The sequence below is a fragment of the Clostridium lentum genome (genome assembly GCF_014287815.1).
GTDB lineage: Bacteria > Bacillota > Clostridia > Clostridiales > Clostridiaceae > Clostridium > Clostridium lentum.
Window position 1 is genome coordinate 1 of sequence record NZ_JACOOQ010000021.1, and the last position, 46,355, is coordinate 46,355.

Here is a 46,355-nt window from a genome sequence, read left to right on the forward strand (position 1 = left end):
ACCCGTCCGCCGCTAAATCCATTCCCGAAGGAACTTCATTCGCTCGACTTGCATGTGTTAGGCACGCCGCCAGCGTTCGTCCTGAGCCAGGATCAAACTCTCAATAAAAAGTTTAATCTGTTTTGCTCAAATTACTTTGAGTCTTTATAAGACTTAAAAGAATTGCTGGTTTTATATTAACTATATTCTGTTCAATTTTCAAAGACCATTTTATCTCGTCGCCCTCAAGCGACTTTATTATCTTAACACCTTATCACTTTTATGTCAACAACTTTTTTAAAAATTTTGAAAACATATTTTTGATACTGTATTATCGCTTCTGGCTGTCCATTTCTTAAGGACAAGACATATAATATCATCTTATTATATATCTATCTATGATCTATTTTCTCGTTTTTTACAAATTACTCATACTTTACTCTTATTTTCTACATAATACACCATGTTTATATCATTGATACACACGGCTACGTATTACTTGATATATTAATTTTTATGTAAAATAATAAATACTTAACATCGAATAAAGCATATAATTTTAATAATTTTATATTTCATATCTTATAACTATAATAATAATGATTATATATAAACATTGACAGTATATTGGTAAAAATATATAATTATCTTATTGATTAGGTATAAGTTTTACATATTCAGTTAAACTTATACCTTTTATTTTACCTATACTATGAATAATAAAACTTATATTTATTGAAAGGATGATAAAAATGGGTAACTTTTTTAAAAACTTATTTAAATCAAAATCAAAAGAAACTGCTGATGAAGTAGCACCAAAAAATTGTTTAGTTGCTGTAGCTGATGGTGATATAATTCCATTATCAGAAGTACCAGACCCAGTTTTCGCTGAAAAAATGGCTGGAGACGGAGCTGCGATCATGATAAAAGGTGACACTGTTGTTGCTCCTGCTGATGGAGAATTAACATTAGTTTTCCAAACTAAACATGCTTTTGCTTTAAAATTATCAAACGGCCTTGAATTATTAGTTCATATCGGTGTTGATACAGTTTCTTTAAATGGTGAAGGTTTCCAACAATTAGTTGAAGCTGGAAAAACAGTTAAAGCTGGTACACCTATAATAAAAATAGACAGAGACTTCATATTAAGCAAAGGATTATCTTTAGCAACTCCAGTTTTAATAACTAATGTTGATGCTGCTAAATCAATAACTCCTGTTACAACTGGTTCAGCTGTTGCTGGTGAAACTACTGTAGTTAACTTTGAAGTTTAAGAATAAAAAAATGGGCTGTCGCACTAAATAATTAGTGCACAGCTCCTTTTTTTATTCTAATATTTTATAAAATGTAATATGGTCTCTCCACTTTCCATTTATATAAAGATATTTTTTATTAACTCCTATTTCTTCAAACCCACTTTTCAAAAGCACTCTTTTTGATTTATTATTATCTACAAGCACCGATGCTTCTAATCTATGTAAGTCTAAATACTGTTTGCAATATTTTTCTACAAGCAGTACAGCTTCTTTCATATAACCTCTTCCTTGGTGTTCTTTATCTATTGAATATCCTATAATTGCACTTTTAAATACCCCATGAACTATACTAGAAACCTTTATCTTACCAATAAGCTTATAATTTAAATAAATTCCTAAATCCATTCCTGTTCCAACCATTAACTGCTTATAACTTTCTATTAATATCTTCCTTTGTACCGTTGCTTCATAAAAACTACTATCTCTAGCTGGTTCAAATTCCCTTAAATGCTCTTTATTTTTAATATAGTAATCTGTAAGCTCTTCTGCATCAGCAGGTGTAAAATTTCTAACAATTACTCTATTGCCCTTAATATAGACTATATTATTTTTTATTGAACTTATGTATTCATTTCTTGTAATGCCTAAGCCTAATTCATCTACAATAGCTCCATTTACCATAAGATTTTCTGAAAGTATTGACTCCAAAGTAAAGCCTAAATCTAAAAATCCACTTATATCACTAGTTTCACTAACTAAAAAGTTAATCTTATTTATATTTCTGTCTTTGAAGATAGTCTTTAAAATCATATCTATTGAAACTTTTAATAATTCATAATTATTTTCCCTATAAAATTTAAACCTTATAGTGCTTCTTTTATTTTCTTTATCCAGTTCTGCTATAGTAAATCTTCCCACTACTATTTTATCTTTATCTTTAATAACATAATCATTCAAAGTACCTTTAATTGGTTCAATATTGACTTCTTTCTGACTCCCCATCTTATATTCTCCTAATTTATTTTCACTATTTTTATTATACAAATAATTCTATATAAAACTCAACTAAAGATTCATCAGTATTATCTATACTTATTTAATATTTGCAAAATCCTTCAATATAAACATAAAAAGGCCCTCTTACACTTAAGAAAGCCTTTTTTATTATTTATTTATACCAATTAAATCTTTAATTACTTCTCCACCTATTATCATTCCTGCAACAGGAGGAACAAATGAAATACTTCCTGGAGTTTGTCTCTTACCTGAAGGTACAGCCCTTCCCTTATCAGGAGTCATTGGCATTTCTTCAGAATATACAACTTTTAACTTCTTTACGCCCCTCTTCTTCAATTCATATCTCATAACTTTAGCTAAAGGACATACTTTTGTCTTATATACATCTGATACTTGAAACATAGTTGGATCAAGTTTGTTTCCAGTTCCCATTGAACTCATTATCTTTATTTCATTTTTATAGCAATATTCAGCTAAGGCAAGTTTTGATGTTACAGTATCTATTGCATCTACAACATAATCTATATCATCTGTTATTAAATCTGGAATATTTTCAGCTGTAACAAATACTTGTTTTGCTTCAACTTTACATTCAGGATTAATTAATTTAATTCTTTCCTTCATAGCTTCAACTTTAACCATATCTACAGTTTTTGTAGTGGCATGTATTTGTCTATTTAAGTTAGATATACATACAGTATCATTATCTACTAATACTAAATTCCCAACTCCAGCTCTTGTTAATGCTTCTACAGCAAAACTTCCTACTCCACCTATACCAAAAACTATAACTTTTGAATTTTTAAGCTTTTCAATACCATCTTCTCCTACTAATAGTTCTGTTCTACAAAATGGATATAATGCCATCTTCCTTCTCTCCTTTTTATGTACGTTTATTTGCTTATTAATAATATTAGACTATTGAAGCATTTTTCTCAAGTAACTCCTATCGGAATTCGCTATTTTATTTTTTATTATTTATACACTATTAAATGATTTCCTCTATGTATATAATATATGTTGAATTAAAATAATTATTTTGGAGGTAAAGATGATATTAGGAATAATTGGTGCTATGTCAGAAGAATTAGAAATATTATTAACTGACATGGAATTAGAAGATACTACAGTAAAAGCTAAAATGACATTCCATAGAGGAAAATTATGGGGTAAAGACGTAGTTGCTGTTGTATGTGGAATAGGTAAGGTTAATGCTGCTATATGTACTCAGCTTCTTATTAGTGAATACGAAGTAACACATATAATTAATGTAGGTGTTGCTGGAGGTATTGGTAAAGAAATATATCCTGGTGATGTAGTAATTGCTACTAATTTAGTCCAATATGATATGGATACTACTGCCTTTGGTGATCCTATGGGACAAATTCCAAGATTAGATACATTTGATTTTAAATGTGATGAACGCTTAATAGAAGTAGCTAAATCTGCTTGTGATAAAGCTGGAGATTTCAATACCTTCTCAGGAAGAATTGTTTCTGGAGATATGTTTGTTGCTTCTCTTGAAAAAATCCAATGGTTAGAAAAAGAATTTGGTGCTTTATCATGTGAAATGGAGGGTGCAAGTATTGCCCATGTATGTTACTTAAACTCTATTCCTTTCGTTGTAATCAGATCAATATCTGACAATGCAAATAACGGAGCACATATGGACTTTGAAAAATTCACACCTATAGCTGTTAAACATTCAACTGCTATATTAAAAGAAATGGTTACAAGCCTATAATATAAATATAAAAGGAACAGTTGTTTATTATTACCGTTCCTTTTATTTATTACTAAAATTTATGAATGAATATACCACTTCTTGGCTTAGGTTCAAACCAAGTAGACTTAGGTGGCATTGTTTTACCATTATCTGCAACATTCATAATATCATCTATAGTGGTTGCATACATAGAAAAACTCACTTTCATATCAGTATCTGCCCTATTTTCTAACTCCTTAAGACCTCTTATGCCTCCAATAAACTCTATTCTCTCTGATTTTGTTGGGTCACTTATTCCTAGTATAGGATTCAAGAGATTATTTTGAAGTATTGATACGTCTAAACTATCTATAGAATTATTTTCATCAAAAGAGCCATCCTTTGCTCTTAAAATAAACCATTGCTTATTCATATACATACCAAATTCATGTTTATTCTTCGGAGTTACTGGCTTATTACCTTCTGATTTAGACAGATAAAACGATTCTTTAACCTTGCTAAAAAACTCTTCTTCACTAAGCCCATTTAAATCCTTAACTGTCCTATTATAATCAAACACTTTAAGCTCTGTATCAGGATATATTATAGATAAAAAATAATTAAATTCTTCATCTCCTGTATACTTACCTAATTGCTTTCTTCTATTTAAAGCAACTTTTACAGCTGAAGCTGATCTATGATGCCCATCGGCAATATATAAGTATTTTATACTCTTAAATAATTTAACTAATTTTTCTATTATTATATTATCATCTATTATCCACACCCTATGTCCATTACCATCTTCTGATATAAAATCATAAACAGGCACCTTCTTACTCCACTCTTCTACTATTGATGATATTTCATCATTATTCCTATAAGTAAGGAATATAGGCCCTGTATTAGCATTACATATATCTACATGATTAACTCTATCTATTTCTTTAAGTAATCTTGTCCTTTCATGCTTTTTGATAATATTGTTAATATAATCATCAACTGATGTACAACACACTATTCCTTTTTGCCCTCTTCCATCCATTATTTGCTGATAAATATAAATAGCAGGTGTTTTTTCTTGTATATATAGCCCCTTTTCTATCATATTTTCTAACACTTGATTAGCTGTATCATATACAACTTTATCATATTCACCTACACTTTCAGCTAGATTTACTTCTGCTCTATCAACACGGAGAAAGGAATATTTATTATTCTTTACAATCTCTCTGGCCTCCTTGCTACTCATAACATCATAAGGCAAAGCTGCAATATCTTTTACATATTCTTTAACTGGTCTGTATGCTTTGAAAGGTCTAATAATTGCCACATTTAATACCTCCCTTATGTTAAAAATTACTTATTAAAATTAATTACTATAGCTGCTACTTCTTTTCCAATTCTTTCTTGAGCCTCTTTGGTAGAAGCTCCTATATGAGGTGTTACGCTTACACGTTCATGATTAATTAATTCTGTATTTTTACTAGGCTCCTGTTCAAATACATCTATCCCTGCTCCTGCTAATTTTCCTGAATTCAATCCCTCTAATAACGCCTCTTCATCTACCACCTTTCCTCTAGCACAATTAATTATAACTGCACCCTCCTTCATCATTGATATTTCTCTACTGCTTATTAAAGCTCCTTTATCCTTATCATATGGAACATGTAATGATACATAATCGCTAACCTTTAAAAGATTATCTAAATCCATAAATTCATAAGCTAGATTATCTTGCTTTCCTAAAACATCTGCATATATTATCTTCATACCTAAAGCTTCTGCTTTTCCTGCCAAAGCTTTCCCTATGCGCCCCATACCTATTATTCCAAGAATCTTACCAGCTATTTCACTACCTTTGTACTGCTTCTTATTCCACTGTCCATTTCTCATTGTATAATTTGCTACTGCTATATACCTAGCAACAGAAAACATATGCCCCAAAGCTAATTCTGCCACTGAATCTGAACTAGCATCAGGAGTATTACTAACTTTAATTCCTACTTTTTTAGCATAATCTAAATCTATATTATCAATTCCTACTCCTGCCCTAATCACTAATTTTAAATTTCCTTTTGCTCCTGCCTCTAAAACATCACTGGTAACCTTAGTGTTAGATCTTACTACTAGCACATCATAATTCTTTATATTCTCAATCAATTCCTCTTTATCAAGATGGTTTGTTTCTATATATATACCATTTTTCTTTATTTCATTTATTGCACTTATTTCAAGACCATCATTGGCCAATACCTTCAAGGTAAAATCCCCCCAATATATTAATTATGAATAATAAATTATTTTAAATCTAGGATGTCATTGATATTATCTAAGAGCTCCTTCACTTCATCTACAGTGATATCTGCCATATGAGCTATTCTAAATGTCTTTTCTTTTAAATCTCCATATCCATTAGAAATTTGAAAACCTCGTTTTGCTAATTCTTTATTAAGATCTGATACGCTTATTCCTCTAGTATTCTTAATAGTAGTTAATGTATTAGACAAATAACCCTCTTCAGGAAATAGTTCAAAATACTTTCTGCCCCAATTCCTAACTATATCAGCCATTTCTATATGCCTTTTAAATCTATTTTCTAATCCTTCAACATTTAATATATAATTAAGCTGATAATCAAGGGCAAACATATGTGATAAAGATGGTGTTGAAGGATATTGATAATTTTTCTTCTTTAAATATTTATATAAAGCAAGCAAATCTAAATAAAAGCCCCTATTTTTAACATTTTCAGCCCTATTTTTTGCTTTTTCTGAAAAAGTACATACTGATAATCCCGGTGGAAGACCTAAAGCCTTTTGTGATGATGTCAAACATACATCTATTCCACAATTATCAACTTCTATTTTTGTACCACCAGCAGAACTTACTGTGTCTACAATAAAAACTACCTCTGGATAATTTTTTATAACTTCACCTATTTCTTTGATAGGATTCATTATTCCTGTTGATGTTTCATTATGAGTTACTGCTACTAAATCATACTTTCCTGTATTTAAAACCTCTTTAACCTTGTCTACCTTTACTGCCTTCCCCATTTCAAATTCAAAGATATCTGCAGGAACATTATTACTTATGGCCATCTTGTACCACCGTTTACCAAATGCCCCCACAGAAAATACTGCTGCTCTCTTTGCTGTACATGATCTTATTGCCCCTTCCATAAGACCACTACCTGATGATGTAGAAAGTAATATCTCACTTTGTGTATAAAATAACTTTCTTAAATTATCACTTATGTGTCTCTGTAATTCTGATGCTTCTTTGCTTCTGTGCCCAATCATAGGTGTTGACATCTTTTCTAAAACCTCTTGTCTAACCTCCACTGGCCCAGGAATAAATAATTTCTTATGCATGAAATTCCCCCATTATATTCTTATTTACTGCTATAGCCTGTTACTATTATATTAATTTTAGTATTAGTGCTATACTTTATATTTATTTATTCTTATCTTGTTATATTATTCATAAAGTTATATTTATGATATTAATAAAAAAATAATATATTCTCTTCTGCAAACAAAAAAGATTCAGATTATCTTCTGAACCCTTTAAAACATTAAAAATATTTTGTTATCTCTCATCAAAAATTAAAACTGACTCTGTTTCCCTACAATACTTCACACATCTGCATTGTCCTAAATGTCTTGGACATTTAAAACATAAACATCCTGTATCATTACCTTCACATCTACCTACTTCCCTTTCTGGACAGTATAAACAATTTACTCCATTGCCTGCTGGCATCTTTATCACCTCATATTACATAATATCCTACAATTATATATTAGCTTGCTTTTCTTCTTAAATTATAACATTAATTGTGCATATTTTTATAAATAATGGGCAAGTTATTATTGTAGATAATTTCTTTGCTTTTAAGTTAAATTATCCACATATTAAACAGGTGTAAGCGGATGTAGTGCTTACACCTAAATTTTTTGTATCACTTTTTTTACCTTGTGCATAAATTACTTAATATATAGAGTTTTCATTCATTAACAACTTATTTCTTTAATTCATATCTGTTTTAACTTATAAGGGAACCTAAAAAGGCTCCCTTCCTGTTTTTTAACAATCATTAAACTATACAAAAAATTGAAATAATATTAAAAATATTATTCCTGGTATGCCTAAAAAACCTGCTACAAGTGCTGATATTGCATTAATAGGTAGCACAAACCCTATATAACTTCCCACTATATTTGATATATATAATAATATAATTCCTAAAATACCATTAATTAATATCTTTAATGGCCATTTAAGTAATTTTATTATTAAGAACAATAATGCCAATCCAATTAATGCATATACCATCATATCTAAACTTATCATTTAACCTTCCCCTCTTTCTCCCCCTATATAGTACTTATTATTATGCTACATAATTTAAAAAAATTCATTACATATCTATCTTTTTATTCATTTGCTTCTCTTTAGCTAGCGATAAAAGATATTCAAATTTTTTCTTTGCTGCATCTTCTCTATATATGGCAGCTTCAATTAATTTAGGGTCATTTACATAATTGAACATACATTGGGCTATTTGCATTTCTTCTATTGTTTCCCTAATAGACTCTAAAAGCTCATCATCTAAAGTATCCTCATATTCATACCTTGCCAGTATAAAATTTAAAATTTTGCCCTTATTCATAACTCCCTCCTAAAATTTAAATAGAAATTAAAAATATTTATTCTATTTATTTCCATATATTTAAATTTTATTCAGAAAGTCTTCATTTTATATTTCTTTTCTTCCTTCTAATGCTTTAGATAAAGTAACTTCATCAGCATACTCTAAATCTCCTCCAACAGGAAGCCCTGAAGCAATTCTCGTTACCTTAACTTCAAGAGGTCTAAGTATTCTAGAAATATACATTGCTGTAGCTTCTCCTTCAACATTAGGATTTGTAGCAATAATAACTTCTTTTACATCAGCATTCATCCTTGCCACAAGTTCTCTTATCTTTATATCTTGAGGCCCTCTTCCCTGCATTGGAGAAAGATTACCGTGCAGTACATGATATGTTCCATTAAATTCTTTAACTTTTTCCATAGTCATAATATCTTTAGGTTGTTCCACAACACATATTACGCTCTTATCTCTACTTGGATTGCTACATATTGGACAAGGATCCGTTTCAGTAAAGTTTCCACATATAGAACAGTATTTTATTGTACCTCTAGCCCTAACTAAAGCTGTGGCAAATTCCTTCACTTCATCTTCTGGAAGATTTAATATATGTAATGTCAATCTTTGAGCTGTCTTTTTTCCTATACTAGGCAATTTTGCAAATTCTTCAATTAGCTTTTCTATAGCAACTGGATAAAAATCCATTTAATTCATCCTTCCATTCATAATTTTTAAGGCACGCAAGTCTCCTTGCATGCCCTTTAATAAATTTAAAATAATCCAGGTATGTTTAATCCGCCTGTTAATTTTCCCATTTGATTTGAACTAGCTTCTTCCGCTTTCTTTAATGCTTCATTTACAGCACTAAGAACTAAATCTTCTAACATTTCAACATCATCTGAATCTACAACTTCTTCTTTTATTTTAATTGATGTTACTTCTTTTTTACCGCTAACTTTTACGACAACAGCTCCGCCACCTACTGAAGCTTCATATTCGCTGTTTTCTAAGTTTTTTTGCATTTCTTCCATTTCCTTTTGAAGCTTTTGTGCTTGCTTCATTAAGTTATTCATGTTTCCTCCGCCGAAGCCGCCTGGAAATCCTCCTCTTGCCATAAAAAATCCTCCTCTTAAATAAAAAGTCTATTCATATTATAAAGTATTTTTATAGTTTTTACTAGAATAAAGTATTTATCTTATTTTTTTACCATTATTCATCAAGTATATCTACTAATCCTTCACCAAAGGCATTCATCAAAACATCTTCTGCATTTTGCTCATTGCTGTTTTTTTCTTTAGATACAAACTGTACATTTAATTTTTCTTGAAATACTTCAGAAAATACTTCATTTACTACTACTTTATTTTCTGCCTTATTTAATCTATCTGCACTAAGCTTATAATCTTCATCAAATTCAACTGTTATAATACCATTACTGCATGAAATGGGCCTTCCCATTAATATAGATGCATAAATAATCATTGCTCTTTTAGCTTTGAACCTTTCTAATACATCCTTCCAAGCTCTTTGCACTTCATTGATAGTCAACCTAGAACTAGCATTTCCAATGGCAGATGATTCTGTATTTACAGATTTAGTAGCTTTACTTGCAGGTGTTGCTGCTTTTTTCATACTAGTAGCTTCAGCCATAACTCTTTCCTTAACAGCTACAGCTATATTTCCGTTCTTTAAATTTTCTTCTAATCTATTAAGCCTAGTTAAAATAACTTCACTTGATGTATCATACTCAATTTTGCACATTTTTATTATGGAAAGTTCTAAATAAAGCCTAGCCTGCTTACTAACCTTAGCATTACCTTCTGCTTCTTGTAATATTCGTATACATCTCATTATTTCTTCTGCTCTTAGTCTTGCTGACTGCTCCTTAATAAGCGCAATATTCTCTTCTGACATATCAAGAACTTCTTCTGCATTATTAGTTACTTTTGCCATTAAAAGATTTCTATAGTGTTCAATAAGGTCCTTAATAAATAAATAAGCATCCTTACCTGAAGTAATTATTTCTTCAATAGTTGAAATACATTTTTCAATATTTCTTTCTATAACATTATTAGTTAAAGTAAAAAGATATTCATTAGTTACAAGTCCTAACATAGAAACAACAGATGAATACTCTACAGCTCCGTTCCCCATAGATATTGCTTGATCTAATATACTTAAAGAATCTCTCATAGCTCCATCTGAAACTCTAGCAATAAGATTTAAACTCTTATCATCGGCCATAACTCCCTTTTCAGTAACTATCTTTCTAAGTCTTGCAGTTATATCATTTTTATTAATTCTCTTAAAATCAAACCTCTGACATCTTGAAAGAATGGTAATAGGTAACTTTTGAGGATCTGTTGTAGCTAAAATAAATATTACATTTGCAGGTGGCTCCTCTAAAGTTTTTAAAAATGCATTTACAGCTCCTACTGAAAGCATATGAACTTCATCCATTATATATACCTTGAAACGTGCTTCTTGCGGAGGATATTTAACATCATCAATAATATCTCTGATTTTATCTACACCATTGTTTGAAGCAGCATCTAGCTCTGTTACATCAATAGCAAGTCCGTTATTTATCTTTTTACACATTTCACATTCATTGCATGGCTCTCCATCTTGCAAATTCAAACAGTTTAATGCTTTAGCAAAAACTTTTGCTGTAGATGTTTTACCAGTACCTCTCGTTCCACAGAAAAGATAAGCATGGGCTATTCTATTATTAAGTATTTGATTTTTTAATGTAGTTGTTATATGTTCCTGACCTACTACATCATAAAATGTACTTGGTCTCCATTCTCTATATAAAGCAGTATATGCCAAATCTCTTACCTCTCTTTTTTTATAAACTTTAATTATTATTATACACTAGTTTTTGTGAAAATAAATAATTCCTTTTATCTCAAACAGTTTACTATATTATCTATAATTTTAGGCAATATTCTACTAAAAAATACTACTGAAATTTTCAAATTTTTAAAAGAATGTTATACTTAAATTTTATAATTTAACATTTTTGAGGTGAGCATATGACAACAAATTATGTATCAAAAGCTGATAAGATTTTTATTGAAAACATACAAGACATTTTAAATAATGGAACAAGTACTGTTGGACATAAAATCAGACCTATTTATAAGGATGGAACACCTGCTCATACAATCTACGTTAATCAAATAGTAGAAAAATATGATATTAGCAAAGGTGAATTTCCTATTACAACTCTTAGACCTATAGCTATAAAATCTGCTATAAAGGAAATATTATGGATATATCAAGATCAAAGCAATGATTTATCTGTTTTGGAAGAAAAACATAATATCATGTGGTGGCGAGACTGGGAAGTGGATAACACAAATACCATTGGCCAAAGATATGGTGCTACAGTAAAAAAATATGACTTAATGAATAAGTTATTAGATGGGCTTACTAATGAACCATACACAAGGAGACACATCATTGATCTTTATCAATATGCTGACTTCGAAGAAACTGCCGGGCTTCATCCATGTGCATTTCTAACTGTTTGGTCTGCCAGAGGCGAATATCTTGATATGACATTACACCAAAGGTCGTCAGATTATCTTGTAGCTGGACATGTAAATAAAATGCAGTATGTAGCCTTACTGATGATGGTAGCTAGACATGTAGGCTTAAAGCCAGGTGTATTTATGCATGTTATAGATAACTTACATATTTATGACAGACATATTGATCAAGCTAAAGAGCTTCTTTCTAGAACACCTAGTGAAAAACAACCAAAATTAATACTTAAAGAAGGCAAGACTAATTTCTATGATTTCACTCTTGATGATTTTGAACTTATAGATTACGAACCAGTTAAGCCTCAATTAAAATTTGATTTAGGAATATAGTAAAATAAAGAAGAGGTGTAAAAATGATTTCCATTATAGTAGCCAAGGCTCAAAATAATATAATTGGCGGAAATAACAAACTTTTATGGCATATTTCTGACGATTTAAAAAGATTTAAAGAAATAACAAGCGGCAATACCATAATTATGGGTAGAAAAACTTTTGAATCACTTCCTGGAGTGCTTCCTAATAGAAAGCATATAATTTTGACTAGAGATAAAAATTTTTCTGTGGATAATGAAAATGTAGAAGTTATCCACAACGCTGACCAAATTATCAACAATTATAAAAATTCCCCTGTGGAAGCTTTTATAATTGGCGGTGGAGAAATTTATAAAGAATTTTTACCACATGCAGATAAGATATATTTAACGGAAGTACTAAAAGATTTCTCAGGTGATACAAGTTTTCCACAGATTGATTTAGAAAATTGGGCTGTGGATTATTCTTCACATATCTTAACTAACGCTAAAGATGGATTACAGTATAAATTTATCAATTATATAAAAAAAGCTTAAACTTAAAAAAAGATAGAAAAGTAGGGAAGACTCCATAAGTTCAGATGAAGCTTCCCTATTTTTCTGTCCTATTGTTTTTTGTCCTATATTGTTAATCCTATTGAAGAGTAACCAAAATTAATTGACTATTTAATAAACAACATATGATGCTGCTAGTCACACAAAATTTATAAGTTTTTAAACTTATAACTAAAAAGTTCTAAACATTAAAAAATCCTTTCTTTCCAAAAAGAAAGGTATATGTAGAACCGTGCACCTCACTTTGACAGAAATCTATATGCGTTACCTTTGTAGTTGACTCAGGCAAGATTTATCCATGTCACACGCAGGGGCTGCTTATCGCTGCTTCCTTCCGGACCTGACGAGGTTCACAGTCTTACGTCGCATGGGACCCAACCCTCAACATCACTTGCAAAGGGGCAGACCATATAGATTAAAGCCTAGGTGAGGAATTCAATCCTGCTATAGCGGATTGCAGGTTACAGGGCACCGCTGACTCCCCATCTAGCACGGCATTGGCGGAGAAAGTGGGATTTGAACCCACGATAGAGTTTCCCCTATACACGCGTTCCAGGCGTGCTCCTTCGGCCACTCGGACATCTCTCCATAATATTTATACTGATAAAATATAAAGTATAAAAAGCTCTATAAAATTATATTTACTTTTTATACTTTTACATTCTAACATAATTCTTTTAGTTGTTCAATAGAAAGATTTTCTTGATTTTTTTCCTGAAATTTATTGATGATTTAAAATAAAGCTAACAATTCCTTCAATACTCTCTTTATCATCCATAACATTATAAAATCCTATGACTTTAAATATCATTTTATTTTCATTATTTAGAGCCTTAGTAGATATTAATTCTAAAAGTTCATTCTTTATATTGTCTATTTCATCAATATCTTTCTTCTTTTCATAAATTTCAAATAAATTTTCTAGTGAATCAAGGAGTATTGTATACTGCTTATTTCTTTTTGCACTATAAATAGCATGATTATAATACTCTGCAGCCTTCTCATCTTCATTAATAAATTTAAAACCTTTAGCTAAACCAGAAAAAATATCTGCTCCCTTCTCTTCCTTATATAATCCTCTCTTAGAACTTATGAGCATTAGAGATTCATCAATATACTTTCTAATATTCCTATTATCTCTAAGCAAAATGTATATTGCTATTATTTTTATATTTATGTAAAGAATCTTATTTTTATCTAAGTTTTCAATTTTTACTTTAAGACTCCTATAAACCTCTAAAGCATCCCTATAGTACTTATTTTCTCTGTAACATTGCCCCTTCAATATATTTAAATCAAATAAATATTCTTCAGTAAATTCTTCAGTAAATTCTTCAATGCATTCAATTTCATCTAATGAATAATCATATTCCTTAAGTAACATAAGTATTTCTGCCTTATTTAATAAAAGCTCTAACTTTATGTCCATAGAAATAAAAGTTTCATTTTTTAGTGGTAGCTTACAAAATTCTAAAGCTTCCTTGAATTTATCATTAACTTTGCAACAATTAATTAACTTTAAAATTAAAATAGCTGCCCTATCATCAATCTTATCTTTTTTAATGCTTTCAAAAGCCTTTATATAATATGTATAACTTTTATAATAGTCCTTTATATCATTATAAAGATCACCAATCTTTTCATATATACTTATTTTTTTATCAGTAAGGTCGTAAATAATTAAGAACTCTTCAATTTCATCTACTATCTGCAAGTTATCCACAGCCAAGTTTTCTAAATACTTATCCACAACTCTTTCAGCCTGATACTCTTCACTTTCTAAAAGGTATTTGGCACTTACATGATAATCTATATTTTGCTCACTACAAGCCATATTAATATTATCAGCTATTACTTTAGCTACCTTTTCAGTTAAAGCTGCCTTGTCATTTTCAATAATGCTTATTAAATTACGGGTAACTTCTCCCTTAGTAATTTCATGCTGTTTAAGCCCAAGTTCTTTTCTTATTCTCTTTATTTTCTTTCCTGAAGATAAAATTTCACCATAATCCATCTTTCTGCATCCTTTCCCACACTTAAAAATTGCTTTTTCAGCGCAAAATTAAGTATATCATACCCTTTTAAAAAGTAAATTATTTTATTTACCTTTTTATTTTTTAATTTTTTACTATTAATTTTATTAATGATTTTTGTTATTATATTCCATATTTTAGTCAAAAAACGACTTTTTATTAATTTTTCTGTTAAAAAGTAAAATATTCTTTTTACTTTTTGTTTTTTTATTATTAAAACTATAAAAAAATAGAGGAATAAATAGATTTTAAAGATAAAATCTACTTATTCCTCCAGAGGTTAAAAAAAAGTTAAATATTATATATTATTACTTTTGGCTTTCTTAATAGATATAAATATTATAATTGCCCCTAAAATTATTCCCACTATACTTATAACTTGGGCTATTCTAAGGCCCATAAACATTAAACTATCCGTTCTAAGCCCTTCAATAAAGAATCTAGCAGAAGAATAGAGGATCAAATAAGCTCCTAAAACAATTCCATGCTGTTTTTTCTTTTTAAATAGGATGTAAATTAATATTAAACATATTAATACATCACAAACAGATTCATATAAGAAAGTCGGATGATAATATGCTCCATTTATCAACATTCCTTTTTGTATAAATTCAGGAAATTTACTTATAAAATCTGATGAAACAGCACCACCATGAGCTTCATGATTCATGAAATTACCCCATCTTCCTATTCCTTGTGCTAATACAACTGCCGGTATAACAACATCTATGTATTCCCAAAAATTAACCTTTTTAATCCTTAATACTATATAAGCTGTAATTATTCCTGCTATAAGACCACCATGTATAGCTAATCCACCAGTCCTGATATTAATCATATCTGCAAATGAATCAAAGTTTTTAAACTCAAATGCTACATAATATGCCCTTGCACCTACTATTGCTATCGGAAAAGCCCATATGAATGCATCAACTATATCATCAAATGACACTCCCTTTTTCTTTGCTAGTACACTTGATAATAAAAATGCAGTTAATACTCCTCCTGCAATAATTATCCCATACCATCTGATCTGTAATCCAAAAATTTCAAAAGCTACTGGATTCATTTCCTCACCACCTATTTTATTTTTCTTTTACTATTAAAGAATTCTGTTAATATTTTACTACATTCTTCATCATAGTTCCAATTAACATTCACTTCTGTATTAAACATTTTATAATCTAAAAGGTTTAATATACTACCACAAGCACCCATATCCCTATTAAAACTTCCTATATATAACTTTAATATCCTTGCATGAGCAATTGCTGATGTACACATGGCACAAGGCTCTAAAGTTACATACATCTCACATCCATTAAGCCTCCAATCACCTATAACCTTACTGGCCATATCAATAGCTATCATTTCTGCATGAGCCATAGCATTTTTATTAGTTTCCTTTAAATTATGAGCCACAGCTATTATTTCATTATCTTTTACAATCACTGCCCCCACAGGCACTTCTCCCTTATTTAGTGCCTTTCTAGCCTCATCTAAGGCTATCTTCATATAATCCAAAAAAACACCTCCTTTATAAATTAAAAATGTAAAATCTAAGAATTAAAAATATATTTTAAAAAAAATTTCTGAAAGTCTTTCAAACATAATTTTAAATTTTTCATTCTACATTTTTAATAAATATTGAGGCCGTTGCAAAAATGCAACAGCCCCAATGTTTATCAAGTAAAAATCCTTACTTTTTTAACTCTATTTTTGTCTATTTCTTCTACTTTAAACTTAATATTATTTAAAACTATTTCTTCATCTTGCTCAGGGAACCTTCCTAATTCCCCAATAATTAAACCGCCTACAGAATCAAATTCCTCTGATTCCATGTTTACTCCTATAAGTTCACTGACAACATCAAGCTTAGCACTTCCATCAACAATATATTCATCTTCTTTGATAACTTCAATTTCCTTATTTTCATCATCATATTCGTCTTCTATATCACCAAATACTTCTTCAATTAAATCTTCTATAGTGACAATACCAACAGTTCCACCATATTCATCTAAGACTACAGCTATATGATTTCTCGTTTTCTTCATTTCTTTAAATAATTCAGCAATCTTTTTAAATTCAAAAGTATAATTTGGTTCTCGCATGTAATCAGAAACCTTAAACTTTTCTTTATTCTGCTCTGCCATAATTAAGTCTTTTACATTTAATATTCCCACTATATCATCAATAGTTTGATTATATACTGGTATTCTAGAAAATTGCTCTTTTTTAATCACATCTAACACTTCATCATAGCTTGCTTCTAAATCTACTGCTATTATGTCTACTCTTTGAACCATAACATCTTTTACCTGAGCGTCTGCAAAGTCAAAAACATTGAAAATCATTTCTTTTTCAACATCTTCTAGAACTCCTTCTTCTTCACTTACACCAACCATGGTTTTAATTTCCTCTTCAGTTATAAATGGCTCATTAGCTTTAGGATCTCCACCTAATAATCTAATAAATATTGAAGAAACTCCTGTAAATAATATAATGAAAGGCTTTAATAGCTTAACAATTATATTAATAAATTTACTTACAGCAAGTGATACACTTTCAGACTTTTGCTTTGCTATTGATTTTGGTGTTATCTCTCCAAAAATTAATACTATTACTGTTAGTCCTAATGTAACTATTCCAACTCCACCTTCGCCCCACTTAGCTACTGCAATTGACGTTGCCAAAGATGATGCTCCTATATTTACTATATTATTTCCTATTAATATCGCTCCTAATAATTTGTTGGGGTCTTCTATTAGCCTTTCAACTAACTTAGCTCCCTTAACTCCTTCTTCCACCATATGTCTTACTCTTATCTTGCTTAAAGACATCAAAGCTGTCTCTGACATTGAGAAAAATGCTGATAGAAAAAGTAGAATTATAAGTATCGTTATCTGAACACCGGTGTCCAAAATCAAATCACACTCCTATGTTTTAATCAATTTTTATTTAATTATATCATAACTTAAATTTTCATTGTATATTTTACCATAATAAATAAACATAAAATTTACAATATTGCTGTTTAAGAAAACTTTAACAATTATTTATATTGTTAAAAATTTTTAACTTTTATATTTATGGCAATACAATTATAATATTTAATTAAAGGAACTTTTATTCCTTTTTATTTTAATTTTTTACAATTTGAGGTGAATTATGATTATTCTTAATTTTATTAGAGGCTTCTGTATGGCCTTAGCAGATAGTGTTCCTGGAGTGTCAGGTGGTACTATAGCTTTCATATTAGGTTTTTATGATGATTTCATAAATTCTCTAAATACTTTAGTTTCTAAAGATCCATGGGAAGAAAAGAAAAAAGCTTTAATATTTTTAATTAAGCTTGGCTTTGGATGGGTAGTAGGACTAGGACTTTCCGTAGTATTTTTATCATCTATCTTTAATGACCACATTTATGCCATAAGTTCATTATTTACAGGACTTATCATCGTGGCAATACCAATGATAATCAAACAAGAGAAAGATTCAATAATTGGGCAATATAAAAATATAATCTTTACTATTATCGGTATAACAATTGTTGCACTTATAACTTACTTTAACCCTGCTTCTGGCTCTGAAGGTGGATTAAATCTTTCAGTAAGCGGACTATCTATAGGACTTGGTATTTTTGTGTTTGTGGCTGGAATGATAGCAATATCAGCTATGGTTCTTCCTGGTATATCAGGATCTACATTATTATTAATTTTTGGTCTTTATACAGGAATAATAAATGCAATAAAAGAATTTCTTACTTTTAATTTTGAATACGTACCTGTACTAGTTATATTTGGACTTGGAGTTATAACAGGTATAGTTTCAACAATTAAAATAATAAAAATTGAATTAAAGAGACATAGATCACAAATGATTTATTTAATTTTAGGACTTATGATAGGTTCTCTATACGCAGTATTTATGGGACCTACAACTTTAGAAGTAGCTAAACCAGCTATGACCTTAAGCACATTTAGCTTTATATATTTCATTATTGGTGGAGCTATTCTTTTAGGACTTGAAAAAGGAAAAGACTTACTAGAAAAGAAAGCTAAATAGTTAAAAATTAATAATTAATGATAAAATTCAGCTTTAGGGCTGAATTTTTTTCACTAAAAAAGGAGCTTCCCAAAGAAGTTCCTACCTAAATAATTATCAATTTTCAATAAAAAAAGTGGTACTCCCAACAGAAATAGTACTATATGTTTTAATATATTCTTTTACGTATCGTATATATACATAAACCTTTGTATTCACTATATTTTAAAGACTATAAAAGTATTTAAAGGGCAAGCTTTATTTTCATAAATATTGGAGGATAGTCCACCTGTAGTCCCTTTAAAATTAAAGTTCTTCAAGTTGAATTATAGTTTAGTAAAATAATTATTTTAAAGAAAAATAGTGATGTTCTAAACACCACTATCTTCCCCCCTTTAGTTAGGTATACCTAATAATAGTACACTTAGCTTCCCCTTATAATATATAAAAAAATTATAAGCTATTTTATAAATCACCCGAGCTTTACGACAATCATCACCTAAGCATATGTCCTTTTAGTAGCAGTTGCTCGGTTGCTACACTCAATTTCAGTTGGCATTGAGTAGTACCAACTCCCTTTTTATAACTCGCTATTTGGGATTAGCGACCAATAAACTTTTTAAATAGAATAATTATATTATAACCAAACTATCCTTGTTCATAGAATTTTTATCCTATAATTTAAAGAATAAATTTAGCTGTTTTTATTATACCATATTTTTTAAACTTTCAATTATAGAATATAGAATTTCCTCATTTAAATTTCTTGCAAATTGCTCTTTGTCTGTACCCTCAATACTCTTTTTAATATCTTGTTGTTTATTTTTTTATTTTTTCACATTCAATAAACTTTAGTCCTTTTAGTGCTTTAACTGTATGAAAACTTATTTGTTTATTACTCCATTTTAACTTCATCATTTCCAGAAATCTTGTCTTGTCTATGTGTCCATTTATATAATCTTCTAAGTTATCCAATATTGTATCATCGCACATAAATCCTTCAACAATATCATAATCATTCTCTCCCCCACTTCTACAATGAACAACGAAATCGAGCCATTCCTTATCATACTTTTCAAATACCTTAACATTCAAATCTGAAATATCAGCTAAAGCATATGAATTTATAACCGGTGTCTTATATTTGTTTACTAACTTTTCTGCTTGTTTCTTTATCCTAGTACAATAAAATCCATATCCAAAATCTTTTATATTTTTTCCTACTATTATGTTTGGATACTTAACTATTTTATAGCCTCCATAATAAATTATAGTTCCCATTTCTCCTCCCTTAACTAAGTTATATTACATCTAAACTACACAAAAATTTTAATTATACTCCTCAACATATATCATGTGTTTCATCACCAAATTAATTAAATTACTATACTTATAATATATAACCTATATAAAATATAAGAAAACTGGGACATATGCCCCAGTAAATTAAATAGAAAATACTAATGATTATTCTATCTCTTAAATTTTTTATTAAATCCAACTCCTAATCCAATTAAAGCTACTCCTAACATCATTAATATATTTGAACTGAAAGGGTCTCCAGTTTTAGGTAAAGTTTCTTGTGGAGCTTTAAACTCTTCTTTAACTTCTTCTTTTGGTTTTTCTAGAGTTACTGGAACTTCTTGTTTTTTATATTTAAATATTATAGTTCCATTAGGACTTTCTTCTGTTAAATCAATAACCTTAGTTTCTTCATCATCTAAATTATAGCCATCAATTTTTTTGCAATCTCCGTATATTTACCTAAATAAAGTTCGCTTAAAGTCTTGCTATCTAACACATTACCATTCTCATCTTGATATTCTACTGTATAACTTCCTAGTATTATTGGTTTAACTCCTTCATTCTTTTTATACTTAAATTAGGTTGTTGAATAACTAATTTTTACAGATAGTTATTTAAGAAAATATTCTTTGAACTCATAGGTTCCAAGGATATTTTCTACTTTTTATTCCTTGCTGTTTTTTATTAAATTCATCTATTAAATATGATAATAATACCCATTTTATATGACGTTCGTATCGGGCTTGCCCATAAAGTCTTGGATTTTCTAAATTATATAATCCTTTTAATGCAGAAAATAATTGCTCTATTTTTAATCTGTTTTTATATAAATTTAATCCAATAGGAGATTTCATAAATAAAGCATTTTCATATCTTTTGACTGTAAATGACTCAATACTTTTAGCTTTACGCATATTAATATCAGTCAATAGATTTAACTCTAAATCAGAAACAATATCAAACCACTCTGCAGAATCATACGCAGCATCAGCAATTATTAAAAATGGATTATAAGTTTTAACCTCATAAAGTAAGTGTGAAAGTTGATTATCATAAACATTTGCTGTTGTTAAATCAAATACTAAAGAAATTATAATATCGGTAACTGCTGAAATACAATGCAACTTATAACCTTTAAAATAACCAAGTCGAGTACCTTTACCCGATTTAGCTTCGCTATCGTATTTAGAACTTCTTAATGCAGTTCCATCTATTGCACATAATCTAATTTCAGGATCAATAAATTCAATAAACATAGCATAAATACCATAATATATATGCTTTTCTAAGTGTTTTGCCCTTAGTGATAAAGTAGAGTAATCTGGAACATCATCAATTTGAATAATAGATTTAAATATATGATCTTGTTTTATTTTATATTCAAGCTCTCTTAAACTAAAAATACTATTTTTAACGCCGTATAACATACAGCAAACTATTTGTTGATCTGAATATTTACGAGGTCTTCCTTTAGTATTTTGATTATTTGTACTTAATTTAGTAAATGCAATTTTAACAGCTTCAAAAATTTTATAATAAGTATTTTCGCTTTTAATATTTAATGGTATAATCATATTCTAGTCATTCCTTTTGTGATGTATTTGGGTTTTTAGCGAAATTATTATATCACAAAAGAGTGACTTTATTTATTTTTACAAATTTTGTTTATTCAACAACCTAATACAATGGTTTAATGATTATAAATCATTAAGTATAGGAATAAACACTAGAACCAATTATTTAAGTAGAATAAATACTCATATAATTCCTAAATTAGGACATTATAAGCTAAATGACATTACTAACAATACAATTCAAAATTTTTATAATGATTTAATTAATAAAGAGAAACTTAATCCATCAAGTGCAAAAAAAATACTAGAAACATTTAATAATTGCTTTAAATATGCACAAAAAAATAAACTTATTTATACAATTCCTACAGAAATTGAAACAATAAAATTAATAAAAAAAGAAGTTGAATTTTGGGATGAAAAAGAACTGAAATTTTTTTTAAGAGAAATTGAAAATACCTATCTATATACTCCAATATTAATTGCTACCATGACAGGAGTTAGAGTTGGTGAGTTATGTGGTATTAGATGGTGTGATGTTTATTTAGAAAATGGATATATAAATATTAATAATCAAGTTATACAAGATAAAATCTCAAAAAAATTAATTCTATCGTCAATTTTAAAGACTTCTACAAGTAAAAGAAGCATTAGTATACCTAAAATATTAATACAAAATCTCAGTTTTATTAAACGCCAAATTTTACCTAGTGAATGTGATTTTGTTGTGTTAAGTAGACAAAATACTATGTGTAACCCTAGAAATATTTCTATGGAATTCACCAAAAAAGTAGCTAAGTATCAAAATATAAAACAAATATCAATTCATTCACTGAGACATACTCATGCTACTTTATTAATATCTAATGGTGAAAATATTAAAATCATTTCTGATAGATTAGGACATAAAGATATTTCTATAACTTTAAATACCTATACCCATGTCATTGACGATATGAAAAAGGACACAGCAACACTATTAAACAATATCTTTAAAATATAATAAATAAATGCCTATTTATTGAAAAAAAGGCTCTATCAATGTTTTTTATTTAAATTAATATACTTATAATTTAATGGAAATATTATACTCACTAATTATTATATATATAACTTATAATTATTTTGATATTACCACACTTTATAAAGAACTAAAATTTATTATAAGTAAAAAAAGATGACATAAAATGCCATCTTTTTTACTTATAATCTAATTTATCAATAAAGTCTTTTAAATCAATATATCCTCTCCGTGTAAATTCATTAATCATAGCATAAGAATACGTCTTTTGATAATTAACTCCTTCTACAGATAATATAAATGATTGTAGTCCTTTAACCTTTCTTATTTTAACCGGATCATTCAGTTGTCCATCTAAAATTTCCTTTGCTAAATAATACAATTCATTTTTTCTTTGTCTACCAACTGATAAAGTTCTAAAATTCTTTTCATCTTTTACTATATTAATTCCTGTTATTCTAACATGATTAGAAACATTAAAATTAATAATTCTTGTTTTCTTTTCATTAATTCTTAATCCATATCTTTTTAATAATTTTTGTATTAAAGATATTATATCATGTAAATTAGCTTCACAATTTTTAAATGAAATAACTAAATCATCAGCATACCTAGTATACTTTACATCTGGTAGATTCATTTTTTTTAACTTTCCGTATAATATATTATCGAATTCCTTTAAATAAATATTGGCTAATATTGGTGATAACTTCAACCCTACTAATAGCCCTCTATCTGTATTCGAACATGACTTAACAATTTTAATACAATCTTTTTTATAAACCCTTCTTCCATTTCTAGCTAATTCAAATTGTAATAAATCAATTAATTTTTTATGTTTAATATTAGCAAAAAAATCTTTTATATCTAATGCAATAAAAATATCATTATATCTATGTACATTGGCATTAGAAATTATGGAACGTTTTTTTATATATGCCTTCGCAAATTTAGATGGAATTATTTTCTTATCTAGTACATTTTTCGCTTTAGTGTGGAACTTTTTTAATTCACTATTCTCTTTATACGTAACTATCTTTCTATATCCATTATGTTTAGGAATATATTTTACAACAAGATCTTCTTTAATCATCAAAATAAACCTTCTTCATAATTTTCTTTACTTATAAGTGCTTTTAGCTGACTTAAATTATTGTTAATATTTTTGCTAATAGAAAAACTTTTGTTAAAAGGTAAGTCTATAAAACCTATTCCATCTAAAACATATAACGAATATGCAATTACCTGCTTAAATTTAATATCTATCTTATAAAAATCATTTATACTACATACTATTTTATATCCATCAATACTACTATCAGCTTTTTCGCTAATCGTATTAAATAAAATCTCATTAAACCATTGACTTGTAAGATTAACACATTTATTTATTGTAGTTGTTTTTCTTATTTCTCTTCTATATTCATTTATTGTAAAAAGTGAATATACATAATATTTTATTGTTTCTATATTAAAATAAACTTCCACCTTTTTATTATCATCATCAATCTTATATGTATTATCTTCCGAATTAATTTTCCCATATAGTACTCTACTAATTTTTAATTTAATATTCTTTTTTGTATATCTACTAATATATGTATCAATGCTCTTTCCTAATCTATCACCTATTTTATTGTCATTAAATTTTGTATGATATCTACTAACATTTTCAGATTGATAATAAATAGATGTTTCTGGAAAATATTCTATTCTAAATATATCATTATTATTCCTAAAAAAAGCAAGCCTTAAAAAATTAGATATGCTCTTTCCATCAATGCAATATTCATTAGGTATTAATATACACATTTTTTTTCTAATAATTGGATTGGTTGCAAAAATACCCATTTCAGCTGCTGTAGAGTCAGTTTCATGAATTATTATAATACCATCACTAATACTTGCAGTAAGAGATTCAACCTTAAATAAATTATCTAAATTAATCTCACTATAGGGTATCTTTTCTTGAAACTTTTTTAACTTATCCACGAAAAACTCATAATTTTCTTCTAATATTAATGGATAAATATTTTGCTTTTGTTCTAAGTACCTTTTTAATACTATTCTTTTATCATAATGCTCATTATTAAATTTTGAACCACATAAAAATATAATTTTTAATGGATCATTAATTGTTAAATCATTAAACCTATACATTTTTCCCTCATAAAATCAAGGGAAATCCTACTAAAATTTGATATATTTTATTTGACAAATTGATCTAATAAGAAAAATTTTCAATTTGAACCCAGATAGTGAGCAATTTAAAATTTTTCTTATCCACTCAAAATCATTGATGGAATCAATTCAAATTTTACTATTTTGTAATTATATTAACCTTAAAAGCTAAGGTGACAAATAAGTCGTACTAGGATTTCCCATTTAAATCATATCATATATATGTTTTTAAATCATCACTTTTTATTAATATTTTTATTCCAGATTTCTTAGATTTTCCATTGCTATTTATACTTTTTTTAATATTACTTAAATCAATACTTTCCTTTTCAAAAAAAACCTTAAGTTGATTTCTTTCACTTTCCTCTGTATTTTTGGATAAATAAATCGCAAATAATATATATTTTCCTAAAGTCCCATTAGCCATTTTTTCTGATGAAATACGTTCCTTTTCTATTATTAAGTTAATTAACATTATAATATCATTAATACTAATGGCTATATCAGCTTTTGTACTAATTAAGACTTCTTTTTCTTCTAATGATAATCCTTGAAACTTAAACTCTTGTTTATCAATATAGCATCTAATTACTTGTCCTTTATTATCAACTACTTTTTTAGATTCATTAACTATAAAATTAAAAGATTCTCTATAGTTATCTCTTATTTCAGCTAATAATAATATTATCTCATAATCAGATAAGTATATATTTATTCCGCTATTCCTTTCTTTAATAATATAGCTTGTATCTTTTCTCTTAAGTAAATATAAATCTGAGAATAGCTTATAATTGCTATCAAAGTTTATTTGTTTATAATAATAATAATTTTCACTATCCCTACTATTAATATTCAATTCATTCATCTTACTTTTTTTTAACTTAGAACAATATTCTATAATGCTTTCTTCAGTAATTTTATATTTAATTATACTATCTGTTGATTCATTATTTTCTTTCAAAAACTTTAGTCCCCTTTTAGTCACTTTTTTACATAAAAAAACGGCTTAATTACTATAATTAGGCCGTTTTTTGTATTATACATGGTACTCCCAACAGGAATCGAACCTGTATCTATCCCTTAGGAGGGGATTGTTCTATCCATTTAACTATAGGAGCATATCCACTACAATAACTATTTTATTATAACTTTTTTGTTATGTCAATTTCTTCTATTATTCAAATCTAGGATTTTTTGATGATTTTACAGTAACTCTATTATTGTTAATTAAAAATGTTATTATGAGATTATCATATGGTGTAGGTACTCTTCCTGCTTTTATTCCCACTACTATTTCATATTGCTGCCTACATGGTCCATAGCTAGATATAACCCTTGCATTTAAAATTCTTCCTTGACTTAAGCAAAAAGGAGTATTTTTACCAAAAGTTAAAAACACCTGATTTTCTATATAAGGAAAAAGCATATCCATTAAAGCTCTTTCAATGATTGAACATCTATTTTGTAGATTAATTTGTGGATTAACTGGAATTGCATACTTCATTCTAGGTGCAAATGGTGTTGGATAACTAACTAAGTTTTCTTCCATATCTATAGGTTGAAATTTTTCCATACTGATATTTTCTTGGCTACTAGCCTTTTTTTCAACAGCATTACTCATGATATCCTTATTCTTGTCATTATAATACCTACATTCATAAGCTTCTTTTACCTTATAATCTTTTACATATCCCCACTGTTCTACAGCATTATAAGTCTTATTACTAGATTTAAATTTAATAATTACCTTACTTCCATATAATTCCTTATGAATTAAAAAAAATTCCCTATCACCATATATTATTGCTTTAATCACCATTGGTAATTCATTTCTAAAAATTTTATTTCTTATGGCTATTTTTTCTTCATCACTACAAGTATCTAAAAGCACTTCCAATCTTAAATAATATAAGTTATTCTCATCACAACTCCAGCATCCTAAGACTTCATCTCTTAATTCACTTACCTTGCTATAATCATAATATTTTCCTATACTTAAAAACAATTCTCCTGTTTCATCACTATGAGTTAAAGTATATCTTCTAGGTATTATTGCTCCATCATTATCTATATCATCAGCAAAGACAATGTTCAATTTTTCTTTATTAAAATCACTCAAATTCATACCCTCTATTAAATTATCTTCATTGATAATATATGAAAAACTCCTAACTTTGCTTATGCTCTTTCTACACACATCTTTTGAATACATAATAAATTTATAGTATACTGAAAAATGTACTAATATAATAGGAGTGAATTATTATGATAAGAACGATTATTTGGTTTATATGGTTTTTCTTAAGTTTAATTATAAGTATTCCCTTCCTTCTAAGAGTTAAATATTTAGCTAAAAAAGGACGAATGGAAGAAAGCAATAATCTAACTAATAAATGTACTCGTATATGGGCAAATTCATTACTTAAAGTTGCAGGAGTAAATGTAAATGTACATGGATTAGAAAATCTTCCAAAAGACAAAACTGTACTATTTGTAGGAAATCATCAAGGAAACTTTGATATACCAATATATTTAACTTCAATTCCTAATTTAATAGGCTTTATATCAAAAATTGAAGTAGAAAAAATCCCTCTAGTTACAGGCTGGATGAATGCTATGCATTGTGTATTTATGGATAGATTAAGCATAAGAAAATCTGGGGAAGCTATTATTAAAGGTATAAAAAACTTAAAAGCGGGATTTTCAATGGTTATCTTCCCAGAAGGAACTAGAAGTAAAGGTACTAAGATGGCAGAATTTAAAGCAGGAAGCTTTAAACTTGCCACAAAATCAAAGTGTCCTATAATACCTATCACTATTAATGGTTCATACAAGATCATGGAACATGGTAATGGATTATGGATAAAAAAAGGCACTGTAGATTTCTATATACATAAAATGGTTGAAACTAATGGCTTATCTAAGGAAGAATTAGAAGAGCTACCAGCAAAAATTCAAGAAATTGTAGCTAGTAAGCTACCTGAAAAATAAAAAAATCTGTATAAGGAAAATTATAAATTCCCTTATACAGATTTTTTAGTTTATAACATTTTTAATCCACTTACATGACTTCAATCTAGAAATACTAAATGATACTTTAACAAGTTCCTCAGAACAGATTAGGAAAAATACAACTTCCACTGGCATCTTTAATACTATAGCTGCAAAAAAGGCTATTGGTACTGCATAAAACCAAACTGTACCAAGTTGTACTAGCATTGTATATAAAGTATCTCCGCCACCTCTAAATACACCTATTATCAATACTGTATTAAAGAATCTTAAAGCTGAAAAAATTGCCATTATTCTTAATACTCTAATAGTATCTGCACATGCTTCTGCACTTACATCAAAAGGTTTCACTATTAATGGTGCTGCTATCCATATTATTATTCCTAAAATAAACCCTGCAATCGGTGCAAGAATACTAATCCTTTTAGAATAATCTATAGCTACTTCCTCTTCTTCTGCTCCAATTTTATTTCCTATAATTATGGCTGCTGCTGCACCTAAGCCTGTACAAATAACCATAAACATATTATTTAACGTATTTGCTATTTGCATTGTAGCTACAGCTCTTGTGCCAATAAATGAATATGATACTGTATAAGCTGTCATACCTAGCGACCATACAAGCTCATTTAAAATTACAGAAGTTGAAACCTTAAAATAACCTTTTATATCTTTAAAACTAAAATCAAATAATTCTCTTACCTTTGCTGCTACTATATTCTTACCTATATAAACATTACCAAGAATATATATAAATTCTATTATTCTGGCAATGGTCGTTGCTAAAGCTGCTCCTGCCACCCCCATTTTTGGTGCTCCAAGATTACCAAATATAAATACCCAGTTTAATACTGCATTACATAAAACACCTATTAAACTAGCATACATAGGTATAGATGGCTGTCCTGTACTTCTTAGTGCTGAAGAAAGACATTGACTTAAGTTAACAAATATTGTACTTATAGCTACAATCCTTAAATATTGTGAACCTAACTGTATTACTTCAATATCATTTGATAATATTCCCATTATTTTATGAGGAAAAACAAAGGCTGCCAAACCAAATATCATTGTTGCAATAAATCCAATAGTAATATCAATTCCTAACATCTTCTTTATGTCTTTAACATTTTTCTTACCCCAAAACTGAGCCATAAATATATTGGCTCCTGCATTTATACCCATTATACATAAAGTAAATATAAAGAAATATTGATTTGCTAATCCTACTGCTGCTATAGGAGTTTCTCCTAATTTACCAATCATGAGGTTGTCCACTAGATTTAATGACGTTGTTATTAAATTTTGTAATGCAATAGGAATTGCCAATGTAAGCATTGCTTTTAAAAATACCTTATCTTCTAAAATTTTTCCCATTTTTTCTCACCTTTCACAATTTTCTTTTAAAAAAATAGAGCAAATGGGTAGTATTTAAGCCGCCCATCTGCTCTATTGATAAAATAACACAATATACAATAATTTCATACTGTCTCATAATTGCTATTTTCAATTTGATATTTTGAACTATTTTCTCCTACTTGTCAACTATATAAACACTTATTTTTTTTATTTTTATGCAAATAAACTCATTTTTATTTACTAAGTTTTAGTATTTTTTAATTTTTACAATAAATACTTAGTGCATAAATTATTGTTTTACTATATACTAAGATAAGTTATAAAAATAGTTGTGCTGAATAATTATTTTAATTAGTAGATTAAAATTTATAAATAAAAATATATTGAAAAGAAAGAGGATACTATATGACAAAATTAACATTTAATGACTTAGGATTGAAAGAGGGATTATTAAAAGCTATAACAGATTTAGGCTTTACTACTCCATCAGATATCCAAGCCGAAGCTATTCCAGTAGCTTTAAACGGGCAAGATATCATTGGCCAAGCTCAGACAGGTACTGGAAAAACAGCTGCTTTTGGACTTCCAATGCTAAACAACATAGCTAATAGAAAGGCAATAAGTTCAATTATCTTAGCACCAACAAGAGAATTAGCTATACAAGTTCACGATGAATTAGTTAAGCTTGCAAAATATGAAAAATTAAACGTAGTTGCTGTCTACGGTGGTGCACCAATACACAACCAAATAAGAGACATAAAGAAAGCTAACATAGTTGTAGGAACTCCAGGAAGAGTTTTAGACCATATAAGAAGAGGTACTTTACCTTTAGATTCAGTTGAATTCTTAGTATTAGATGAAGCTGATGAAATGTTAAACATGGGATTCATTGATGATATGGAAGAAATAATGAAGAGTATTCCTGAAGAAAGACAAACTCTTTTATTCTCAGCAACAATGCCTTCTCAAATCAAAAAATTAACTAAGAAATATTTAAAAGAAGATTCTGTACATATTGCTATTGCTAGAAAAGAATTGACTGGCTCAACAATTACTCAAAACTTTTTTGAAGTTAATAATAATGAAAGGTTTGAAACTTTATGCAGATTAATAGATTTCGATAATCCATCTGCTGGTATCATCTTCTGTAAAACAAAAAAAGGTGTTGATGATTTAGTTTCATCTATGCAAAGCAGAGGATATATGGTTGAAGGAATGCACGGAGATATGTCTCAAATTCAAAGAATGAAGACTTTAGCTAAATTTAAGAACGGATCATTAAAATTCTTAGTTGCAACAGATGTTGCTGCTAGAGGAATCGACGTTGATGGCGTAACTCATGTATTTAACTATGAATTACCACAAGACATTGAATCTTATGTTCATAGAATTGGTAGAACTGGTAGAGCAGGAAGAACTGGTACTGCTTACAGCATAATTTCACCAAGAGAATTTGGTTTCTTAAATCAAATTAAAAAAGTAACTAAGAGTAATATAGTAAAAAAATCTGTACCTACAGTTGAAGAAATTTACAATAACAAATTTGCTATACTTTTAGAAGAAGTAAGTACAATAATTGAAGACAATACTGATACTTCAAGATTTACAAAAATTGCAGAAGAGCTTACAGAAAAGTTTAATGCAACAGATGTAATTGCATCATTAATACAAAACCAATTTAAAAATAAATTATCATTTGATTACAAAAACAACGAAATAGCTTCTCCTAAGAAAGAAGATGTTAGATTATTCTTCTCAGCTGGTAAGAGAGATGGATTAACAATAAAATTATTATTAAACTATATCAAAGATAATGCTAAGGTTGGCGGACGTCAAATAAGAGATATAGATATATTAGAAAACTTCACATTTGTAAATGTTGATTACAGCATTCATAAACAAATACTTGAAAAATGCTCTGGAAAGAAAATTAACAAGAGAAAAGTAAATGTAGAAGTTGCTAACAAAAGCAGAAAAAGAAAATAATTTTTATAAAAAAAGATAAAGAAATTTTTACTTCTTTATCTTTTTTTCTACACCTTCTAATAAATATTCTAAATGAGAAACATCTACATTTTCTCTCTTAAGCATTTTTATTCTTTCCTTAGCTTTAGATACAGTTTCTTTAGCCTCTTGAAAATCTTTGCCTTTTGCTGCATTACTAGCATAAGCTATAAGATAATCAATCTTTAATACTAATTCTGCCAAATCTTCCCTTTCATCATTTACTAAATCACATAAAAGACCATATATTTTAGGTGTTGTATTTCTCTTTGAATCTCTTAATAAGTCATTATTTGTGCTATTATATTTTGCCATATAGTTACCTCCATAACTGTTATCCTAATAAAATATCTATTATTTCACTAAAAATAGCCAGCTATTATATAATATTATTATTTCTAAATATATTAAATTAATTATGGCACATGATTTTTATTCTGTAAATGGAGAAAAAATACTGCTAAAACTATCCATAGACATCGGTGATATTCTCACCCTCTTTAAGGTATATAAACCATCATTTATACTAGCAAAACCATATTCAGTGGTTACTGCTGCCTTAATACCAAGTTGTGCATCTAAACTCACAGTGGTATCATCATACTTACCTGCTGGATAGCATAAAAACTTACTATCTACTCCAATATTCTCCTTAAGAAATTCTTTTCCATCTTCTATAGTCATCTTTTGATCCGCAAGTGAGGCTCCACCTAATTCAAAATGATATGCTGTATGATTTTCAATTTCCATTCCATGTTCCTTCATTTCTTTTAACATATCTGTACTCATATAGTAACCATCTTTGTCTGTATTATTGGTTATTATAAAAAATGTTGCCTTCATACCGTACTCTTTTAATATAGGATATGCCTCTGTATAATTATCAGCATAACCATCATCAAAAGTTATAGCTACAGGCTTTACTGGTACCTTACCTGTTTCAAAAGCTTCGTATACCTCTTCTAAAGACATTGTAGTAAATCCATTATCATTAAGCCAAGCCATTTGTTCATTAAAGAGTTCAGGTGCTACCATCAAACTATTATCAGGATAATCAGCGCATATAGAATGATACATTAAAATTGGAATTCTCACTTCTTCTGGTGCAATGTTTATATACTTTACCTCCGTTGTATCTGCTTTCTCATTTACTCCTTCCTCTACTGTTTCCAAATTGCCTTCTTCATTACTTACAGAACTAGGAGCTTCACTTACTTCCTCACCTGTGCTCTCTTGCTTTTCTGCTTTAATAGAATTATATTTATTCTTGCTATTTTTTTCTTTTATAATCACTACACTTCCTATAATTAATATTATAGCAACTAAAATTAAAAGATTTTTCTTTTTATTTTTTATCATAAATTCCTCCTCATACTAATTACTACTATAAATCTTATTATACTTTTAAATCTTTGTAAATTTATTTTAAAGCTATATTTTCTTAATTTTTTTCAATATTTTATTAAATATTTCAAAACTTTAATATATAATTGTATATATTGAATTTATTAGGTGGATTATGATAAATATATATATTAAAAAACATCCAGAAAGTAAGATTAGAATCTTTCTTTCTGGATGTTTTTATTACTTTTCTTGTAAAAGCTTCTTTAATTTATTTTGAACTAACCATAGTTTTTTTTGTTTTCTGTTATATGCTACAAGCTTATTTTTATTATTCTTACTTTCTTCCATAAGCTTAATATATTTTTCATCTGCAATATTTAATGCATCTTCAATTACTAAAAGTTCTTCTTTAGTAAACATATCTAGCCCTCCATTCATCAAATTAATCAATAATAGTTACCCTTAATTATATCATTATTTTCACTAAAATATTGTTTAAAATGAATTTAAGTTGACTCTAACTCTACTTTACTTTCATTACTTTTCTTATTTATAAGATAATCTACAATTATAGCAATTGCTCCATCACCAGTTATATTAGTAGCTGTTCCCAAGCTATCTTGTGCTGCGTGAAGAGCTATCATTATAGATTTTTCTATACTACCAAAGCCAAACATTGTTTCTAATAATCCAAGTGCTGCCATTACTCCACCTCCTGGAACTCCTGGTGCTGCAATCATTGTAATTCCAAGCATAAAAATGAATGGTAATACTTGAGATAATGTTGGAACTTGTCCATTCATATACATTACAGCCATTGAAGTTATTACTAAAGTTATTGTATCTCCTGCTAGATGTATTGTCGCTCCTAAAGGAACTACAAATTCTGCTATTTCATCACTAACTGAATTTCTTTTTACACATTGTAAAGTTACTGGAATAGTAGCTGCTGATGATTGTGTCCCCATTGCTGTAAAATATGCTGGTAGCATATTTTTTATCAACTTAATAGGATTTTCCTTCTTTATTATTGAAGTTATACTGTATTGAATTAATATATATATAGCTTGCACTGAAAATAATACTGCATATACTATGGCAAAAGACTTAAGAGTAGTAAATATCTCTCCACTGAAGCTTAATTTAGCAAAAATACAACCAATATATATTGGTACTAAAGGAATTAATACTTTATTAACTATCATAAGCACTATTTCATTAAACTCTTCAAAAACCCTTAATAAAGAGCTATCTTTTACTTTTGATATACCAATACCTAAAATAAAAGCTAAGACTAAAGCAGACATAACCCCCATTATAGCAGGTATATCTATTGTAAAGTAGGCAGTAGCTTCAACTGCTGCTCCTTCTGCTAATGTTCCCTGCTTAATTAAATTAGGCAGAATGGCTGACCCTGCTAAATACGCTAATAATCCTGCTACTATAGTTGAAACATAAGCTATAACTGTTGTAAGTAGCAAACCCTTTCCAGACTTTTTACCTAGTGTAGCTATTCCTGGAACTATAAATCCTATTATTATTAAAGGAATAACAAAGGATAAGAAGCTACCAAAAATACTACTAAATGTAGCTGCTAATCTTACTGGCCATAAAAGACCAATACCATTGCATCCTAACCCCAAGATAATACCCAAAAAGAAACAAATAAATATCCTTGAAATTAAAGACATTTTTTTCATAAATACCCCCTTTTGTACTTTCACGACGTACAACTGTTTATTATATACTTACAATATACAATGCGTAGAAATTTATGTCAATTAGTTTTTGAAAAAACTATTAAATAACTTCCCTCAATAACTTTTCTATATTATAAATTAGATAGTTCTATCTTGATAATATTATTAATTCCATATTCATCAAGCATAAGTTTTTCATCAATTGTAAAAAGAACCCCTTAGCTGTTTACCAAGAGGTTCTTTTTGATAATTCAATATATTACATGTTCATAAACATTTCTATATCATCTTCAACATTATTTATTCCACCAATACCAAAGTTTTCAACTAATACTTTAGCTACATTAGGTGAAAGGAATGCTGGAAGCGTTGGTCCTAAGTGAATATTTTTCACTCCTAAGTATAGTAATGATAATAATACTATTACTGCTTTTTGTTCATACCAAGCAATATTAAATGCTATTGGTAAATCATTTATATCTTCAAGTTCAAATATTTCTTTTAATTTTAATGCTATTAATGCTAATGAGTATGAATCGTTACATTGTCCTGCATCTAGTACTCTTGGAATTCCACCGATATCTCCAAGATCTAATTTATTATATTTATATTTAGCACATCCTGCAGTTAAAATAACAGTATCCTTTGGAAGAGCCTTAGCAAAATCAGTGTAATAATTTCTTGATTTAGCTCTACCATCGCAACCACCCATTACGAAGAATTTCTTAATAGCTCCTGATTTTACTGCTTCAACAATTTTATCAGCTAAAGCAAATACTTGAGCATGGGCAAATCCACCAACAATTTCTCCAGTTTCAATTTCAGTTGGAGCTTTGCACTTCTTAGCATGTTCTATTATTGCTGAGAAATCTTTATTATCTTCACTTTCTCCTTTAATATGAGTACATCCTGTATATCCAGCTGCTCCAGTTGTATATACTCTATCTTTGTATGAGTCCTTAGGTGGTACTATACAGTTAGTAGTCATAAGAATTGGTCCATTAAAGCTTTCAAATTCTTCTTTTTGTTTCCACCATGCATTACCATAGTTTCCTACTAAGTGAGAATATTTCTTTAAATGTGGATAGTAATGTGCTGGTAACATTTCTGAGTGAGTGTATACATCTACTCCTGTACCTTCTGTTTGTTTTAATAATAATTCTAAATCTTTTAAGTCATGTCCTGATACTAAGATACCTGGATTATTTCTAACTCCAATATTTACTTTAGTTATTTCAGGATTTCCATAAGTTTCAGTGTTAGCTTGGTCTAATAATGCCATACCATCAACACCAACTTTACCTGTTTCTAAAGTTAAAGCTATAAGTTCGTCTATTGTTAAAGAATCATCTAATAACTTAGCTAATGTGCTTTGCATGAAAGCATTAACTTCTTCACTATCATATCCTAAAGCATTAGCATGCTTCATGTATGCTGACATACCTTTTAATCCATAAGTTATAAGTTCTCTTAAACTTCTAACATCTTCATCTTTAGTTGCTAAAACTCCTATATCAGACTTCTTGTCCATTTCTTCATTTGAAGATGCATCCCATAAAGCTGCTTCTGATAAGTTTGCTGTATCTTTTAACTTTGCCATAAGTTCATTCTTAACATTTAAAGTTTCTCTAACTCTGCTGTAGAATACTTCATCATCAAAGTTTGCATTAGTTATTGTTGTAAACAAATTAATAGTTATTAAGTGATTAACTGCTCCATCTATAGCTTGTCCTTCAGCTCTTAATCTAGTTGTTATCTCACTTAACCCTTTAGTTGTATATATTAAAAGGTCTTGCATTCTAGCTAAATCTGGGCTTTTTCCACAAACACCAAACTTAGTGCAACCTGTACATCCTGCTGTTTCTTGACATTGAAAACAAAACATTTTATTTTCCATTTCTTAAACCCCCGTAAAATTAATTTTCAAAATATATACTATATAATACACTATAATTAAAATAAAATATGTAACATTTGTTACAAAGTTTATTTTCATTTTTTCAATGAAAAAGTATTTCTTCTAATTTCTCTATATCTAATATAGTTATATTATTCCTATCAAAATCTATAATTTTTTCTTTTCTAAGCTTAATTAATTCTCTTGATAAAGAAGGTCTCGGAATTCCTATAAAATTTGCTATTTCTTCTTTGTTCATTTTTAAATTTACTATTAGTTGTTTTTGTGATTTATATTCTTGCAAAATATAATCTGCAACTTTTTGCTTTATATTTTTTAAAGAAATACTTTTAATCTTATTATTAAGTACAATAACTTTATCACTTAAAAGCATCAGAAAATTTTCTAATATAATATCATTTAAAGAAAATAATTTTCTGATGTCCTCTTTATTTAAATACCCTACTATACAATTGCTATTTGCCATTACTGTTACAGGATACGTAGTAGTTTTAGAAAAAATAAGTGCCTCTCCAAATACATCACCACAAGAAAGCTTCTTCATTACTATAGATTTACCACTAGGATATATTCTTTCTATATTAGCTGTTCCTTGTAATAATAAACCTATAGCATTACAGTTATCATCTTCCTGTGAAATTATAGAACCTTTAGGATATCTCTCTATATAATAATTTAAATGTTTTAATAATTCTTCTAATTCTTCTCCACTAATACCAGAAAAAAGTGCATTATCTTTAATATTATTTATTATTTCTTTCATTTTTCACCACTCTTATCTTTTGTTTTAATTATAGTATACTACTTTTTTATTATTACATATAAAAAAACCGTATTAATATGAACTTTATTTCTGAAGCATTAAGTTCTTATTAATACGGAATCTTTTCTATATTTTTTTAACTACTGATGATTTTAATTTCATAGCTCCAAAACCATCTATTTTACAATCAATATCATGTCCATCAGATACACCATAAAGTAAACGTATATTTTTTACTTTTGTACCTTGCTTTAATGCAGATGAAGCACCTTTAACTTTAAGGTCTTTTATTATTGTAACTGTATCTCCATCGTTTAATACATTTCCATTTGCATCTTTGATTACTTCTTGAGCTTCTCCAGCAACTTCTGCACCAGCAGTCCACTCATAAGCACATTCAGGACATACTAAAAGGCTTCCATCTTCATATGTATATTCCGAATTACATTTAGGGCAATTTGGTAATTTATCCATTATTCATTCCTCCAATAATTTTCATTTGTAATTGTATAATTACAATTAATATATGCAAAATATAGAAATATATAAAATTCTGCTTATATTCTTATATATACTATCATACTCTTTTAATATTGACAAACAATCATCATACAAACAAAAATTCAAGATTTCTGAATTAACAATATCATTATTTTAATGAGTAATTATAAGTTCTAGACTTATCTCTAGTTGTACAAATTTGTAATGTTAAATCATCTAAATTATACACACATGACCATTGTGTATCTGAAGGTATTCCTTCTCCACCTTCAACCTGTCTTACTCCTTGTGATGGTACACTAAGTAAAAGATCCATTGCTTCATCTTCACTCATTATTCCATTTGTCTCTTCTTGCTTAGCTTTAATTTTTTCATAACGGTCTTGTCCATATCCTGAATTCATATTGTTATAAAGAACAAAATTTGTTGCTGCTGTATATCCCTCTTCTTTAGTTAAAACATGCATTTCATTATTTATATATTCAACAACTGCTGTATTTCCTGTAGCATCTGCAATTTGAAAATGATAACCTGTTTCTCCACTTGAATTCATATCATAATTTTTAAGTAATTCAATAGCTTCATCAACAGTAGCCGCTTTATCTAAAACCATACGAATTGCTGAAGTAGTTGTTATAGGTACTTTTCCAGTATTTTGATGAACTTTTCCATCTTCAATAACAAGAACACCAATAGCAAGTCCTTTTTCATTCATACCATCTAATGGTGCATATGGTGCTGCTAAAGTAATAACACGATTTATTAAATTCTTAGTTGGCATATTTTCTAAACTTAATCCTAAATGATTTAAATTAACTAAAGAAATTGACTTATATCCATTCTTAGGTTGAGTGCGAACAATAAGTCCTATAGAATGTACATAATCAAAATTTCTTCCAAAAAGATTTTCATCTTCTAAATTAGTAGCAACAAAAGTGCTACAAGCTCCATCTGGATTAACATCAAAAGAAATTCCTTTTAATACTTGCTTAGTTACAAAACTTACAAGATCATCATCTGTTGCAGCTCCATTTACTAAAAATTCATCTAAATTATAATCTGCATGATAAGTCATTTCATAAAAAGGATGCTCATTTAATTGTTTAAAAGATACTAATGTACGAATCTCTCCAAAAAACAATCCTCCTACTCCAATAACTAATGCTAATATTAATGCTAATGTACTAATACCTATTATCTTTAATTTTTTCTTCATATACTTTTCTCCTATTTTTTAATAAGTTATCTTTGCTAAAGATATTATACATTATTTTATTTTGATAATCAAACTATTTTATTTACAAATTATTTTTTTATGATTAAGCTAATATAGCTATATTTAAATATATTGAGGGTTGGTTACAATAAGAACGAGGCTTCACTCTTCTATTAATTACATGACACCAGAACAATGCTAATTATTAGCTAGAAGTGCAACATAAAAAAGTTTGAGTTTCTGTGTCCAATATATTGACATAAGACCAATTTAAGTTATATTATTTTATCAAATAAAATGAAAAATACTAAACATCAACACAAAAATGTAAATCATAATCCATAAGTTAAAAGTGTAAAAGCTTACTTTGGAGAACCCAAAGTAAAAACTTATGATTCAACTGATTTTAAGCTATAATAAGGAGGATGAATAAAATGAATAATTATGAAAATATTTTTAGGTGGATGAAAAAAGCAACAAAAGCAGAACGTCATATTGAAGAATTAGAGTTATTCGCAAAAAAACATCCAATAATATTTATGAAGTTTCATAAGGAAGGTAATGCAATAATTAAATATGATGAATGTGATCCTAAATATATTAAAGCAAAAGAAGAGTTAATAAAACTATTTAATGAAAATCAAAGTAGTTTTGAACCTGTTTTTGAAGCTGTAAAAAATAAATTTAATTATTAATATTTAAAAATAAAGATTGGAATATTTAAACTATACCCTTTGTCAAGGACAGTTTAAAAAAGAGTAGACTAATTTAAGAGATGATTTCTGTATTGAACAGGAGTCATCTTTTTTAAATTCTATTAACCTCTAAAATATTAATTATTAGTTTTATAATTTTAAACTTTTCACTTGCGGATACTATTACTTCATCCCCCCCTTTCTAGCTTTTTACCATTTTGACATATAAATAAATTACCATAAACACTAATTATTTAGTTCAACAGCCCCATTTTTTATAATTAATATCTTTTGTAGTTATTATTGTTGCTACTTCTATTAGTCAAAGAGCATTTTTACTTTTACTATTCGACTGATAATTGAATATCTTGATATAATTTGTTATTTCTTATTTCTGGATTATATCCAATAAATGCTTTTCCCGCTTCTTCATCTCCTTGTAATTGCCACATAAACCATGCTGTAACATATCCATCTGCTGAATATAGCATTTGTACATGTTTTGCTCCAATTCTTCTGAGCATTACCTTTGATGATGGTATCTTATTATACATTTCAATCATTTTTTCAATTGGTATTACATATTGAGTTTCAAAATATCCATTAGTTCCTGCTATCATCAATATTGGTATATTTATTTTAGTTAAATCATATTTCCACCCAAACTGATGTGAAATTTCTTCGTGTGTTGGAGATAAAGCTACTGCTGTTTTGTATTTGTCCTTATATTCCATAATAGAAGTTGCTGTTAACACTCCTGTTCCACCTTGTGAATGTCCTGTTATACCTATGTTGTCTAAATCTAATTTACCATAAAAAATACTGTTACTATTACTATTTTCAGATATAATCAAATCTATTGTTTCATCAGCAGACTTGCCAAATCCTGTGCTACCATCATCATTGCCAATAACTACAAATCCCCAAGAAGCTAAATGTTTGAATAATGCTTTATACTTTTTAGGCAAAACTCCAGTACCATTTAATATAACTACTACTGGATATTTTTTATTGATATTACTTAATTCTTCAGGATAATAAATATAATATTTCTTCGTTATTTCTGAGCCATCTTTTTTTACCTTCTTAACTTTATAATCTCCCATTGATAAATATTTAATTTCAATATCTCCACCTGTTTTTACTTCCTTAGTATAGTTATTGGGTGTCATTGGTATAAATAATATTATGACTAACAGTGCAATAAATAATACAATGGATATTCCAATTATATTTAACAGCTTTTTCATCTCTACTCCTCCTTAATTATTTTTCTGCAGGTATATACTTATCAAGGTATTCTTCCACTGTTTCCATATATTCTTTATAAATTTTATCATCATTTTGAAGTCCGTGTCCTGAATGTGTTGCTTCAAAATATTTATAATCTACATTATTCTCCAATAATTTTATTATTTAATAAACTTTACTCTTTTATTATAAATAAAAACTCTTACCTGCATATTTTAATACAAGTAAGAATTTTAATATCTTATAACATTATTCTATTTACAATTTAAATAAAAACCTCACTTATTTATGATATGGTTCTCCGTAACTACTCTAAATGAGGTTTTGCCACTTTATTCTTTTATCTATTATATATAATTATGCTATAATTCCCACGCTACAGTTTATTTTAATAGATCATTTATTATTGAAGCTAATTTCTTAGGTTCATATGTTGGGGCAAATCTCGAAATAATCTTACCGTTTTTATCCACTAAAAATTTAGTAAAATTCCATTTTATATCTTCTCCATCAGTTTTAAACCCTAGATCTTCAAGCTTTCCGTATAATAACTTTGATTCTTCATCTTCTTCTGCTTGTGGTGCTTCTGATTTTAAAAACTTATATAAGTCTGAAGCATTTTCTCCATTTACTTCAATTTTAGCAAAAGTTTCAAAAGTTGTTCCATATGTTAATTTGCAAAAACTTGATAACTCAGCATCACTTCCTGGTGCTTGTTGGAAAAATTGATTACATGGAAAATCTAATATTTCAAAACCTTTATCTTTATATTCATCATAAATCTTTTGTAACCCTTCATATTGTGGTGTAAATCCACATCCACTTGCTGTATTTACTATTAAAAGAACCTTTCCTTTATATTTTTCTAAAAGTATTTCTTCTCCATTTGTCTTTTTTACTTTAAAATCATATATCATAATTTTTTCTCCTTCTTATAAATGTTTCTCAATATTTTCTTTAATCACCTGTTTAGGTGAAAATCCTATTAATCTTTGAACTTCTTGACCTTTTTTTAATAATACTAATGCAGGAATATTAGATATATTATATTGTTCTGCAATATCCATACTGTTATCAACGTTAACCTTTATTATGTTAATTTTATCTTCAAATTCAACTTGTAACTCATCCAATATTGTTGAAATCATTTTACAAGGTCCACACCATTCTGCAAAAAAATCCACTAAAACCATATCTTTTTCAATTTCACTATTTTTAAGAATAAGTTTTTTAACTGAACTATCTCCTACTATTTCCACTGGAATATCATTTATTATTTCAATAGATGAATCAACTTCTATTTCTTGCTTATACATTGGCACATAATATACTTTTGATGCTATTGTTCCTATAAAATTTGCTTCAGCTTCTTCATGCTTATTATAAGCAATTATTGTTACGACTTTATCTTTATATAAAGGAGCATCACATGTTGCACAATATCCTACCCCTTTACCTAAAAACTCTTCTTCCCCCTTAAATGGCTTACCAAAATTAACTCCTGTAGCTAATATTATTGAAGTAGCTTCATACATTTTATCATTACCACCTATAATTATTTTAATAATTTTTTAATATCCTCTTCAATTTTTAATGGCTTTACTGTAGGTGCATATCTTTTAACTACATTTCCTTCTGAATCAATAAGAAATTTTGTAAAATTCCATTTAATTTCTTTACTCAATAAACCTTTTTTCTCATTTTTTAAGAACTTATATAATGGATGTGCATTTTCTCCATTTACCTCAATCTTTTGGAACATATTAAATGTAACTCCATAGTTTAAAGAGCAGAACTCTTGTATTTCTTCATTGCTTCCTTTATCTTGATGTGCAAACTGATTGCAAGGGAATCCTAAAATTTCTAGACCTTCTTCTTTATATTTCTTATTTAATTGTTCTAATTCAGTAAATTGTGGTGTTAACCCACATTTACTTGCTGTATTAACTACTAATACAACTTTACCTTTAAATGCTTCCATCTTAACTTCTTGCCCATTCATTTTTTTTGCTGAAAAATCATAAAATTTCATATTTTATCTCCTTTTAATTTTATCAAATTTAATTTTATTCAATTAATTATTCTAAATTTATAGAATTTGTTACATACACATTTAATTAAAAGATCAATTCTAATTAAATGTATATTTCAACAAATTCTTACTTAAATGTTGCTAATAAATTATCTAACAATCTCTTTAGCTCAACAAGATCTTCTATGCTCTTGCCAAACTTACAATACATTTTCTCTGGAACCTCAATGATTTCCTCCTTCATTTTTCTTCCTTTTTCAGTAACCTCCACAATAACTACTCTATCATCATCCTTATCTCTATATTTATCTATTAATTCCATTGAAAGTAGCTTTTTTAATACAGGAGTAAGAGTTCCTGAATCTAAATGTAGTTTTTGCCCCATTTCCTTTACCGTTATCTTTTCATACTCCCATACAACTAACATAGCAATATATTGAGTGTATGTAAGTCCATATTTATCTAAATGTGGTTTATAAGTTTTTATTACTTCTCTTGAGGCTGCATATAATGAAAAACATAACTGATTATCTAATTTCATTTTCTCATATTTACCCATTATAATTCCCCTTTTTTAAATTTTTTCAAATTTAATTTTATTCAATTAATCTTGTTATTATATTATTACTATTCACCACTTTTGTCAAGTGTAAATTAATATAAATATATTTTTTAACTCTTTATTATTACTTATGGTAGTATATTTTCAATTACAAAAATAGCCTTAGGCAAGTTATACCAATACCTAAAGCTATAAACCTCACTTATTTATGATACGGTTCTCCGTATCTATAGCAAGTGAGGTTTTTCTATATAAAAATAAGAACTTCATTTTAGAAGTTCTTATTTTACTTGAGTAATCTCTTTTACTCACACTCTTCAAATTCAATTTCCTTTTTCTCTGATATTGAATTTAATATCCCTTTACATACTCTAGATATTATATCTGATATTATATATATAGGATAAACTACTATTTTAATTGCTGTAACTATTACCCAAGCTATTAATTTACTTAACCCTTCTACTGCATTCATCTTAATATTCTCCCTCTTCTTTAATATATTTTAGATAGTCTCTTATTAATTTCCATCATAATATCCATCTGGTTTAGCATTCCATGATGGGTCCCACTCTATTGGATTTTCATTTAATATACTATCAACATCTATATATGGCTTTATTTCACGTCTAATTTGCTCTAATAATTCAATACTTTCTTCATACTGTTCATTATTTATATAATTAGATTCTATATCATCCATTCTTTGATTTAACGCTTCTCTATTTTTAATAACTTCATCTAACTTGATACTGTATTCTTCTTTTATTTCATTCACTTCATCAAGTATGTAAGTTGTTTTATATTCATTAGTTAATATTTCATCACATTTATTAACAATTACATCAACAGGTTGTTCCTTCTTAAAATTTTCTAATTCTATAAATCCCTCAGTCTGCTTTATTAATGATTCAGCCTCTTCATTATTTTTTTTCATCATAAGCTAATTTAAACATACTGACAGCTTTTTCATATTCTTTACTAGCTAATGCTAATTTTCCTTCTTCCATGAATTTATTATATGATGAATTTCCGCATCCAACAAATACTGTCGTCATTCCTAAGATAATTCCTACTATCAATACTTTCTTCATGTATCTCCCCCCTAAATTACACAGATAAATTACATTTAATATAGTATCATGACAGAAATAAAAAATTTGTCTAAATTTGTCTAATAAACTTTCTTTTTATTATTTTTTGGTGTATTAATTTATACCCGAATTATCATATTACTATATCTAAGTTCAATACACTAATTCCAACATTTTTTAACATAAAAGAAGAAGGAGCATCCTTTATAGATACTCCTTCTTCTTTACTTAGATATTCTATCAAGTTATCATTTATATTTAACTTTATAGAATCTACTTCCCTTAATTCATTTATTGTTATTTCTGATATTATCATATGTAACAATTTCTTCTGTTGTTCTACTTCTACATTTTCATTTAGGATTTTACCAAAACTCTCTAGTATGCTCTTTATAAATTCATAAGATATTTCCTCTGATATATCATCTGAAAGCGTTACTAGTAATGGTTGTTTTTCTTCATGAAGAATTTTTATCCTATTATTTAATTCCACATTTCTTGATTGAAACTCTTCCTTAGTTATTATCTCATCTTCATAAGCTTCAAAAATCTTTTTCTTTTTACCATCCAATCTTTCTAATTCTTTGTCTATTCTTGCTAATTCTTTTTTAGCTGGACTTACTCTATTACTCCTTTCTTTATTTATATTTGTTACTATTGATTTAATCATTTTATCATTACTTAATAGCTCTGATATATTACTAAATACATACTCATTAGCCTTATCACATCTTATAGTATTAGAATTACATACCGCTACACTCTTATTTTTCCAATTATCACAAGCATAATATGTTAATCTCCTCCTTGTTCCATCTTTTAATTTATTAGTTGTTCTCATTATTACCATTCCAGCTCCACATTTAGGACATCTTAATATTCCTGTTAGAGGAAATTTTCCATCATAAATTCTAGCTGGCTTACCTTTCTTACTTTCCAGTACAGCTTGTACTTTATCCCATAAACTTTCTTCTATAATCTAACAACTTCTGCTTCCTTTTCATTTATTATTAGCTTGGTTTTTCTTCTTTTTCCAGTTTGAATATCCTCTATTGGTACTAAGTCATACCCTAATACCCTTCCTCCACACCATTCTCCTGCTTTTGCTTTTGCACACATTCCCATTTTTACATTTTGAACTATTGTTCCTATCTCAAACTCCCCTATCAATGCCATCATGTGAAATTGCATTTTTCCTGCTGGTGTACTATTATCGAATTGCTCTGAATAAGAATTGAAAGCTATATTATTCTGTTCCAATACATCTACTATCTTTAGAACATCTGAAAGCTTTATACTTATCCTATTAATCTTCTAAGAAATCACCATCTGAAACTTTCTTTCCTCTGCATCCTTTAGAAGTTCCTTTAGTGCTGGTCTATTTTTTATCTCTTTACCACTTATTCCTCTATCTGAATATACCTTATAAACTGAGTAATTCATTCTATTACACCAATCTCTTAGAAGTCTTTCTTGTTCATCTATACTATATCCTTCTTCTGCTTGTTCTATTGTACTTACTCTACAGTATATAGCAATCTGTTCTATCTTATTTACTTTATCTATATTCACTTTTATTCTCCTATAATCATTAACTTATTTCTACTGAAAATATCGACACTATTGGCACTACGGTTATGACGATATTTTCTATTACAATTATTCTTGGATAGTAAAGGGGGAAAAGGTAGATAAGTAGATAAAAA

At 28.1% G+C, this 46,355-nt stretch carries 48 protein-coding genes, 2 tRNA genes, 1 rRNA gene, 1 other RNA gene and 3 pseudogenes; 9 read left to right on the forward strand and 46 right to left on the reverse strand.

Features of this window, described 5'->3' with window-relative positions; all coding sequences use genetic code 11:
* Positions 1 to 108: ribosomal RNA gene (locus H8R92_RS11285) — 16S ribosomal RNA — on the reverse strand; the annotation flags it as partial.
* A gap of 623 nt (positions 109 to 731) precedes the next feature.
* On the opposite strand from H8R92_RS11285, the gene H8R92_RS11290 reads away from it, so the two are divergent.
* On the forward strand, positions 732 to 1,253 hold the full coding sequence (locus tag H8R92_RS11290; protein ID WP_022211956.1) for a PTS sugar transporter subunit IIA: 522 nt from the start codon (positions 732 to 734) through the stop codon (positions 1,251 to 1,253).
* A 51-nt stretch (positions 1,254 to 1,304) separates the two neighbouring features.
* Here H8R92_RS11290 and H8R92_RS11295 read toward each other — a convergent pair whose 3' ends face one another.
* Together H8R92_RS11295 and H8R92_RS11300 are read right to left on the reverse strand one after the other, a co-directional pair.
* Positions 1,305 to 2,237: a GNAT family N-acetyltransferase gene (locus H8R92_RS11295; protein WP_022211957.1), complete on the reverse strand. Its 933-nt coding sequence runs from the start codon at positions 2,235 to 2,237 to the stop codon at positions 1,305 to 1,307.
* A 162-nt stretch (positions 2,238 to 2,399) separates the two neighbouring features.
* Positions 2,400 to 3,119 (reverse strand): tRNA threonylcarbamoyladenosine dehydratase, encoded by a 720-nt coding sequence (locus H8R92_RS11300; RefSeq protein ID WP_022211958.1) that lies wholly within the window; start codon positions 3,117 to 3,119, stop codon positions 2,400 to 2,402.
* Between the two features lie 184 nt (positions 3,120 to 3,303).
* Between H8R92_RS11300 and H8R92_RS11305 the strand changes: the two genes are divergently transcribed.
* Positions 3,304 to 3,996 carry a 5'-methylthioadenosine/adenosylhomocysteine nucleosidase gene (locus H8R92_RS11305; protein ID WP_186835491.1) on the forward strand — a complete coding sequence of 231 codons (693 nt, stop codon included), beginning with the start codon at positions 3,304 to 3,306 and terminating at the stop codon, positions 3,994 to 3,996.
* Between the two features lie 52 nt (positions 3,997 to 4,048).
* On the opposite strand, the gene H8R92_RS11310 is transcribed toward H8R92_RS11305, so the two are convergent.
* From H8R92_RS11310 to dnaX, 9 genes are all read right to left on the reverse strand, one after another.
* Positions 4,049 to 5,290: a DUF1015 domain-containing protein gene (locus H8R92_RS11310; protein ID WP_022211960.1), complete on the reverse strand. Its 1,242-nt coding sequence runs from the start codon at positions 5,288 to 5,290 to the stop codon at positions 4,049 to 4,051.
* A 26-nt stretch (positions 5,291 to 5,316) separates the two neighbouring features.
* Positions 5,317 to 6,219, reverse strand: a complete 903-nt coding sequence (locus H8R92_RS11315) for a D-2-hydroxyacid dehydrogenase (RefSeq protein ID WP_186835492.1) — start codon at positions 6,217 to 6,219, stop codon at positions 5,317 to 5,319.
* A gap of 38 nt (positions 6,220 to 6,257) precedes the next feature.
* The gene (locus tag H8R92_RS11320) at positions 6,258 to 7,334 is read right to left on the reverse strand and encodes a pyridoxal-phosphate-dependent aminotransferase family protein (protein WP_186835493.1); all 1,077 of its coding nucleotides are present in this window, start codon (positions 7,332 to 7,334) and stop codon (positions 6,258 to 6,260) included.
* A 217-nt stretch (positions 7,335 to 7,551) separates the two neighbouring features.
* On the reverse strand, positions 7,552 to 7,725 hold the full coding sequence (locus tag H8R92_RS11325; protein WP_186835494.1) for a hypothetical protein: 174 nt from the start codon (positions 7,723 to 7,725) through the stop codon (positions 7,552 to 7,554).
* Between the two features lie 339 nt (positions 7,726 to 8,064).
* Positions 8,065 to 8,313, reverse strand: a complete 249-nt coding sequence (locus H8R92_RS11330; RefSeq protein WP_186835523.1) for a pro-sigmaK processing inhibitor BofA family protein — start codon at positions 8,311 to 8,313, stop codon at positions 8,065 to 8,067.
* Between the two features lie 70 nt (positions 8,314 to 8,383).
* Positions 8,384 to 8,635, reverse strand: coding sequence for a DUF2508 family protein (locus H8R92_RS11335; protein WP_022211964.1), 252 nt, complete (start codon positions 8,633 to 8,635; stop codon positions 8,384 to 8,386).
* Between the two features lie 87 nt (positions 8,636 to 8,722).
* The gene (recR, locus tag H8R92_RS11340; protein ID WP_022166920.1) at positions 8,723 to 9,319 is read right to left on the reverse strand and encodes a recombination mediator RecR; all 597 of its coding nucleotides are present in this window, start codon (positions 9,317 to 9,319) and stop codon (positions 8,723 to 8,725) included.
* A 65-nt stretch (positions 9,320 to 9,384) separates the two neighbouring features.
* Positions 9,385 to 9,729 carry a YbaB/EbfC family nucleoid-associated protein gene (locus H8R92_RS11345; protein WP_022211965.1) on the reverse strand — a complete coding sequence of 115 codons (345 nt, stop codon included), beginning with the start codon at positions 9,727 to 9,729 and terminating at the stop codon, positions 9,385 to 9,387.
* A gap of 94 nt (positions 9,730 to 9,823) precedes the next feature.
* Positions 9,824 to 11,446, reverse strand: coding sequence for a DNA polymerase III subunit gamma/tau (gene dnaX, locus H8R92_RS11350; RefSeq protein ID WP_186835495.1), 1,623 nt, complete (start codon positions 11,444 to 11,446; stop codon positions 9,824 to 9,826).
* Between the two features lie 206 nt (positions 11,447 to 11,652).
* On the opposite strand from dnaX, the gene H8R92_RS11355 reads away from it, so the two are divergent.
* Together H8R92_RS11355 and H8R92_RS11360 are read left to right on the forward strand one after the other, a co-directional pair.
* Entirely contained in the window at positions 11,653 to 12,498 is an 846-nt protein-coding gene (locus tag H8R92_RS11355; protein ID WP_186835496.1) for a thymidylate synthase, read from the forward strand.
* Between the two features lie 23 nt (positions 12,499 to 12,521).
* Positions 12,522 to 13,016 (forward strand): dihydrofolate reductase, encoded by a 495-nt coding sequence (locus tag H8R92_RS11360; protein WP_022211968.1) that lies wholly within the window; start codon positions 12,522 to 12,524, stop codon positions 13,014 to 13,016.
* Positions 13,017 to 13,264: 248 nt separating this feature from the next.
* Here the strand turns inward: H8R92_RS11360 and ffs are convergent.
* The 6 genes from ffs to H8R92_RS11390 all read right to left on the reverse strand — a co-directional run bounded on the left by ffs (position 13,265) and on the right by H8R92_RS11390 (position 17,991).
* An RNA gene (gene ffs, locus H8R92_RS11365) (signal recognition particle sRNA large type) lies at positions 13,265 to 13,529 on the reverse strand.
* 3 nt (positions 13,530 to 13,532) lie between these two features.
* Positions 13,533 to 13,622: transfer RNA gene (locus H8R92_RS11370), tRNA-Ser, on the reverse strand.
* 133 nt (positions 13,623 to 13,755) lie between these two features.
* Complete coding sequence (locus tag H8R92_RS11375) at positions 13,756 to 15,048, reverse strand: helix-turn-helix domain-containing protein (RefSeq protein WP_186835497.1); 1,293 nt, start codon at positions 15,046 to 15,048, stop codon at positions 13,756 to 13,758.
* A 317-nt stretch (positions 15,049 to 15,365) separates the two neighbouring features.
* Positions 15,366 to 16,136 carry a prolipoprotein diacylglyceryl transferase gene (gene lgt / locus H8R92_RS11380; protein ID WP_186835498.1) on the reverse strand — a complete coding sequence of 257 codons (771 nt, stop codon included), beginning with the start codon at positions 16,134 to 16,136 and terminating at the stop codon, positions 15,366 to 15,368.
* 11 nt (positions 16,137 to 16,147) lie between these two features.
* Positions 16,148 to 16,591 carry a nucleoside deaminase gene (locus H8R92_RS11385; protein ID WP_186835499.1) on the reverse strand — a complete coding sequence of 148 codons (444 nt, stop codon included), beginning with the start codon at positions 16,589 to 16,591 and terminating at the stop codon, positions 16,148 to 16,150.
* 161 nt (positions 16,592 to 16,752) lie between these two features.
* Positions 16,753 to 17,991, reverse strand: coding sequence for an HlyC/CorC family transporter (locus H8R92_RS11390; protein ID WP_330606915.1), 1,239 nt, complete (start codon positions 17,989 to 17,991; stop codon positions 16,753 to 16,755).
* A gap of 247 nt (positions 17,992 to 18,238) precedes the next feature.
* Between H8R92_RS11390 and H8R92_RS11395 the strand changes: the two genes are divergently transcribed.
* Positions 18,239 to 19,135: a DUF368 domain-containing protein gene (locus H8R92_RS11395; protein WP_186835500.1), complete on the forward strand. Its 897-nt coding sequence runs from the start codon at positions 18,239 to 18,241 to the stop codon at positions 19,133 to 19,135.
* Between the two features lie 798 nt (positions 19,136 to 19,933).
* Here the strand turns inward: H8R92_RS11395 and H8R92_RS11400 are convergent.
* From H8R92_RS11400 to H8R92_RS11410, 3 genes are all read right to left on the reverse strand, one after another.
* Positions 19,934 to 20,395, reverse strand: coding sequence for a DUF3990 domain-containing protein (locus H8R92_RS11400; RefSeq protein WP_186835501.1), 462 nt, complete (start codon positions 20,393 to 20,395; stop codon positions 19,934 to 19,936).
* A 191-nt stretch (positions 20,396 to 20,586) separates the two neighbouring features.
* Positions 20,587 to 20,874 (reverse strand): LPXTG cell wall anchor domain-containing protein, encoded by a 288-nt coding sequence (locus tag H8R92_RS13535; RefSeq protein WP_186835524.1) that lies wholly within the window; start codon positions 20,872 to 20,874, stop codon positions 20,587 to 20,589.
* 180 nt (positions 20,875 to 21,054) lie between these two features.
* Complete coding sequence (locus H8R92_RS11410) at positions 21,055 to 21,993, reverse strand: transposase (protein WP_186835502.1); 939 nt, start codon at positions 21,991 to 21,993, stop codon at positions 21,055 to 21,057.
* Positions 21,994 to 22,084: 91 nt separating this feature from the next.
* Here H8R92_RS11410 and H8R92_RS11415 point away from each other — a divergent pair.
* Positions 22,085 to 22,996: pseudogene (locus H8R92_RS11415) on the forward strand (tyrosine-type recombinase/integrase); the annotation flags it as partial.
* 196 nt (positions 22,997 to 23,192) lie between these two features.
* Here H8R92_RS11415 and H8R92_RS11420 read toward each other — a convergent pair.
* The 5 genes from H8R92_RS11420 to H8R92_RS11440 form a co-directional block, all read right to left on the reverse strand.
* Positions 23,193 to 24,107, reverse strand: coding sequence for a reverse transcriptase domain-containing protein (locus tag H8R92_RS11420; RefSeq protein WP_243166657.1), 915 nt, complete (start codon positions 24,105 to 24,107; stop codon positions 23,193 to 23,195).
* Complete coding sequence (locus H8R92_RS11425) at positions 24,107 to 25,174, reverse strand: hypothetical protein (RefSeq protein WP_186835504.1); 1,068 nt, start codon at positions 25,172 to 25,174, stop codon at positions 24,107 to 24,109. Before H8R92_RS11425 ends, H8R92_RS11420 begins: the two co-directional genes overlap by 1 nt.
* 235 nt (positions 25,175 to 25,409) lie before the next feature.
* The gene (locus tag H8R92_RS11430; RefSeq protein ID WP_186835505.1) at positions 25,410 to 26,156 is read right to left on the reverse strand and encodes a hypothetical protein; all 747 of its coding nucleotides are present in this window, start codon (positions 26,154 to 26,156) and stop codon (positions 25,410 to 25,412) included.
* Positions 26,157 to 26,238: 82 nt separating this feature from the next.
* Positions 26,239 to 26,313, reverse strand: a tRNA-Arg gene (locus tag H8R92_RS11435).
* A 56-nt stretch (positions 26,314 to 26,369) separates the two neighbouring features.
* Positions 26,370 to 27,407 carry a staygreen family protein gene (locus H8R92_RS11440; protein ID WP_186835506.1) on the reverse strand — a complete coding sequence of 346 codons (1,038 nt, stop codon included), beginning with the start codon at positions 27,405 to 27,407 and terminating at the stop codon, positions 26,370 to 26,372.
* 152 nt (positions 27,408 to 27,559) lie between these two features.
* On the opposite strand from H8R92_RS11440, the gene H8R92_RS11445 reads away from it, so the two are divergent.
* The gene (locus tag H8R92_RS11445) at positions 27,560 to 28,186 is read left to right on the forward strand and encodes a lysophospholipid acyltransferase family protein (protein ID WP_366461551.1); all 627 of its coding nucleotides are present in this window, start codon (positions 27,560 to 27,562) and stop codon (positions 28,184 to 28,186) included.
* A gap of 45 nt (positions 28,187 to 28,231) precedes the next feature.
* Here H8R92_RS11445 and H8R92_RS11450 read toward each other — a convergent pair whose 3' ends face one another.
* Complete coding sequence (locus H8R92_RS11450; protein WP_022211976.1) at positions 28,232 to 29,584, reverse strand: MATE family efflux transporter; 1,353 nt, start codon at positions 29,582 to 29,584, stop codon at positions 28,232 to 28,234.
* A gap of 387 nt (positions 29,585 to 29,971) precedes the next feature.
* On the opposite strand from H8R92_RS11450, the gene H8R92_RS11455 reads away from it, so the two are divergent.
* Positions 29,972 to 31,552: a DEAD/DEAH box helicase gene (locus tag H8R92_RS11455; RefSeq protein ID WP_186835508.1), complete on the forward strand. Its 1,581-nt coding sequence runs from the start codon at positions 29,972 to 29,974 to the stop codon at positions 31,550 to 31,552.
* 27 nt (positions 31,553 to 31,579) lie between these two features.
* Here the strand turns inward: H8R92_RS11455 and H8R92_RS11460 are convergent, their stop codons facing one another.
* The 8 genes from H8R92_RS11460 to H8R92_RS11495 form a co-directional block, all read right to left on the reverse strand.
* The gene (locus H8R92_RS11460; RefSeq protein WP_022211978.1) at positions 31,580 to 31,885 is read right to left on the reverse strand and encodes a hypothetical protein; all 306 of its coding nucleotides are present in this window, start codon (positions 31,883 to 31,885) and stop codon (positions 31,580 to 31,582) included.
* A gap of 117 nt (positions 31,886 to 32,002) precedes the next feature.
* The gene (locus tag H8R92_RS11465) at positions 32,003 to 32,929 is read right to left on the reverse strand and encodes a polysaccharide deacetylase family protein (protein ID WP_186835509.1); all 927 of its coding nucleotides are present in this window, start codon (positions 32,927 to 32,929) and stop codon (positions 32,003 to 32,005) included.
* Positions 32,930 to 33,157: 228 nt separating this feature from the next.
* Positions 33,158 to 33,337, reverse strand: coding sequence for a hypothetical protein (locus H8R92_RS11470; RefSeq protein WP_022211490.1), 180 nt, complete (start codon positions 33,335 to 33,337; stop codon positions 33,158 to 33,160).
* A gap of 86 nt (positions 33,338 to 33,423) precedes the next feature.
* A complete protein-coding gene (locus H8R92_RS11475) occupies positions 33,424 to 34,617 on the reverse strand; it encodes a dicarboxylate/amino acid:cation symporter (RefSeq protein WP_186835510.1) in 1,194 nt (397 codons plus the stop codon).
* Between the two features lie 259 nt (positions 34,618 to 34,876).
* The gene (gene hcp, locus H8R92_RS11480; protein ID WP_186835511.1) at positions 34,877 to 36,514 is read right to left on the reverse strand and encodes a hydroxylamine reductase; all 1,638 of its coding nucleotides are present in this window, start codon (positions 36,512 to 36,514) and stop codon (positions 34,877 to 34,879) included.
* A gap of 103 nt (positions 36,515 to 36,617) precedes the next feature.
* A complete protein-coding gene (locus tag H8R92_RS11485) occupies positions 36,618 to 37,298 on the reverse strand; it encodes a Crp/Fnr family transcriptional regulator (RefSeq protein ID WP_186835512.1) in 681 nt (226 codons plus the stop codon).
* Positions 37,299 to 37,424: 126 nt separating this feature from the next.
* On the reverse strand, positions 37,425 to 37,772 hold the full coding sequence (locus H8R92_RS11490) for a zinc ribbon domain-containing protein YjdM (RefSeq protein WP_186835513.1): 348 nt from the start codon (positions 37,770 to 37,772) through the stop codon (positions 37,425 to 37,427).
* Positions 37,773 to 37,947: 175 nt separating this feature from the next.
* Positions 37,948 to 39,015, reverse strand: a complete 1,068-nt coding sequence (locus tag H8R92_RS11495; RefSeq protein WP_022211485.1) for a C45 family autoproteolytic acyltransferase/hydrolase — start codon at positions 39,013 to 39,015, stop codon at positions 37,948 to 37,950.
* Positions 39,016 to 39,449: 434 nt separating this feature from the next.
* Here H8R92_RS11495 and H8R92_RS11500 point away from each other — a divergent pair, with 434 nt between their 5' ends.
* Entirely contained in the window at positions 39,450 to 39,710 is a 261-nt protein-coding gene (locus H8R92_RS11500) for a hypothetical protein (RefSeq protein WP_022167366.1), read from the forward strand.
* A gap of 344 nt (positions 39,711 to 40,054) precedes the next feature.
* On the opposite strand, the gene H8R92_RS11505 is transcribed toward H8R92_RS11500, so the two are convergent.
* The 11 genes and pseudogenes from H8R92_RS11505 to H8R92_RS13625 all read right to left on the reverse strand — a co-directional run bounded on the left by H8R92_RS11505 (position 40,055) and on the right by H8R92_RS13625 (position 46,227).
* Positions 40,055 to 40,960 carry a poly(ethylene terephthalate) hydrolase family protein gene (locus tag H8R92_RS11505; protein WP_186835514.1) on the reverse strand — a complete coding sequence of 302 codons (906 nt, stop codon included), beginning with the start codon at positions 40,958 to 40,960 and terminating at the stop codon, positions 40,055 to 40,057.
* A gap of 16 nt (positions 40,961 to 40,976) precedes the next feature.
* A complete protein-coding gene (locus tag H8R92_RS11510; protein WP_186835515.1) occupies positions 40,977 to 41,114 on the reverse strand; it encodes a hypothetical protein in 138 nt (45 codons plus the stop codon).
* Positions 41,115 to 41,344: 230 nt separating this feature from the next.
* Entirely contained in the window at positions 41,345 to 41,878 is a 534-nt protein-coding gene (locus H8R92_RS11515; RefSeq protein ID WP_186835516.1) for a glutathione peroxidase, read from the reverse strand.
* Between the two features lie 15 nt (positions 41,879 to 41,893).
* Positions 41,894 to 42,154 (reverse strand): thioredoxin, encoded by a 261-nt coding sequence (gene trxA, locus H8R92_RS13615; protein WP_243166656.1) that lies wholly within the window; start codon positions 42,152 to 42,154, stop codon positions 41,894 to 41,896.
* Positions 42,143 to 42,505: pseudogene (locus H8R92_RS13620) on the reverse strand (NAD(P)/FAD-dependent oxidoreductase); the annotation flags it as partial. The pseudogene H8R92_RS13620 and the gene trxA, both read right to left, overlap by 12 nt.
* A gap of 11 nt (positions 42,506 to 42,516) precedes the next feature.
* Entirely contained in the window at positions 42,517 to 42,993 is a 477-nt protein-coding gene (locus tag H8R92_RS11525; RefSeq protein ID WP_186835518.1) for a glutathione peroxidase, read from the reverse strand.
* 127 nt (positions 42,994 to 43,120) lie between these two features.
* Positions 43,121 to 43,552: a MarR family winged helix-turn-helix transcriptional regulator gene (locus H8R92_RS11530; RefSeq protein ID WP_186835519.1), complete on the reverse strand. Its 432-nt coding sequence runs from the start codon at positions 43,550 to 43,552 to the stop codon at positions 43,121 to 43,123.
* Positions 43,553 to 43,859: 307 nt separating this feature from the next.
* Positions 43,860 to 44,030 (reverse strand): hypothetical protein, encoded by a 171-nt coding sequence (locus H8R92_RS11535; protein ID WP_186835520.1) that lies wholly within the window; start codon positions 44,028 to 44,030, stop codon positions 43,860 to 43,862.
* Between the two features lie 45 nt (positions 44,031 to 44,075).
* On the reverse strand, positions 44,076 to 44,495 hold the full coding sequence (locus tag H8R92_RS11540; protein ID WP_186835521.1) for a hypothetical protein: 420 nt from the start codon (positions 44,493 to 44,495) through the stop codon (positions 44,076 to 44,078).
* Positions 44,479 to 44,649 carry a hypothetical protein gene (locus H8R92_RS11545; RefSeq protein WP_186835522.1) on the reverse strand — a complete coding sequence of 57 codons (171 nt, stop codon included), beginning with the start codon at positions 44,647 to 44,649 and terminating at the stop codon, positions 44,479 to 44,481. Before H8R92_RS11545 ends, H8R92_RS11540 begins: the two co-directional genes overlap by 17 nt.
* Before the next feature lie 133 nt (positions 44,650 to 44,782).
* Positions 44,783 to 46,227: pseudogene (locus tag H8R92_RS13625) on the reverse strand (recombinase family protein).
* Positions 46,228 to 46,355: the final 128 nt, after the last annotated feature.

Coding starts and splice junctions, on each gene's coding strand:
- H8R92_RS11475 (WP_186835510.1), bottom strand. CDS start 34,617: ATGAAAAAAATGTCTTTAATTTCAAGGATATTTATTTGTTTCTTTTTG.
- H8R92_RS11450 (WP_022211976.1), bottom strand. CDS start 29,584: ATGGGAAAAATTTTAGAAGATAAGGTATTTTTAAAAGCAATGCTTACA.
- H8R92_RS11325 (WP_186835494.1), bottom strand. CDS start 7,725: ATGCCAGCAGGCAATGGAGTAAATTGTTTATACTGTCCAGAAAGGGAA.
- H8R92_RS11425 (WP_186835504.1), bottom strand. CDS start 25,174: ATGTATAGGTTTAATGATTTAACAATTAATGATCCATTAAAAATTATA.
- H8R92_RS11360 (WP_022211968.1), top strand. CDS start 12,522: ATGATTTCCATTATAGTAGCCAAGGCTCAAAATAATATAATTGGCGGA.
- H8R92_RS11400 (WP_186835501.1), bottom strand. CDS start 20,395: ATGGGAACTATAATTTATTATGGAGGCTATAAAATAGTTAAGTATCCA.
- H8R92_RS11295 (WP_022211957.1), bottom strand. CDS start 2,237: ATGGGGAGTCAGAAAGAAGTCAATATTGAACCAATTAAAGGTACTTTG.
- H8R92_RS11290 (WP_022211956.1), top strand. CDS start 732: ATGGGTAACTTTTTTAAAAACTTATTTAAATCAAAATCAAAAGAAACT.
- H8R92_RS11515 (WP_186835516.1), bottom strand. CDS start 41,878: ATGATATATGATTTTAAAGTAAAAAAGACAAATGGAGAAGAAATACTT.
- H8R92_RS11525 (WP_186835518.1), bottom strand. CDS start 42,993: ATGAAATTTTATGATTTTTCAGCAAAAAAAATGAATGGGCAAGAAGTT.
- H8R92_RS11465 (WP_186835509.1), bottom strand. CDS start 32,929: ATGATAAAAAATAAAAAGAAAAATCTTTTAATTTTAGTTGCTATAATA.
- H8R92_RS11345 (WP_022211965.1), bottom strand. CDS start 9,729: ATGGCAAGAGGAGGATTTCCAGGCGGCTTCGGCGGAGGAAACATGAAT.
- H8R92_RS11305 (WP_186835491.1), top strand. CDS start 3,304: ATGATATTAGGAATAATTGGTGCTATGTCAGAAGAATTAGAAATATTA.
- H8R92_RS11500 (WP_022167366.1), top strand. CDS start 39,450: ATGAATAATTATGAAAATATTTTTAGGTGGATGAAAAAAGCAACAAAA.
- H8R92_RS11455 (WP_186835508.1), top strand. CDS start 29,972: ATGACAAAATTAACATTTAATGACTTAGGATTGAAAGAGGGATTATTA.
- hcp (WP_186835511.1), bottom strand. CDS start 36,514: ATGGAAAATAAAATGTTTTGTTTTCAATGTCAAGAAACAGCAGGATGT.
- H8R92_RS11540 (WP_186835521.1), bottom strand. CDS start 44,495: ATGATGAAAAAAAATAATGAAGAGGCTGAATCATTAATAAAGCAGACT.
- H8R92_RS11470 (WP_022211490.1), bottom strand. CDS start 33,337: ATGTTTACTAAAGAAGAACTTTTAGTAATTGAAGATGCATTAAATATT.
- H8R92_RS11530 (WP_186835519.1), bottom strand. CDS start 43,552: ATGGGTAAATATGAGAAAATGAAATTAGATAATCAGTTATGTTTTTCA.
- H8R92_RS11505 (WP_186835514.1), bottom strand. CDS start 40,960: ATGAAAAAGCTGTTAAATATAATTGGAATATCCATTGTATTATTTATT.
- H8R92_RS11440 (WP_186835506.1), bottom strand. CDS start 27,407: ATGTATTCAAAAGATGTGTGTAGAAAGAGCATAAGCAAAGTTAGGAGT.
- H8R92_RS11495 (WP_022211485.1), bottom strand. CDS start 39,015: ATGAAGAAAAAATTAAAGATAATAGGTATTAGTACATTAGCATTAATA.
- H8R92_RS11460 (WP_022211978.1), bottom strand. CDS start 31,885: ATGGCAAAATATAATAGCACAAATAATGACTTATTAAGAGATTCAAAG.
- H8R92_RS11535 (WP_186835520.1), bottom strand. CDS start 44,030: ATGAATGCAGTAGAAGGGTTAAGTAAATTAATAGCTTGGGTAATAGTT.
- H8R92_RS11490 (WP_186835513.1), bottom strand. CDS start 37,772: ATGGATAAATTACCAAATTGCCCTAAATGTAATTCGGAATATACATAT.
- H8R92_RS11545 (WP_186835522.1), bottom strand. CDS start 44,649: ATGAAGAAAGTATTGATAGTAGGAATTATCTTAGGAATGACGACAGTA.
- H8R92_RS11300 (WP_022211958.1), bottom strand. CDS start 3,119: ATGGCATTATATCCATTTTGTAGAACAGAACTATTAGTAGGAGAAGAT.
- H8R92_RS11355 (WP_186835496.1), top strand. CDS start 11,653: ATGACAACAAATTATGTATCAAAAGCTGATAAGATTTTTATTGAAAAC.
- H8R92_RS11485 (WP_186835512.1), bottom strand. CDS start 37,298: ATGAAAGAAATAATAAATAATATTAAAGATAATGCACTTTTTTCTGGT.
- H8R92_RS11375 (WP_186835497.1), bottom strand. CDS start 15,048: ATGGATTATGGTGAAATTTTATCTTCAGGAAAGAAAATAAAGAGAATA.
- trxA (WP_243166656.1), bottom strand. CDS start 42,154: ATGGTTTTAGTGGATTTTTTTGCAGAATGGTGTGGACCTTGTAAAATG.
- H8R92_RS11410 (WP_186835502.1), bottom strand. CDS start 21,993: ATGATTATACCATTAAATATTAAAAGCGAAAATACTTATTATAAAATT.
- lgt (WP_186835498.1), bottom strand. CDS start 16,136: ATGAATCCAGTAGCTTTTGAAATTTTTGGATTACAGATCAGATGGTAT.
- H8R92_RS11320 (WP_186835493.1), bottom strand. CDS start 7,334: ATGCATAAGAAATTATTTATTCCTGGGCCAGTGGAGGTTAGACAAGAG.
- H8R92_RS11420 (WP_243166657.1), bottom strand. CDS start 24,107: ATGATTAAAGAAGATCTTGTTGTAAAATATATTCCTAAACATAATGGA.
- H8R92_RS11395 (WP_186835500.1), top strand. CDS start 18,239: ATGATTATTCTTAATTTTATTAGAGGCTTCTGTATGGCCTTAGCAGAT.
- recR (WP_022166920.1), bottom strand. CDS start 9,319: ATGGATTTTTATCCAGTTGCTATAGAAAAGCTAATTGAAGAATTTGCA.
- H8R92_RS11445 (WP_366461551.1), top strand. CDS start 27,560: ATGGAAGAAAGCAATAATCTAACTAATAAATGTACTCGTATATGGGCA.
- H8R92_RS11335 (WP_022211964.1), bottom strand. CDS start 8,635: ATGAATAAGGGCAAAATTTTAAATTTTATACTGGCAAGGTATGAATAT.